The 57671-nt window shown below is 42.3% G+C and carries 47 protein-coding genes (1 of these 47 running past the window's edge); 30 read left to right on the forward strand and 17 right to left on the reverse strand.

The window, feature by feature from the left end:
• The first annotated feature begins 620 nt into the window (after positions 1 to 620).
• On the forward strand, positions 621 to 1082 hold the full coding sequence (locus DB520_RS21440) for a hypothetical protein (RefSeq protein ID WP_114751844.1): 462 nt from the start codon (positions 621 to 623) through the stop codon (positions 1080 to 1082).
• Positions 1083 to 1779: 697 nt separating this feature from the next.
• Here the strand turns inward: DB520_RS21440 and DB520_RS27315 are convergent.
• From DB520_RS27315 to DB520_RS21455, 3 genes are all read right to left on the reverse strand, one after another.
• Complete coding sequence (locus DB520_RS27315) at positions 1780 to 1899, reverse strand: type II toxin-antitoxin system YoeB family toxin (RefSeq protein WP_114751845.1); 120 nt, start codon at positions 1897 to 1899, stop codon at positions 1780 to 1782.
• Between the two features lie 70 nt (positions 1900 to 1969).
• Complete coding sequence (locus DB520_RS21450; protein WP_114751846.1) at positions 1970 to 2188, reverse strand: DUF2683 family protein; 219 nt, start codon at positions 2186 to 2188, stop codon at positions 1970 to 1972.
• 10 nt (positions 2189 to 2198) lie between these two features.
• On the reverse strand, positions 2199 to 2537 hold the full coding sequence (locus tag DB520_RS21455; protein WP_114752050.1) for a helix-turn-helix transcriptional regulator: 339 nt from the start codon (positions 2535 to 2537) through the stop codon (positions 2199 to 2201).
• 152 nt (positions 2538 to 2689) lie between these two features.
• On the opposite strand from DB520_RS21455, the gene DB520_RS21460 reads away from it, so the two are divergent.
• Together DB520_RS21460 and DB520_RS21465 are read left to right on the forward strand one after the other, a co-directional pair.
• Positions 2690 to 2959 (forward strand): CHC2 zinc finger domain-containing protein, encoded by a 270-nt coding sequence (locus tag DB520_RS21460; protein WP_114751847.1) that lies wholly within the window; start codon positions 2690 to 2692, stop codon positions 2957 to 2959.
• Positions 2960 to 3000: 41 nt separating this feature from the next.
• The gene (locus tag DB520_RS21465) at positions 3001 to 4581 is read left to right on the forward strand and encodes an endo-1,4-beta-xylanase (protein WP_262511328.1); all 1581 of its coding nucleotides are present in this window, start codon (positions 3001 to 3003) and stop codon (positions 4579 to 4581) included.
• Between the two features lie 12 nt (positions 4582 to 4593).
• On the opposite strand, the gene DB520_RS21470 is transcribed toward DB520_RS21465, so the two are convergent.
• Positions 4594 to 5892: a Gfo/Idh/MocA family protein gene (locus DB520_RS21470; RefSeq protein WP_114751849.1), complete on the reverse strand. Its 1299-nt coding sequence runs from the start codon at positions 5890 to 5892 to the stop codon at positions 4594 to 4596.
• Positions 5893 to 6109: 217 nt separating this feature from the next.
• On the opposite strand from DB520_RS21470, the gene DB520_RS21475 reads away from it, so the two are divergent.
• Positions 6110 to 6604, forward strand: a complete 495-nt coding sequence (locus DB520_RS21475; RefSeq protein ID WP_114751850.1) for a hypothetical protein — start codon at positions 6110 to 6112, stop codon at positions 6602 to 6604.
• A gap of 47 nt (positions 6605 to 6651) precedes the next feature.
• Here DB520_RS21475 and omp85 read toward each other — a convergent pair whose 3' ends face one another.
• A complete protein-coding gene (gene omp85, locus DB520_RS21480; RefSeq protein WP_157972188.1) occupies positions 6652 to 8136 on the reverse strand; it encodes an Omp85 family outer membrane protein in 1485 nt (494 codons plus the stop codon).
• 368 nt (positions 8137 to 8504) lie between these two features.
• On the opposite strand from omp85, the gene DB520_RS21485 reads away from it, so the two are divergent.
• The 3 genes from DB520_RS21485 (at position 8505) to DB520_RS26815 (ending at position 9882) form a co-directional block, all read left to right on the forward strand.
• On the forward strand, positions 8505 to 9050 hold the full coding sequence (locus DB520_RS21485; RefSeq protein ID WP_114751852.1) for an antitoxin Xre/MbcA/ParS toxin-binding domain-containing protein: 546 nt from the start codon (positions 8505 to 8507) through the stop codon (positions 9048 to 9050).
• 20 nt (positions 9051 to 9070) lie between these two features.
• Positions 9071 to 9520, forward strand: coding sequence for an RES family NAD+ phosphorylase (locus DB520_RS21490; RefSeq protein ID WP_232835091.1), 450 nt, complete (start codon positions 9071 to 9073; stop codon positions 9518 to 9520).
• Positions 9521 to 9738: 218 nt separating this feature from the next.
• Positions 9739 to 9882, forward strand: coding sequence for a hypothetical protein (locus DB520_RS26815; RefSeq protein WP_157972189.1), 144 nt, complete (start codon positions 9739 to 9741; stop codon positions 9880 to 9882).
• A gap of 480 nt (positions 9883 to 10362) precedes the next feature.
• Here the strand turns inward: DB520_RS26815 and DB520_RS21495 are convergent, their stop codons facing one another.
• Together DB520_RS21495 and DB520_RS21500 are read right to left on the reverse strand one after the other, a co-directional pair.
• Positions 10363 to 11049: a MarC family protein gene (locus tag DB520_RS21495; RefSeq protein WP_114751854.1), complete on the reverse strand. Its 687-nt coding sequence runs from the start codon at positions 11047 to 11049 to the stop codon at positions 10363 to 10365.
• Positions 11050 to 11174: 125 nt separating this feature from the next.
• Positions 11175 to 11726, reverse strand: coding sequence for a DUF2911 domain-containing protein (locus DB520_RS21500; protein ID WP_114751855.1), 552 nt, complete (start codon positions 11724 to 11726; stop codon positions 11175 to 11177).
• Positions 11727 to 12400: 674 nt separating this feature from the next.
• Here DB520_RS21500 and DB520_RS21505 point away from each other — a divergent pair.
• The 15 genes from DB520_RS21505 (at position 12401) to DB520_RS21575 (ending at position 33480) form a co-directional block, all read left to right on the forward strand.
• Entirely contained in the window at positions 12401 to 13120 is a 720-nt protein-coding gene (locus tag DB520_RS21505) for a hypothetical protein (protein WP_114751856.1), read from the forward strand.
• Between the two features lie 388 nt (positions 13121 to 13508).
• Complete coding sequence (locus tag DB520_RS21510; protein WP_114751857.1) at positions 13509 to 14810, forward strand: parallel beta-helix domain-containing protein; 1302 nt, start codon at positions 13509 to 13511, stop codon at positions 14808 to 14810.
• 3 nt (positions 14811 to 14813) lie between these two features.
• Positions 14814 to 15956 carry an SO2930 family diheme c-type cytochrome gene (locus DB520_RS21515; protein WP_114751858.1) on the forward strand — a complete coding sequence of 381 codons (1143 nt, stop codon included), beginning with the start codon at positions 14814 to 14816 and terminating at the stop codon, positions 15954 to 15956.
• 323 nt (positions 15957 to 16279) lie between these two features.
• Positions 16280 to 17251, forward strand: coding sequence for a phosphotransferase (locus DB520_RS21520; protein WP_114751859.1), 972 nt, complete (start codon positions 16280 to 16282; stop codon positions 17249 to 17251).
• Positions 17252 to 18136 carry a 3'(2'),5'-bisphosphate nucleotidase CysQ family protein gene (locus DB520_RS21525; protein ID WP_114751860.1) on the forward strand — a complete coding sequence of 295 codons (885 nt, stop codon included), beginning with the start codon at positions 17252 to 17254 and terminating at the stop codon, positions 18134 to 18136. It abuts the gene before it with no gap.
• Positions 18137 to 18307: 171 nt separating this feature from the next.
• A complete protein-coding gene (locus DB520_RS21530) occupies positions 18308 to 19126 on the forward strand; it encodes a KilA-N domain-containing protein (RefSeq protein WP_114751861.1) in 819 nt (272 codons plus the stop codon).
• A gap of 358 nt (positions 19127 to 19484) precedes the next feature.
• Entirely contained in the window at positions 19485 to 20723 is a 1239-nt protein-coding gene (locus DB520_RS21540; protein ID WP_114751863.1) for an alpha/beta hydrolase family protein, read from the forward strand.
• A gap of 134 nt (positions 20724 to 20857) precedes the next feature.
• The gene (locus DB520_RS21545; RefSeq protein WP_114751864.1) at positions 20858 to 21058 is read left to right on the forward strand and encodes a helix-turn-helix domain-containing protein; all 201 of its coding nucleotides are present in this window, start codon (positions 20858 to 20860) and stop codon (positions 21056 to 21058) included.
• Complete coding sequence (locus tag DB520_RS21550; protein ID WP_114751865.1) at positions 21055 to 24411, forward strand: helicase-related protein; 3357 nt, start codon at positions 21055 to 21057, stop codon at positions 24409 to 24411. The genes DB520_RS21545 and DB520_RS21550 overlap by 4 nt, the downstream gene beginning before the upstream one ends.
• Before the next feature lies 1 nt (position 24412).
• The gene (locus DB520_RS21555; RefSeq protein ID WP_114751866.1) at positions 24413 to 28108 is read left to right on the forward strand and encodes an Eco57I restriction-modification methylase domain-containing protein; all 3696 of its coding nucleotides are present in this window, start codon (positions 24413 to 24415) and stop codon (positions 28106 to 28108) included.
• Positions 28105 to 29649, forward strand: coding sequence for an AAA family ATPase (locus tag DB520_RS21560; protein ID WP_114751867.1), 1545 nt, complete (start codon positions 28105 to 28107; stop codon positions 29647 to 29649). Before DB520_RS21555 ends, DB520_RS21560 begins: the two co-directional genes overlap by 4 nt.
• A gap of 8 nt (positions 29650 to 29657) precedes the next feature.
• The gene (locus tag DB520_RS21565; protein WP_114751868.1) at positions 29658 to 31625 is read left to right on the forward strand and encodes an ATP-binding protein; all 1968 of its coding nucleotides are present in this window, start codon (positions 29658 to 29660) and stop codon (positions 31623 to 31625) included.
• A gap of 50 nt (positions 31626 to 31675) precedes the next feature.
• Positions 31676 to 31834, forward strand: a complete 159-nt coding sequence (locus DB520_RS26820; protein WP_198675411.1) for a hypothetical protein — start codon at positions 31676 to 31678, stop codon at positions 31832 to 31834.
• A 236-nt stretch (positions 31835 to 32070) separates the two neighbouring features.
• Entirely contained in the window at positions 32071 to 32409 is a 339-nt protein-coding gene (locus DB520_RS21570; RefSeq protein ID WP_114751869.1) for a hypothetical protein, read from the forward strand.
• 6 nt (positions 32410 to 32415) lie between these two features.
• Positions 32416 to 33480: a hypothetical protein gene (locus tag DB520_RS21575; protein WP_114751870.1), complete on the forward strand. Its 1065-nt coding sequence runs from the start codon at positions 32416 to 32418 to the stop codon at positions 33478 to 33480.
• 1 nt (position 33481) lies between these two features.
• Here DB520_RS21575 and DB520_RS21580 read toward each other — a convergent pair whose 3' ends face one another.
• The 6 genes from DB520_RS21580 to DB520_RS21610 all read right to left on the reverse strand — a co-directional run bounded on the left by DB520_RS21580 (position 33482) and on the right by DB520_RS21610 (position 37905).
• Entirely contained in the window at positions 33482 to 34351 is an 870-nt protein-coding gene (locus DB520_RS21580; RefSeq protein ID WP_114751871.1) for an alpha-glutamyl/putrescinyl thymine pyrophosphorylase clade 3 protein, read from the reverse strand.
• A 3-nt stretch (positions 34352 to 34354) separates the two neighbouring features.
• Complete coding sequence (locus DB520_RS21585) at positions 34355 to 35293, reverse strand: thymidylate synthase (RefSeq protein ID WP_114751872.1); 939 nt, start codon at positions 35291 to 35293, stop codon at positions 34355 to 34357.
• A gap of 697 nt (positions 35294 to 35990) precedes the next feature.
• Positions 35991 to 36236 (reverse strand): type II toxin-antitoxin system Phd/YefM family antitoxin, encoded by a 246-nt coding sequence (locus DB520_RS21595; RefSeq protein ID WP_114751874.1) that lies wholly within the window; start codon positions 36234 to 36236, stop codon positions 35991 to 35993.
• Between the two features lie 37 nt (positions 36237 to 36273).
• Positions 36274 to 36573: a HigA family addiction module antitoxin gene (locus DB520_RS21600; RefSeq protein WP_114751875.1), complete on the reverse strand. Its 300-nt coding sequence runs from the start codon at positions 36571 to 36573 to the stop codon at positions 36274 to 36276.
• A 13-nt stretch (positions 36574 to 36586) separates the two neighbouring features.
• Positions 36587 to 36871 (reverse strand): type II toxin-antitoxin system RelE/ParE family toxin, encoded by a 285-nt coding sequence (locus DB520_RS21605; RefSeq protein WP_114751876.1) that lies wholly within the window; start codon positions 36869 to 36871, stop codon positions 36587 to 36589.
• A 221-nt stretch (positions 36872 to 37092) separates the two neighbouring features.
• Entirely contained in the window at positions 37093 to 37905 is an 813-nt protein-coding gene (locus DB520_RS21610; protein WP_157972192.1) for a hypothetical protein, read from the reverse strand.
• Between the two features lie 213 nt (positions 37906 to 38118).
• Here DB520_RS21610 and DB520_RS21615 point away from each other — a divergent pair, with 213 nt between their 5' ends.
• Positions 38119 to 39450: a purple acid phosphatase family protein gene (locus tag DB520_RS21615; RefSeq protein WP_114751878.1), complete on the forward strand. Its 1332-nt coding sequence runs from the start codon at positions 38119 to 38121 to the stop codon at positions 39448 to 39450.
• A 401-nt stretch (positions 39451 to 39851) separates the two neighbouring features.
• On the opposite strand, the gene DB520_RS21620 is transcribed toward DB520_RS21615, so the two are convergent.
• Positions 39852 to 43097, reverse strand: coding sequence for a PVC-type heme-binding CxxCH protein (locus tag DB520_RS21620; RefSeq protein ID WP_114751879.1), 3246 nt, complete (start codon positions 43095 to 43097; stop codon positions 39852 to 39854).
• Between the two features lie 288 nt (positions 43098 to 43385).
• Here DB520_RS21620 and DB520_RS21625 point away from each other — a divergent pair, with 288 nt between their 5' ends.
• Positions 43386 to 44846: an SLC13 family permease gene (locus DB520_RS21625; protein ID WP_114751880.1), complete on the forward strand. Its 1461-nt coding sequence runs from the start codon at positions 43386 to 43388 to the stop codon at positions 44844 to 44846.
• A 150-nt stretch (positions 44847 to 44996) separates the two neighbouring features.
• Entirely contained in the window at positions 44997 to 46700 is a 1704-nt protein-coding gene (ggt, locus tag DB520_RS21630) for a gamma-glutamyltransferase (RefSeq protein WP_198675412.1), read from the forward strand.
• Here the strand turns inward: ggt and DB520_RS21635 are convergent.
• On the reverse strand, positions 46697 to 47614 hold the full coding sequence (locus DB520_RS21635) for an AEC family transporter (protein WP_114751881.1): 918 nt from the start codon (positions 47612 to 47614) through the stop codon (positions 46697 to 46699). The two genes, ggt and DB520_RS21635, sit on opposite strands and share 4 nt — an antisense overlap.
• A complete protein-coding gene (locus DB520_RS21640) occupies positions 47598 to 49112 on the reverse strand; it encodes an FAD/NAD(P)-binding protein (protein ID WP_114751882.1) in 1515 nt (504 codons plus the stop codon). The genes DB520_RS21635 and DB520_RS21640 overlap by 17 nt, the downstream gene beginning before the upstream one ends.
• Before the next feature lie 487 nt (positions 49113 to 49599).
• Here DB520_RS21640 and DB520_RS21650 point away from each other — a divergent pair, with 487 nt between their 5' ends.
• Positions 49600 to 51348: an ABC transporter ATP-binding protein gene (locus tag DB520_RS21650; protein WP_114751884.1), complete on the forward strand. Its 1749-nt coding sequence runs from the start codon at positions 49600 to 49602 to the stop codon at positions 51346 to 51348.
• 204 nt (positions 51349 to 51552) lie between these two features.
• The gene (locus DB520_RS21655) at positions 51553 to 52239 is read left to right on the forward strand and encodes a protein-L-isoaspartate(D-aspartate) O-methyltransferase (RefSeq protein ID WP_114751885.1); all 687 of its coding nucleotides are present in this window, start codon (positions 51553 to 51555) and stop codon (positions 52237 to 52239) included.
• 119 nt (positions 52240 to 52358) lie between these two features.
• Here DB520_RS21655 and DB520_RS21660 read toward each other — a convergent pair whose 3' ends face one another.
• Positions 52359 to 53015: a hypothetical protein gene (locus DB520_RS21660; protein ID WP_157972194.1), complete on the reverse strand. Its 657-nt coding sequence runs from the start codon at positions 53013 to 53015 to the stop codon at positions 52359 to 52361.
• A gap of 210 nt (positions 53016 to 53225) precedes the next feature.
• Here DB520_RS21660 and DB520_RS21665 point away from each other — a divergent pair, with 210 nt between their 5' ends.
• From DB520_RS21665 to DB520_RS21675, 3 genes are all read left to right on the forward strand, one after another.
• Positions 53226 to 53834 carry an RNA polymerase sigma factor gene (locus tag DB520_RS21665; RefSeq protein ID WP_114751887.1) on the forward strand — a complete coding sequence of 203 codons (609 nt, stop codon included), beginning with the start codon at positions 53226 to 53228 and terminating at the stop codon, positions 53832 to 53834.
• Positions 53835 to 53963: 129 nt separating this feature from the next.
• Entirely contained in the window at positions 53964 to 55013 is a 1050-nt protein-coding gene (locus DB520_RS21670) for a FecR family protein (RefSeq protein ID WP_157972195.1), read from the forward strand.
• A 137-nt stretch (positions 55014 to 55150) separates the two neighbouring features.
• Positions 55151 to 57671, forward strand: partial view of a SusC/RagA family TonB-linked outer membrane protein gene (locus DB520_RS21675; RefSeq protein WP_114752052.1) — the 5' portion only. The gene runs 998 nt beyond the window's last position; the window shows 2521 of its 3519 coding nt (coding positions 1-2521); it begins with the start codon at positions 55151 to 55153; the stop codon falls past the right edge of the window.

Genomic DNA, 57671 nt, shown 5'->3' on the forward strand with positions numbered 1-57671 from the left:
TTTGGTGGCATGTAAAACTTTTGCCCAGGCGCAGGAGATCGAGTCCCGGAATTAAGGAAACAAACTATCCAGAAAACACAAAGACCACGAAAGTGGTCAAACCCCATTAGCCCCGGTGTTTACAACCCGGGGACTAAGAAACCAACCAAGTCCCCGGAACCCCAGAAGGGGTTCAACTCAACTGCACCTCATTCTTGGAATAAACAGGGTGGTACAAAAGGTTTTGAATCTAGGGATAAGGCCAGGTGGTAAGATTATTATCGCCATCCTGACCCAACACCCCGATCTTATCCCGTCTTAAATCGGCCGTGCCTAGTGGCACTTTCTTCCCACATGTTCACTTTGACCCAAGGGTTGAAACCCTGGGTTAATATATTTGCCGTGCCTAACGGCACTTTCCCCCAATAATTATTCGTCAACACACACTACAAAACCCCATTACCCCCAAAAAAAGAAGTCACAAAGTCAGCCGCTGTTCGCGATTTGCAATCCCGAAATCAGATAAAGGGGATTTGTAATCCCCGAGAAGGTAATCCATCGCTAATAAACTGGGGACAAAGGATAATCATCATCGTTTTTTAAGATCCATCCTCAAAGTATAGGCTGCATGTCCCCGTCTTTTGGGCCCTTCCGCCGGTTTCATAGGTCTTCCCTCAGTCACCTATACCGATATGGCGGCGGGAAACTATGCCTACTGGTGGGGACAGACGGGGACTTTCCTGAACCCCGTTGCCAGGGCGGTGGCCTTTCAGGGATTCTACAACGGAATTATCGACAACGTCTCCAATTTCTTTGCCGGGGATTCACCTGAGGTAAACTGGTACCGAGAGAGCGACGGGAGTTATTTTCCCTTGACACATTCGCAGTTTGTGGGTGGGGATATTCCCTTAATGCCTGGTGGAGGGGTGTTTAAGGCTACCAGAGTGGACAAAGGGATAAAAGTCGGAAAGTCCATTTCCCATAAAAACGCGATTGCCAAGCTTAGAATCCGACGGAAAGGGGTATTTCATGTGTTTAAATTTTCTTTTCAGCGGTCACATAGCCTGCCCCGAACTCGATTCGGGGGAATCTCGCTTTTATAATCATCCCTACCATTGACATATTACTTTAAATCAAATAATTTATTGATTAAATACAGATTTTAAAGATACAACGCTGCGAGCGTTGCGAATTCGTTGCGCCCCCCTGAAAAAACTCAGGGCAGGGCTGCGAGAAACTAAATGTTATTTCCTTTCTGTAAATGCCAATTTTTAATACTCCGTGTGAGGTTCTTCTCATGCTCGATTTCATAAGTTTCGAGGTAATATCCACATCTGGGGCCAGGGCCGTGGAAATCACATTAAAATGGGCCAAGCACAAGGGGCTGACCGACCTGTCGATAGAAGAAATTAACGGGGGGGAGTTTTGTGGCCTCAAAGGATGAGAGGATATTGAAAGTGAGTGGGAAATCCTATTATCCCACATAAAGATACGGACCAAGTGTTTTTTCGTGGGGAACGACAAATGTACTTTCATCGCAGATTTAGCAGCAGTTTTTACAGTTCTTTTTTGCAGATATTTTCCTTTTTCGACTTGCTGTAAATGGCAAGCAGATAGACAAAACCTTCCACTATTTTGGTATAGGTAATGACCCTTGTCCCACCGGATTTGCCCTTGTCTTTTTGAAGATATGGCTAGGCGTATCTTGTAATTGCAGTGCATTCATCATCAGTAGTGGCCCTTGGCAGAATAAATCCGTACGGTTTGATTTTCCAGGATTTTGTAAACAAGCCTGTACTCCTAGCTGATCCTTCTTGACCAGTAGCCTGCGAGGTTATGCTTTAGCTGTTCCGGTTTACCGGTGCCTGAAGTGGGGTGCTCGGTCAGTTCTTCCAGGAGTTGGAAGAGCTTTTTGAGCAAGGCCTTGTTGCCGGTTTTTTGTGGAAATCAATGTCTTTGTTGGCCTGTCCGGAGAATTCCAGTTGGTAGGTCATTCTATGCCAAGGAAGCTTTTCAGGTCTTTCTTTTCAATCCTGGTAAAGCTGCCTTCTTCAAATTCCTGCTGGCTCTTTTTAATCTTGGCCACGAAATCAGGGTTGTACGGACTTCCTTTTGCCACCTCAAACTTGATTTTGAGGGCTTTGGCAAAAGCTATCAGGGCATTTTCCTGTTCTTTTGTTTCTGTATGGATAATTATAGTGTTGTTCATGTCGTCAAATTTACGAAGCGTAAGCTTTTTTCGTTTTGGCATCCCTTAGAAATGCATCCATCAAGGCCATCAAGTGGCCTCTGTCTTCCGGTGCAAGTGCTTCAATATCCTGAAGTCTTCTCACGGTGAGTTTATCAAAAGTAGGCCGGGCAGTTTCGTCAACAAGGTAATCCACCGTTACGCTAAATGCATCGGCGATTTTTTTTGCCGTTTCTACCGAGGGTAGGGCTTCGTTGCGTTCATACTTGCCAATAGCCTCTCTTGAAGCTCCGATTTTTTTGGCCAGTTCTGTTTGCGACCAGCCGTTTTGCTTGCGTAGCTGCGCTATCCTGTCACTTATTTTAGTCATGATTACACCTTTAAATGGATGATCATGCATTGATAACCCAAAAATACGGTAAAAAGATGCATAAAAAAAAGAGGAAAGTTGTTTTGGGTATAGGGATGACTTTATAGATTTGTGTCTGATTATACACATTAAAAAAATTAAAGATTTTTGTTATGGACATCCGGGAGATCAAATCCCGGCTTGCGCTATCCCAGGTACTTGACTACTACGGATTAAAACCCGACAAGAACCATCGGCTGCACTGCCCCTGGCACGATGAAAAAACGCCCAGTCTGCAGTTCTACCCCAAGACCAACAGCTGGACATCCTTCAACAGTAACTGTAGTGCCGGTGGGGAAGGTAGAAGTAGACGAATCCTATGTAGGAGGCAAGAACGACCGGAAGAAACGAGGGGAAAAAGAAAATCATGGTGGTGGGCATAGAAAGGGGTGCAAAAGATGTTTCCCGCTGGTAAGGAAGGGGGATAGAAACCGCCTCCAGGGTAAATCTGGGGAGATTTATGAAGGATCACATTAACAGCGATACGGAGGTCAAGACTGACTTTTGGAGCGGTTATAACGGCATGGAAGTCCACTTTCCGAAGCTGTCTCGAGAAAAATCGGGAAAGAAAGGTGAGAACTTCAAACATATGCACCGGGTGATCATGATGTTCAAAGTAGGTTTAAGGGGTACTCACCATTCGGTCATGAACCTACAGCCCTACATCAATGAGTATACCTACAGGTTCAACCGCCAAAAAATGAAGGAAGGAATCTTTGAGAATCTGATGAATAGGATCGTGGTAAAGCCACCTTATCCATATAAAGAATTTATTAAGTGCCTAATTCGATTAATTTATCCTCGTTATCAACCTATAAAACCTATTGTAATGAAAATTGCTAAAATCCGAAAACTTGTGAAAAAACCCTTAAGCACAGTATTTATGGCGACTGCCTTAATAGTGGGCATGGGATGTATGATAGAAAACCTGCCACCAAATAATCCGAAAGCAGAATCCCCTTTTCTCAAGGACCTTTTTGAAGGCAAATTCCATATTGGTACAGCTATGAATGGCCGTCAAATTACGGGAAGAGACGAAAATGGGCTGGAATTGATAAAGACCCACTTCAACTCCATCGTAGCAGAAAACGTCATGAAAAGCGGCCCCATGCAGCCCAACGAAGGGGATTTTCAATTTGATATGTCTGATCAATTTGTGGAATTCGGAGAAAAACATGGAATGCATATCATTGGCCATACCCTTATCTGGCATTCGCAAGCTCCTAAATGGTTTTTTACAGATGAGAATGGCAATGATGTATCTAAGGAGGTGCTGAAGGAAAGAATGGAGACCCATATCAAAACTGTGGTAGGAAGGTATAAAGGAAGGGTTCATGGCTGGGATGTGGTCAATGAGGCAGTTTTGGACGATGGATCCTACAGGGAGAGCAAATTTTATCAAATCCTGGGTGAAGAGTTCATCCACTTGGCTTTCCAAATGGCCCACAAAGCCGATCCTGATGCAGAGTTGTACTATAATGACTATTCCATGGCAAATCCCGGCAAAAGGGAAGGGGTGGTCAAGATGGTAAAAGGTATGCAGGACAAAGGGATCAAGATAGATGCCATTGGCATGCAGGGGCATGTGGGCATGGGTCACCCTTCTTTGGAAGAATTTGAAAAAAGTATAGAGGCCTTTGCCGATTTGGGGGTTTCCGTGATGATCACAGAACTGGATCTTTCTGTACTTCCTTCCCCAAGAGGGGATGCTGGGGCAGAATTAACAGATACAGAAGCCTATCAAGAAAAATTAAACCCCTACACAGAAGGTTTGCCGGAAGAGGTAGAGGCTGCCTTTACAGACAGGTACCTTGATTTCTTTAAGTTGTTTTTAAAACATGAAGATAAAATCTCCAGGGTGACCACCTGGGGCGTGGCCGATCATCATTCCTGGAAAAACAACTGGCCGGTAAGGGGCAGGACGGATTATCCATTGCTTTTTGACAGGGAGTACCAGGCGAAGCCTATTGTCCAAGAGTTAGCTAAGTTAGTAGGGTATCATTAAGGGTGAGCATTATCAAACATATGGATGATGATAACCCTCCCTGTACTCTCTTCTAAGAAGGGCTCTTGCATTAGAACTGTTCTTGAGATCCAAAGAAGAAGTTTCGATTTCCAGGCTTTCCTCCGACCTAAAAGATATATCCCCAAGATTGACGGTAGCGGTGGTCAAAAAGCCATCCTCAAAGGTGTTGGTTACTCCTTCACGCCTGTTCGTCTTTACGTGTTTGGCAAATTCCGCGAATAGATTGTTGAATACGAGATCTACCAAATCAGGTTGGGGATTTCTGTCAATAGTTCCATGGGTATGTTTGTTACCGTCTTTGGTATAGACCTCCCAACCACCGTCTGACTGGAAAATTGTGGCTTCATTCCCATAATAGTAGACCCCTATACCGTGATGATAAGAGGTTGGAACATATCCCCAGCTTTTGTGACTCCATTGTACGGGTAAATCCCCAAATGTATAAAAAACCTCCAAGTGGTCGGGGTTATCTGAGCTATGGTTATAAAGTGTGCCGCCCACTGCTGAAATAGTGTCGGGCAGGCCAAGGTCCAGCACTTTCCGGACATTATGGATATAATGGATGCCCCAATCCACCATTACCCCTCTATTGAAGCCATGCTGACCCCTCCAACGAAACTGTGAGTTGCTTTCGCTACACAAATATTTCAACTTTGGTGCAGGCCCACAAAATTTCTCATAATCCAGATGGGCAGGCACTTCCATTTCCACCAATTTTCCTTCGTGGTTATTAATGGTTGCTTTTACTTGGAGTATCTCGCCGGCATTACCGCTTTGAACAAAACTTTTAACTTCTCCAATTAGAGGGGCCATCATTCTGGGAAAATCGACGATGACCACGTTGCTGGCTGCCTCATAGGCTTTTTTCATGGCAAGGCTTTCCTGGATGTCATAGCTGATGGGCTTTTCGAGGAGTACGTGCAACCCTTTTTCGCAGGCAGCGATAAATTGAAGCGCATGCCAGTGGGTGGGAGTGGAGATGACCACGGCGTCAAGTCCCGGCATTTCAAACATTTCCCGGTAATCGTCAAAAAGTTTGGGGGAGAGGGCCGTTTCTGAACGGACAATGGCAGCGGCATTACCCAATGCTTCCTTATTCACATCACAAAGGGCCGCAATTTCAAATTCCCCGGACTTCAAGGCATATTTTAAGAGAATTTCCGTTCCCCACCATCCCGTGCCCAATATGGCAAGTTTGATCTTTTCCTCCTTTGCTCTTAGGTAAAATGGAGTGGCCAATAAAGAGGTGGTGGCCAATGTTCCGGTTTTAATAAATTTTCTTCTTTCCATGGTGAAAACTGGGTAAGTTTACAACTTAAGTAAGGTTGGGATCAGAAACTTTCCTTCAGAACAAATACACACTTAAATATACTAAATGACACCTCAAAAAAAGTTTAAATTTGTGCCAAAAATGTATAAAATCGTAAAAATAGAATGTATTTCTTGAGGTAGTAAAACAGCCTAAAGCAAAAATCAATATGAACGAAGAATTGCCCAGCATTAACCTATGCAGTTACCCAGTTTAGCAGCCATCAAAAAAGAACTCAATCACCTTGATTCCAAGGAGTTGACCGACATCATTATTGAATTGAGTAAATTCACCCGAGACAACAAAGCCTATCTGTATTTTAAGTTGTTTGAAAGGGACAATCCGCAGCTTTTTGTGGAAATGGTGCAGGAGGAGTTGGAAACCGAGTTTCAAAAGGCAAATACCAAGCATTATTATGTGGCCAAAAAATCCGCCCAGGCGATCCGAAGAAAACTCAACAAAAACCTGAAGTTGACCAAGGATAAAATCATGCAAATCGAGCTTATCGGTTACTTTTGTGAGCAACTTAAGGCCTATGGTTACCTTGATTTTCACCATCCCGTCATCGATAACCTGTACAATGTGCAGGTGGGTAAGATAGAAAAACTGGTCAGTGGGCTACATGAGGATCTGCAATATGATTACCAAGAAAAAATCCAACAATTAAAACTCAAGTCCTTTAACGGGTTTTAAGCACAAAACCACCGGCATTACTTCCGTCAAAATACTACTGAACCTGGTTAAAAAGTATGCCCAAAGACAAAAAAGAACTGGCTGTCTTCCTGGCTTCTGGCATAATCCAGTCTGAGTATGGTGGCTTGGTTCCAGGCTATTCTTGCCCCTAAGCCGGGGTTATACCTGAAATTTCGCATTTCGATATTGGCAAAACTATCATAAACCCTTCCTGCATCAAAGAAGGGGACGGCATAAAACGCAAGGTGCTGGTTCCATATTCGCATTTGATGAAACCGAGATCTGATCTCCAGGTTGGCCAAGGTGGTTACCATTCCTGCAAACCTGGATTCCCGGTAGCCCCTAAGTGCCCGGGCACCTCCCAGCACCGGAATGCCACCTCCCTCGGAAGACCCCCAAAGGTCCAGGACTTCGGTAAAGGGGATGTTATTCCCCCTGACATACCCTACAGCCAACCTTCCGGTGAGTACCGTTTTGCTGAGATGTCTGGGAAAGAGCTTTTCGTAAAAGACCCCCTGAACCAGGTGTTTGGTAAAATCGAATTCCGAGCCCATCCAGCCATAAGAAACCTCTTGCGCTAATTCCGCAAAGAATCCACTGGATGGGTCCGGTTCCAGGTCTCTGGTATCCCACATCAGGCCTGTTTGGAGCAACATGATCCTGCCCCCATCGTAACCACCAATATTGTGTCTAGCCCAAAACGAGCCTTCAGCATCAATGGATTGTTGCCTAAAATCTTCTGTAATCCGTGTTTGCCCTTGTATGGCTGTTTTTTCCTCTCCTGTGATCGGATCTATGGCACCGGGTACGTTCTGGAAATCGTAATGGGTGATGCCGATATTGAGGTATTCCAGTCCCACCATAAGTCGCATCCTGCCCTCAAAAAAGGAACGCTCCGCCACCAAACCGACAAGAAACTGATTGTAATCCACCTCATTATAATGGAGGTCTGTATACGTTCTGGTGGGATCTTCTCCAATAGTGGAAAGCCTTCCAGGACGTGTGATGGCCAAATTATGGGCATAATCATTGAACCTGGCCCTATTTACCTGATTACCGGTTAATTTGTCCTGATAGTGTAGGGGATCCAAGGTTTGTTCCCCAATACCAAAATACTGAAAATTGGGGTCATCTGCATAGATAATGTCGCCCCTTAGCCGCCATTTGGTGTTAAAAACGTAGGGAATATCAATATTTAACTCCCCGGCAACACGGCCATTTTGGGCAATTCGGAATCCAACGCCGTAACGGATTCGGTACGGGGTATAATAAAAAAATGGGTCATCCCTGTCGTTATTGTTAAAAAGAAAAGCGTTGCCTCCTACAGACAGTCCCCGGATGGGATCTATGGTCATTTCAGGAAGCCCAGTGCTGTACCAGTTTTCCTTTTTGTTGATGATATCCTCAAAACTAAGCCTTTTTTCCTTGGATAGGGGAAAAGGTAGTTCCAATGTGTCGCTGCCTTTCACTACAGCGGTATCTTGGGTGGAAGTACCTATAAAGAAAGTCTGTTGACCTATTGCAGTGGCCATGGAAAAAAGGATTAAAAAGGAATTTGAAAGGAATAACTTTAGTCGATAATCCATCTATTTAATATTCTAATTTTTTAGTTTAAAAAGGAAACTCCTTGCTCCCAGTCCTTGCTTGCAAAATTAATAAGTAGGGGAGTTGGTCGATATTAGAAAAGCATTAGAATTTCATTGGTTTATAATTGTCTTTCAGCGGTCATTACCTGTCCCGAACTTGTTTCGGGAACTTGTCCCGCACTATAAGTCGGGATAGCCTGCCCTAGGTTCGCTTCGAGGAACCCAACAATCATTCTGCGTTTCCTCCTCTCGAAATAAAATAATTAATCAAATACTTTTTATATATTTTCAAATGACATATATTAGTATATCAAATGAAAAAAGATAAACCGTACAAAACCCCTAGGTCTGAAGACCTTTCCTATATCAGTGATTATGAAAGGTCCTATGGTATTTCTGAGACCTTTGTGGTCAAGAAGGGAGGTCAGCAAGTAAGTTATGAGGTAAAAAACGGGTATGGTTATTTTTTGGATGGTTTCAAAAGTGCAAAAAGTTTGCAGGAGGTGGGTCGAAAATTGGAAGGTAACTTGACCTATGCGGAGATTACCCCGATCATTGATTTTTTGGATCTTAAAATGGTGGATTTGGCCAAGGCGGTCACTGTTTCACCAAGCACGGTGTCCAGGTGGTCTGCAGACAGTAAGATAGGGACACCGGGTTCCTACCAGTTTTTCAAAATAGACGAGGCCATCCATAAGGGGATGGAAGTTTTTGGACTAGAATCCCATCTTAAATCCTGGTTAAATACACCTAACCTGGCATTAGGACATGCCAAGCCTCGTGACCTGATGCTGTCCATGACAGGGATAGAGCTTGTGCATGAGGCCATAGACGCTCTTCATTTTGGCAATTTCCTTTGAGTATGCTTACCTATTACCGCATGATGTCGGAAAAATACCACAGGGAGCCTTTTAGCAGTTCATTGTCAGGGGGAAGGTGGAATCCACAAGGTTATCCCATGATTTACACTGGTAGTTCGGCGGCATTGGCGGCCTTGGAATACCTGTGCATCAAGGGTACTTCTGCTGCACTCGAAACGTGGTACGTGGTTAACTATGAAATCCATGACAGTGAACTGATCGGTACGCTTGAAAAGCAAAGCCTCCCACAGAACTGGAATTTGCTGCCCCATGGCAAAGTAACACAAGATTTTGGCAAACTATGGCTGAGGGAAAATAGTTTCCCATTCTTAAAGGTTCCATCAGCCCGGTTACATATATCCTTTTACCCGGAAGAACACAACTTATTGGTCAACCCCAGGTTCCCGGGGATCCATGATTTGTTCAAGGCGGTGGATGCCAGAAAGTTTGTTTATAAACTTGGGATTTAGGTTCAACCACCCCTAGCCCCTCCTAAAACAGGCAAGAAGTAGAACTTGCTTTGTGTGTCCTGCAATGGTAATTACAGGGTTTATGGACTGGGTGGACCCTAGCGGGAGGAGGGACCTTTTCACTTTTGATCCTGTACGTTTTGTTAGTTGGCAACTTATGGGTAAATTAAAGTTTGTTGGATTCAGTAGTGAATTCTAGACAAAAAAACGAAATAACTATGAAAAAAGTAGTAGCCATAGTATTACTCATTTTAGGAATTGTTATGATATTTTTAAGCTTTTCAAATAGCATTCTTCCTCCAGGCTTAACGGGCCTAGGCTTTTTGGCCATAAGCCTCTTGTTATTCAAAAGAGAAATTTAAAACGGAGTATAAGACACCAAATCAAACAACAATACAATTGGAAAGCGGTTTACATGAACTGCGAAAAATACGGCTTGTATTAATTAAACTTGGAATCAGGAAATCAACTTTCCACCACCCCCCAACCACCTCCTAAAACAGGATGGGAAGCATAGTGAATGCTAAAAACTTAAAGGTTCACCTTCCATGAGTATTAGGAACGACCTGAGGTGGTAGGGAATAAAATACTGCAAGTGATCATCAAACTACTATCAAAAAATCAAGTTAATCAATTACACCACTTTCGGAGAAAACAACACCAATTCTGCGTTTTCCCCCTCCTGTTTTAGGAGGGGGATAAAAGGGGGTGGTGGAAACAGGATGGGCAGGAAGAATAATATACAATAAGAAGACACTACTTTAAAATAATCCAGCAATGAAATTACAAAAGTTGATCCGTAGGCATCACTGGCTTTGTAGTGAGGAGGAGCTTATTCAGATTTACTCGCTTTTGTCTGCGTCCTCCGTATCCACCGCAGAGCCTCCTTCCATCCACTGCGGAAAAACCTCTCCCAATCCTTCTACCATAAACTGCACTGCGATGGCGGCAACTAACAAGCCGAACACCCTTGTAAATCCCACAAATACGATATCGTCCACTTTTTTTTCTGCTACATGGGAAAAACTGAAGACAAGAAAGAGAAAGAAGTAACTTAGCAGCAAGATGCCTGACAGACCCGCATAGGTAACGGCGTCATTGGCCCTGAAGCTGAACAACAAAACAGTGGTCAAGGCACCAGGCCCGGCCAGCATGGGAATGGCCAGGGGAACCATCACCTTTTCAAACCTCAGCTTTGCCAATCCCAAGTCCGTATCCGCCTCTTCTTTTATCTCCTCCAGCTTGGTAGCCGATCCCTGAATCATGGACAGTGCCGTAAACATCAACAGGAACCCACCCGCAATTTTAAAAACCTCTATATCGATACTGAAGAAGCGCAATATATACTCACCCAGAATAAGGAACACAAGTAGGATAAAAAAGGAAGTCCCTGTTACCATCAGGGCCACTCTTCTCCTGATTTTTGGGGTTGCATCCCCGGTCAACTCATACCATATCGGTATAAGTCCAACGGGGTTTACCATGGCCAGCATTGCTGCCAAAAAGTTAAGGTTCAGACTCCAATCCATAAATTTGAGTAAAATTTTTATCCAGTAGTATACCTAAGCAGGATGCGTGCCATAGGCGACTGGGTGGCAAAGAAATTTAAAAATGGAACCACCCCCCGGACCCCCTCCTAAAACAGGAGGGGAAGTTATTGCTCGGCTACCGACACGGTAAATAGGATATCATCCCAATTAAAGGTAATTGTAGCACCGTTGTCTGAGGAGCGAATAGCAATGGTGAATGTCTCTTGCACGGAATCGGTTTGTTGAACCGGTGCCTGGACTGTCAAAATATCCAATTCATGATCAGGTTCCGACGCACCAAAGAAGCCACCTGTATCACTGTTTAAGGTAACCTCAAATGCGTTTTTCCCGGGAACGGCATACATTCGGTAAGTTCCTGCCTTTACTGGCTCGCCACCGAAGCTGACGTCTTTGTTAAATGTAATTTCGGTAGGCGCATTGGCTCCCAGTCTCCAATATTGACCATAGGGCTGGAGCGCACCGGCACTTTCCTCCCCAAAGATAAGCCGATCTTTTTTGGATGGCTGGCTGTAATCAATGGTGATTTCCAAACCATCCTGACTAAAGGAGGCCGTAGCTGGGGGGCTTACGGGCGTAGCGATAAATAAAGCATAGACCACCCAGATGATTAAAATCAATACGATGATGGCGGTTCCAATGAGAATGTTACGTTTCATTTGTTTATATTTTCTTTTCAGCGGTCATAAAGCCTGTCCCGAATTCACTTCGGGAGAATCTCGCAATCTATAATCATCCCCCCGTGTGTCGCTCGCGTCATGCCCTGACTGCCGTCCAGGCAGGCTCGATTTCATAATTCTATATTTTATATTGGTTTAAGGTACAAAATATCTGGAATACCCGGTATCTTGAACTATTTTATTTTTAACAACTAGAATCCTCTTATTTCAACTCTATCATCCAACCCAAATTTTCTGCTTGTCGGATAAATGATTTGATATTTTCCGGATTCCATAGGTTGCAGGTAGAAAGGGGCTGATCCTGAAGCTGGATCACTTCATCTTTGATGTAGTGTCTCTTATGATCCCAACGGTAAAATACATCTTCAGCATTACTTGAGAAGTCAAAAACAACGAAACTCCCTTGAATAGAGCCCGGAAAATTTCACCTTAACTAAGAATATTTTATATCGAAATTTCTTTTTACCTATGCCCTGACGGCTTCATTTACTAATCTGCTTTTGTTATATTCTTTTTCTTTGAGAAGGAATTTAATTTTATTTATCTGGAAGTATATAAGACCGCTCTCTGCAAGAAAAGCGACCCACTCAAGACCTATATCAAATAGCCGGTCGTATTTTTCCTAAATCTTTTTTACCTTCAAACCATCAAATATGCCCCAGGAACAGGTTCCCATAGAAAAACGTTTGAAATATGGCATGGCTGAGCGATTGAAGCTCAATCAGCTTCCGCAATGGGTGCATTGGATTGGGCTCGGGGGTACCGGGATTGTTTTCCTGCTAGCTGTATTTCTTTTCACCGCATTCAAGGATGTGCCGGTATGGGTTGACTGGGTGCCGGCTAATGAATTTACCGCCCCGCAATACGCAGAACGCATCTATCCGGATAGCGTTTTCCGAACCCGGATGAATACCTGGTCCAACCTTGTTTACATTTGTTTTGGCTTTTATGCGGTGGGGCTGGCGATTTACGACTGGAAACGAAAACTTCCCCTGCACCGGGGATACCTGACATTTGCTCCCGTACAGACTTTTCTCTTTGGCCTGGCCGGCATTTACCTTTGCCTGGGAAGCGGCTTCTTTCATGCCTCGCTAAGCAGGTACGGGCAGCAATGTGAAGTAGGAGGGATGTATGCCACGATGATTTGCCTGGCCGCCATTGCGATAGGAAGTTGGCTGCCCACGATCCGGGTACCCCGAACCCGCCGTCTATTTCCCAGCTGGCCGGTGCTTGCAGTACTGGTGATTTATGGATCCGTTTATTTCACTTATTACAAATGGGACTATTCCTTTTCGGAAATCTCCCGTTACCTCACCGGTATTTTATTACTTTTTGCAGGAGTTAGCCTGATTCAACCCGGGAAATACCTGTAATTCCGTTGGTTTGTGGCAGGTGTGGTCGCCATCACCCTGGGTTCGAAGATCCGCGACCTCGATATTGCCGGTCAATTTTCTGGTCCGGATTCCATTCTTCAGGGCCATGCCCTTTGGCACCTGGTTTCTTGTCTATTTTACGTTTTTCTGTTTGCCTATTTTCGCTCGGAAGAACGGGAGATCAGTTGAGGATACAGGCAGATCGCTTAATTACTGGAAGAAGTAAGGGATAGTCGATGCAATCCCGATTGGTGAAAATCTACGACCAATTTAAAGGGTTGAATGGACATTCCATCGACACCCTTTAGGATTTATCTTTTTTTGACAATTGTAAAGTGATATTTCAATGGGTTTGAGCTATTTTTGAAATAACTATCTTTCTACGGTCATGCAAAAAATCAATGCTTCACTTATTTTTGTCGGATTATTGCTTTCGGCAAGCATACTGCTGAGCTGTCAAGGTAGCAGCTCTGAGAGGTCTTTTGATTCGAGTAAGCTCCCAAGGGCAGGTCAGGAAGAAATAGACAGGTTGATTGAGGCGTTCATCTTTGCGGAGGACGGCGATACGATAGCCGTACCCGCCGGGTTTTATAACTTAAAGACCCAACTCATCCTAGACAACAAAAAAGACGTCACGATAAAAGGGGCTGGCATGGAAGCGACCGTACTGTCTTTTAGGGAATTGAAATCAGGGGGGGAAGGGGTAAAGCTCGTCGGTCAAAACATAACCATAGAGAACCTAAGTGTTGAAGACGCGCCAGGGGACGGAATTAAAAGCCAACATTGTGATGGCATCACATTTAGAAAAGTGAATGTCACCTGGACCAATGGCGACAAGTCCAAAAATGGAACCTATGCCATCTACCCCGTACAATGTAAAAATGTAATGATTGATGCCTGTATCGCCTCCCATTCGAAGGATGCGGGAATCTATGTAGGTCAATCGGAAAACATCATTGTAAAAAATTCCCTTGCCTTCGGCAATGTGGCTGGGATTGAAATCGAAAATTCCGACAATGCCGAGGTGTTTGGCAACACGGCAAGGGACAATACCGGCGGTATCCTGGTTTTTAACCTGCCCGGATTACCGAAGGCAGAAGGCCGGGGGACCAAAATTTATGACAATGACATCATTTCCAATAATCACGTGAACTTTGCTACTGCGCTGAACGAACAACCCAATGGCAACACTGTGACGCAAATCCCCCCAGGTTCAGGTCTGATTTTGATGGCAGCGAAGGAGGTAGAAATCTTCAATAACCGGATCCACCAAAATAAAACGGTAGGCATCGCCATTTCGAACTATCAAATCACCGGGTTTCCTGCTGATGCTCCCAACTGGTCGCCCTTCACCTCCGATATTTATATTCACGATAACGATTATAAAAGATCGGTACAGCTCCCGGATTTAACCAAAGAATTCGGCCAGTTGATCGCTGTTTACAATGCCCATGGAAAAGGAAAGACACAGGACATCATCTATGACGGTTTTTGGGACAAGCGCCTCAGCCCGGACATCAAAACCAACCCGATGAATGTGTGTATTCGTGAAACCGATATGTCCCAACTTCATTTCACCCTCTTTGACCTATGGGATGGAGAAGAAAACATCAAATCCTCCAAGGATTATGCACCCTTCGACTGTCAAATCGACATCCACACCAACGTACGTGCCATCTCAAATAGGTAGCCCATGAATACTTCTCTGATGTACAGCCCGTTGGCGACCTTTCTGATAGTGGTTGCTTGCAATTCGTCCACTAAAAATGAAACAGCCGGTCAACCAGTGCCCCTTGGGGATTGGGAAGCTCCTGATGTGGAAATCAGCACCTTGAATTTCGATCAGATGCCTTTCAAAAAACTTTCCGAATACGGGTTTTTCAAAGGCAAAATCAGGGAATTTGACCCGGGGAACGGTGTTCTCTTGTATGAGCCTGTGTCGTCGCTCTTTACCGATTATGCATTCAAAACCCGGTACATTTGGATGCCTGAGGAAGCAAGTGCTACGATTCAAGATGATCCAGAGGGGACCTTCGACTTCCCGGAAAAGACGGTCCTTGTCAAGAATTTCTATTATCCGGCGGATTTCAGAAAGCCCTCGGAACATATCCGGGTTATCGAGACCCGGATTATGGTCAAGAAAGACGGGACCTGGCAGGCTTTTCCCTATCTTTGGAATGAGGAGCAAACGGACGCCCACTACAAAGCAGTGGGGGCGGAAGTGCCTGTAAACTGGGTAGATGATCAGGGGCAGGAGCAGTTGTTGAATTATATCGTTCCCAACCAGGCCCAATGTAAAAGCTGCCACAATAGCGAGGAAGTTATGGTACCGCTGGGCGTGAAAGCAAAGCACCTGAACCATGATTTGCCCGGGAAAGAAAACCAATTGATCGCCTGGGAAGTAGCCGGGTATTTGGAGGGATTGAAACCACTGCATGAATACCCCGCCATGGTCAGTTATAACGACACCTCGTCGGATTTGGAACTAAGGGCAAAGGCCTATTTGGATATCAACTGCGCACACTGCCACCGTGCCGAAGGTCCGGCAAGTACCTCGGGCTTATTTTTGAATTACGAGGAAACGGATCCGGCAAAACTGGGGGTGTTCAAAACCCCGGTGGCGGCAGGTTTTGGCGCAGGGTCTTTCACCTATGCCATATGGCCAGGGAAAAGTGATGAATCCATCCTGACCTATCGGATGGGTACCAATCAAGTGGGTGCGGCGATGCCGGAAATCGGAAGGGGCATGGTGCACAGCGAAGGAATGGAACTGATTAAAGCCTGGATTGATGCCATGCCCGAGGAATCTTTTCAACACCTAAGTGCCGACAAGTGATAAAATGATATGGGCAAAAAAAATTCCCCTTTTCCCATATGGTTTAAGCAAGGAATTGTCGGACGGGAATTACAACAAATCGCAATCGTATTAAAAGATCGACATGACAAATCCCATGCATATACTTGTCTAAACCAAAAGAGATACCGAATAGTGCCTGTATCGATCCATGTCAGAAGGGATTTACCGGATTTGTCAAATTCAATGCAGCATTCCTCATTAAGAGGAAAAATTTCGGTAATTTTATGATCTTTTAGCCTGGTTAAATTGTTGTCTCCGCCTTAAATTTATCACAAACACAACTATTAAACCCTAAACCAACCATGCCTCCCATAGTCTCCCTAATTCTTCAATGCACAGATGCCACCGCCATTAGGGAGATCACACATGTTCAGACTTTATGGAGTGGTTATGGCTCGATTAAACGCTATGTATTAGAAGGAGGGAAGTATCCGTCGGTTATCGTCAAGCACATACAGTTACCCGAATCCGATAAACACCCCAGGGGCTGGAATACCGATTTATCCCATCAGCGTAAAATCAGATCCTATGCCGTGGAAAGCTACTGGTACCAGCATTATGCGCGGATAACGGGACCTGATTGTAAAGTTCCGCAATTATTACATGCAGAAACGAAAGGAAGCATGCGGCTGATTATTATGGAAGACCTGCAGGCATTCGGTTATACCCGAGTCCTGACGCCCGACACGGTTTCCTTGGCAGCTGCCAAAAATTGCCTGACATGGCTGGCCCGTTTCCATGCCAAATTTATGCAGGTACCGCCCAAAGGCCTCTGGGATATTGGCACGTATTGGCACCTGGAAACCCGCCCCGATGAGTGGGCGAAAATGAATCATGTATCCCTGCAGCAGGCCGCTTCGGCGATCGATCAACGGCTCAATAAAGCTACCTTTCAAACCCTGGTACATGGCGACGCCAAGTTGGCAAATTTTTGTTTCGGCCCGGAAGACCAGGTAGCAGCCGTGGATTTTCAATATGTTGGAAAAGGCTGTGGCATAAAGGATGTCGCCTATTTTATCAGCAGTTGTTTTTCCGAAGAAGCCTGCGAAAACTATGAGGAGGAATTGCTTACGCATTATTTTGATGCACTTGAACTAGCACTTGATAAGCAGTTTGATTTTCAATCTGTTAAGGAAGAGTGGACGGAGCTTTACAACTTCGCCTGGGCCGATCTCTACCGCTTTCTGGATGGCTGGAGTGCCGGTCACTGGAAGATGCATGGCTATAGCGAGCGCCTTACACAGTCCGTATTGGAAGAACTAAATTACGTTTAAATGTTCAACAGAAATACCCTTTCCACACTTTGCCAAAGTGCCATTAATGCAAGTATAGAAGCAGGGCAACTGATTCAATCCCAGGTAGATCAACCCTATGACCTGCAGAACAAGCATGGGGGATATTCCAAGGCTTCCCAGGTGGTGACCGAGGTCGATTTTAAGGCACAGGAACTCATTCTAAAACACCTACAGGCAGGGATTGTCCAATATGATCTGGGCTTATTGACCGAAGAAGCAGCCGATGACCAGTCCCGCTTAAACAAGGACTATTTCTGGTGTATTGATCCCTTGGACGGCACCTTGCCCTTTACCGAGCAGCGACCCGGGTATGCCGTTTCCATTGCGCTTATTTCCAAATCCGGAGATCCTGTGATCGGCGTGGTCTATCTTCCTGATGAGAAAGTATGTTACAGCGCTATCCAAGGAGAAGGCATTGCGCTGAATGGTCAATCTTTTCGCTTGGATAGGAGCAGTGATGATAACATCTTCCATATCTATATGGACAGAAGTTTGCAGTCCGCCAATTATTTTAATGCATTTACCGACCGGATGAAGGAATGGGCAAAAGCCCAAAATTACCGGGAGGTGGTTTACCACGTTGGTTTTGGTGCGGTACGGAATGCCCTGTCTGTGTTGTCCCATGCGAATGCCTGCTACCTAAAATTTCCCCGGTCCCAAAAGGGAGGTGGCAGCATCTGGGATTTTGCCGCCACACGCCTGATTTTTGAGGAGTTGGGCTTACCGGTTTCCAATAGCAATGGTGAAAAACTACGCCTCAATACGCCGGAAACCACCTTTATGCACCAGCAAGGGGTGGTGTATGCGACAACGGAAGGAATTGCGGAAATGGTTATTCAGTTGGAGGAATCAGCTATCGGTTAATTTGGGTTCTAATTATTCCTACTTTGTTAAATTTGAAATGTTTGTAAACCTGCAAAGAAAAGAAGCAATAAAACTTGAAATTTGGATACCAAAAAACCTTTTAGGTTTTAGCCTTTAATGTATCTTGACAAAATAGAATTAAACAAGTTTTTTTAATTGAAATAAAATAATATGGCTAAGAATAAAATTATTGAAGTCAGAGGCTTACCTATTACCATTTCCGATGTGGACAATGAAAAATATATTTCTTTGACTGATATGTTACAGGCAAAAGATGGTGATTTTTTCATTTCTGACTGGCTTAGAAATAGAAATACAATTGAATTTCTGGGAATTTGGGAACAGGTCAACAATCCGGATTTTAATTATGGCGAATTCGCCACAATTAGAAGTCAAGCAGGCTTGAACAGTTATAAAATCAGTGTAAAAGAATGGGTGGGAAAAACAAATGCCCGGGGTATCATGGCAAAAGCAGGACGGTATGGCGGTACCTATGCACATAGCGATATCGCTCTGGAATTTGGTCTCTGGATCAGTGCAGAATTCAAAGTTTACCTCATCAAAGAATTCCAGCGTCTCAAAGAAGAAGAAAGCAGCCGGAAACAAATAGAATGGAGTGTGAGCCGTACCTTGGCCAAGGTCAATTACCGAATCCATACAGACGCCATCAAAGAAAAAGTGATCCCTGAGAAACTACCCAAATCAAAAATACAATTCGTCTACGCATCTGAGGCAGATTTATTGAATGTAGCACTTTTTGGTGTAACCGCTAAGGAATGGCGAGACCAAAATCCAGAAAAGGAAGGCAACATAAGAGATCATTCCACCATAGAGCAGTTAGTTGTACTCTCAAATTTGGAAAGTATCAATGCCATGCTTATACAGCAAGGTAATGCCCAACCGGACAGGTTGAAACAACTTAATGAACTGGCAATCCAGCAAATGAAATCATTGGTCAATTCACCATCTACCAAAAAGTTAAAAGAATAACGGATGCACTAGAAGAACTCTTATTAATCAAGATTGCGCGTCTATCACGGCAAGTGATAAAATTTATCGACAAATTGATTAGATTTGAACTACGAAGTCTATGTTACTGCGATGATTTACTGATAATTTGTCCATCTGACCAAGCAAATGATTTAGAGGAAACTATTCAAGACAACTTGCTAGTAGATTGTTTTCCGCCCCACTTGTTATTATTTTATCTACACGATTCCAAGGTTAAAGAATTGCAAATGTTACGTGATCGTAAAGCTTTCCTGGCTGCCATTATTTTAAATTATAAGGGTAAAGGGTTTGAAGGCGTAATCGGAAAATAGAAATACACAAATAGATCAGAAAAAATATGAAAAACACTATTTCAACCGGTTTAACCCTATTTTTCTTGTACAGCCTTGTTATTGCCCAAACGGGACTTTCTCTTCCGCCGGATCTGGAGGGTAGAATTCCCTGGGATTTAGAGGCCTTATCAACAGCCCCCGACTATAAATGGGTAAATCAGACCGATGCTGTCTGGTCGATGATCTATACCGGTGAAGCCTATGATGGAAAGGTGACGGAAGTATTTGCCTACTACGCCAGCCCGGCTACATTGGGTGGAAAAAATTCGGGAACAGGGGAGTTTCCCGGAATCGTGCTGGTTCACGGTGGGGGAGGGACAGCCTTTAGAATCTGGGCACGGGAATGGGCCGAAAGAGGGTATGCCGCCATCACCATGGACCTTAGCGGAAATCAGCCCTTAACCGAAGCCCAACAGGACAACCCCTGGGGCTCAAAAAGCACCCGACTGGCCGCTGGAGGCCCCCTACAGGACGATGTGCACAAGTTTTTCCGGTTAGACGAAGACTTTACCGCCCAATGGCAATTTCATTCGGTATCCAATATTGTCCGGGCGCACTCCCTTATCCGCTCCTTTCCGGAGGTAAACCCCGAGCGGACCGCACTAACTGGGATCAGTTGGGGCGGATACTTGACCAATTTGGTCGCAGGAGTGGACCACCGGTTTGCTGCGGCCGTGCCGGTATATGGAGCTGGCTTTCTCCATGAAGGAAGTGCCTGGGACCTCCAGTTTGATTCCCTTGGAATGGAAGGGACGCAACGATGGGTAGCACTTTGGGACCCTTCCAGTTATGTAGCCCATGCAAGGACACCCATGCTGTTTATCAACGGCACCAATGATTTTGCTTATTTCGTGGAAAACTGGCAGAAAACGGCCAACATGGTACCGGATGCTCGGTATGCCATGATACCGGGACTGAAACACAGTCATTTGCACGGAGCGGAACCCGGGGAAATTCACCGGTTTATCGGTACCCTACTAGAAGATAAAAACGATTTTAATAGTTCAATTAAGCTAAAAGAAAAGGGGAGGAAGGTCGGATATTCGATCAGCCAGGCATCGGGAGAAATTTACCTCGTTTACACGGGGGATACGAAACGTAGTCCCGAAAGGGAGTGGAAACGGATACCATTGGATACAGCAAAAGGCAAGGTATCGGTCCCTGGAGATGCCAATCTTTGGTACATCTATTGGGTGGATTCCTTGGGCAATCGGCGCAGTAGTGAGGTGAAGGGTTGGGAGTAGATTTTTTGAAGTAAAAACGTACTTTTTAGCTGTAAGCTGGCCCATTAATTTCCTTCACATAATATTTATATCTCATCCAATGAGATAATTCTCTGTCAATTCCTTATCTTGAACTACCATTATTCTAAGAGCAAATGAACAGGATTAAGGAAGTCCTTGAATCTAAGGGTATTAAACAGACCTGGCTGGCTGAGAAGCTGGGTAAAAGTTATAATATGGTCAATTCATATGTTCAAAATAGAAGACAGCCAAGCCTAGAAGACTTATTCTCAATAGCCGAAATACTTGAAGTGAGCGTCAAGGATTTGCTAATAGAAAAAAAGGAAGGCAAATGAGCACTAAGTTTTTTACAAATAGCGAAGAAAATAGCCTCCTTAAAAAATTTGAAGGTGTCTTCACCCATATAGAAAGCATTCGTCAATTCGATGCTCTTGTTGGATATTTTAGAGCCTCAGGCTACTTTAAAGTCAGGCCATTCTTAAATAAAATCCCTAAAATTAGAATTCTGGTAGGGATTAATGTTGAAAAGCTCACAAAGGAGTACCATGAAAGAGGACAGTACTTTATTGATAACCTGGATGAAACAAAGGAAGCATTTTTAGAAAGGATGATTGAGGATGTTCAAAATGCGGATTATGATCAAAAAACTGAAGTGGGTATTGTTCAATTTATTGATGATCTGGTGAACGAAAAGATAGAATTGAGGGCTCACCCTAAACGGAAACTTCATGCAAAAATATATATTTTCAAACCGGCTAATTTTAATGAGCATGCACCTTGTGAAGTAATTACAGGTTCGTCCAACTTGACAGACTCTGGGCTTGGTGCAAATCCAGAATCTAATTATGAATTCAATGTCAGTTTGCGTGATTTTGACGATGTAAAATTCGCTTCTGATGAATTCGAAAAATTGTGGGATGAATCTATTCCTATACTTAAAGCAGAAGCTGAAGGACTAAAGAAAAAGACACATTTACGGGATGATTTCACTCCTTTTGAGCTCTATATCAAAATGCTCATTGAATATTTTGGCAAGCGAGTAGAGTATGACCCGTACAACATAGACTTGCTTTTACCTGATAAATTCATGCGACTGAAATATCAGTCCGATGCGGCCAATCAAGGTTATGCAATCATGATGAAGCACAATGGCTTTATACTGGCAGATGTTGTTGGACTTGGTAAAACTATCGTTGCATGTATGGTGATCAAGAAATTTATTTATGAAAACGGTACTCATTCAAAAGTACTGATAGTAGTGCCGCCAGCCTTGGAAGCCAACTGGCAAAGAACTTCCGATGATTTTCAAATACGAAATCATTTCGAGTTTATTACCCTTGGCAGTCTTAACAAGATTATTAATGAGGAAAACTATCGCTATTCAAACGCTGAAAAATTTGACCTGATCATTGTAGATGAGTCTCATAAATTCCGAAATGATTATACGGAAATGTATCTGGCTCTTCAGGAAATATGCAAGAAGCCCAGGTCTAGACCTTCTGAGAATGGAGATAATAAGAAAAAAGTCATTTTGATCTCTGCTACACCTTTAAACAATCGTCCACAAGACATAGAAAATCAATTGTATCTGTTTCAAGACCGAAGAAATAGTACACTTGAAAATATCAGGAATTTACAGGATTACTTCAAGCCGATAAATGATCAATACAAAAAGCTATCCTCTCAGAAGGAACTAAATATTCCGAAGCTTAGAGCCCTATTCAAGAAACTTCGGGATGATGTGATTGAGCCTTTGGTTATACGAAGAACTCGGACAGATATTGAAAACAATAAGGAATACCTAGAAGATCTAAAAAGTCAGAATATCCGGTTTCCGAAGGTTGGTGATCCAACGCCCCTTTATTATCATTTGGATGATGATTTGAGCAAATTGTTTTTTGAAACAGTAAGCCTCATAACTGGCTTGGATGAATTCGGAAATGAAATTGAGGGTTTAGGCTATTATCGTTATAGGGCTATTGAATTCTTACTCAAGGAAGAAGACAAGAAAATATATGGTAATGTAGGATCGATTTCGAATCGCCTCGCAGCAATCATGAAAACGCTTTTGGTCAAGCGCCTGGAGAGTAGCTTCTATGCCTTCAAACAATCACTCAAAAGACTGAACAAGGCGGTGGATAACATGATTCAGATGTATGATGATAACCGCATTTTTATTGCTCCTGATCTGGACATTAATAAATTATTGGAAGAGGATTGGAGCTATGATCAAATTGAATCCAAAATCAACGACAAGGGGGGAAACAATAGAGAATATCACTCAGAAGCATTCGATAAGCGGTTCTATGATCTCCTTATAGAAGATAAGGCAAGAATTCAGGCTCTTTTTGAAAGGTGGGAAAAGGTAAAAATTGATCCAAAATTGATACAGTTTTCAGAACAATTGAATAATGAGTTTCTGAATTCAAAAAAGAACCACAGTGGCAAAATTGTCATTTTCAGTGAGTCAAAGGAGACAGCTCTAGAACTCTCGGAACAACTTACTAAAGTTGGAAACGACAATATCCTGACTGTTAGTGCCGAAAATAGAAAGAGGGTTGAAACTATTATTCGTGAAAACTTTGATGCCAATCTGGAAGAAGAAAAATGGAAAAATGACTTTGATATCATTATCACCACGGAGGTCTTGGCTGAGGGTATTAACCTGCATCGAAGTAATGTAATTATCAATTATGATGTGCCATGGAACTCCACCAGACTCATGCAAAGGATCGGTCGGGTAAATCGAATCGGTTCAAAGGCTGCAAAGATTTATGTTTATAACTTTTATCCATCTGCTCACGGTGATCATCAAATCAATCTGGTAAATACTGCTCTTAGGAAATTACAAGCCTTTCATACAGCCTTTGGAGAAGATAATAAGATATTCTCATTGATGGAACAAAAGGGAGAAGGGGCTCTTTTTGGCAATAAAATCCAAAAAGAAGAAAGTGAAATTTTGAAATACCTTAATGAGCTAAGAGAATTTAAGAAAAAGGAACCTAAGCTGTTTCAGGAAATGGCTAGAATCCCGAATAAAGCGCGATGTGGGCGCAAAGCAGATGCAGATCATGAGTTGGTACTGCAAACTGCTGATGCGGGCGACCTCAATTACCCGCTAGTAAAGTCTTCCCTGGCATACTTAAAAAGTGAGAACCACCCAGGTATCTTCTGTTTCATTACTCCTGATTTCAACTGTATTGAAATAAATTTCCTTCAAGCTGTCAAGATTTATAAGGCTTCCATAGAAGAAAAGCCAGTAAAACTTCATGATCTGCATTATGACCAAACATCAAAGGGGCTTGAGTTTTTTAAGTCTGAAAAGAATCAGGAAAACATTCAAACGATCTCTAAAAAGAGTCTGAGCCCAGCGGAGAATAAAGCTATTTCCAATATTCGCGGAATCGTCAAATTGGTAAACACAGAACAAAAAAAACAGGCACTCAACCGTACATTAGAGCTAATTCGGAAGGGTGCGTTTGCCTCAAAAGGACTACCAAAATCAGTGAATGATTATTTCAAGAAAAATGCTGCTTTGATGGCAACACCTGACTCGTTTATTGACGGACTTTTCAAGGAAGTATTAGACAGATACGATTTATCAACAAGAACAGAGGGTGAAAACGAGAAACCAAAACCAAGAGGTATTGTCAACCCTAAAATAGTACTTACCCAAAGTTTCATTTGATATGGCCGCCAAGGAAGAACTGATATCTGCATTAAAAAAGAATTACGATACTAAACTCTTTGCTGTAGAATTACTGAGTAAGGTTTTTGGAAACTTATTGGAGGTGTCCACTTCCATTCAACGACCACCGGAAGAACCTAATAATACTGAAAGTAAAGTCATAGAAAGAGTAGGGGTGTACGCGAAAATCACTCTGGAAGATGATGTTGAAGTTTTGTGTTATGAAATCCTTCTGAAAAAATACGTTCGGATCGACCAAAGTAAAGTGGCCATACAGCACTATGTAAGAAAGCTTTTGACAAGCGGCCAGGCAGCTCTGATCAATTTCATTTCTCCTACCTACAAAGACATGTGGCGTTTCACTTTGGTCGCCAAGGATAGTGAACTCGTTAATGGGAGTATTAAAGAAAAGGCAACTCATCCAAAACGATATACCTTTTTAGTTGAAGCAGGGGAGGATAAGACCAATAGAACCTTGGTGGATAGGTTAACGGATCTCTCGGTAGAGTCTGATAAAAACTTAGATACGTTAAGAGAGGCTTTTGCTGTTGAGAAAATGAGCAAAGCCTTTTTTGACGAGTACAAGGAACACTATTTAAACTTTGTTCAATACCTCACTGGCACCCGTATGATGCGGATAGGCAGCAAGTGGGAACCCGTTAATGCTGGCACACCTAGTGCATTTTTGAAATCTGTGTTCAATGGAGATGAGAAGAACGCCCGAGACTTCTGTAAAAAGCTCCTGGGCAGGATTGTATTTCTGTATTTTGTCCAAAAGAAGAAATGGCTTGGAGCAAGCAATACTGACTATGAAGATGGTTCACAAAACTTCATTTTTGAACTATTTGATGAAACTGGTGGTGACGAGCGATTCTTTCCGCACGGATTGACAGAACTATTCTTTAATGCCTTGAATAAAGAAAGGCCGGATGATGATTATACCACACAAACAGGTAGAAAGGTAAAAATACCTTACCTAAATGGCGGGTTGTTTACGAGAGATGAGGTGGATGAACTCATTCATAAAAAGGGGGACTTAATGACTTTCCCCTCAGAGCTTTTTTCGAATCCTGACAAAAGGGATATTCCTGTACCCAAAGGCGCAACAGTGGAAATTAAGGAGAGTCCATATCGTGGATTTCTAGACTTTCTGAATGCCTTCAATTTTACTGTTTATGAGGATAGCCAGGACGATCACACGGTAGCTGTTGACCCGGAGATGCTTGGCCACATTTTCGAAAACCTTCTGGAAGACAATAAAGATAAGGGTGCATACTATACGCCCAAAGAGATTGTTAGCTACATGTGCCAGGAAAGCTTGATTGAATACCTGAAAACCCAACTACCAGAAATAGACGAAAATGCACTACAGAGGCTGGTAAGGGAAAAAGAAGTTTCTACCATTTCAAAAAGCCATTTAGGAGAAGTGGACACCAAACTAAAAGATGTAAAAATCTGTGACCCAGCCATCGGTTCCGGTGCTTTTCCTATGGGTTTGCTACAGGAGATATTTAGCATTAGGGAGATCGTGAGCTATGAAATTGATCTCCCATGGAATCCGGCCAAAGCCAAAGAAGACATCATTCAAAACTCGATCTATGGAGTTGATATTGAAAAAGGTGCTGTAGATATTGCCCGATTGCGCTTCTGGCTTTCACTGGTGGTCGATAGAGATAGACCCCAAGCTTTACCTAATCTGGACTATAAAATAGTGGTTGGTAATTCATTGGTTCCAAAATTTGATGGGGAGATTATCGAGATAGATTGGGAAAGAAAAGATAGTGTAGGGGCTGGTAAAAAATTTGTCACACAGCTTCAGGAAACCCTGATTGCTATTACCCAAAAACAAAAAAAATTTTTTGACCCCAATTTGAAGGCGAAACGCGAACTAGTCTTGGAAATACGAAACCTGAAACTTGATGCATTAATCAATCAGCTTTCTTTTAACAAGGAAAAGTTTCAAAACACCACACCAATTAAAGGAGGTTTTGACCCTACACCGACTGATAAAAAATTCAATCTGGATAGAGAGCTTAGAATTAAGGGACTTGAAAGTACTATAAAGAGACTTAAAAAGCTTCAGGACAAACACCAAGAGGCATTTGAGCATTTTGATTGGCGTCTTGATTTTCCGGAAATATTAAATGATACTATTGCTAAGAGGTACGGTTTTGATATTGTAATTGGAAATCCTCCTTATTTAAGGGTTCAAGGCATAAGGGACAAATATCCCAATGAAGTTGATTACTATTTAAAGAAATACGATTCCGCCACAGGAAGATTTGATTTGTATGCTCTATTTACCGAACGATCCTATCAGCTACTTTCAAAAACTGGCGTACTAAACTTTATACAACCTGATAAGTGGACAAATGCCGATTTTGGAAATGGGTTGAGAAAAAAGTTAAGTAAAAAAGTCAATCGTCTTATCTCTTTTGGGCAGAGTCAAGTATTCAACGTATCTACCTATTCGTCACTGATATGGATTCAGTTTAAAGACCTCAAATTCACAAAGTATCACAGTATTGAGAATGAATTACACACCGAAGTTGAAATCCAAAAATATCTATCTAGTCTAACTGAGGATGACTTTTCAGAAATAGATAATACGGCGTTTTCAGAAGAACCATGGATTTTCATGACAAGTAAATCTGGGGGTGTGATGGGCTTAATTTCAGCACATAGTAATAAAGTTTCGGATTTTTTCTCAAATGTTTCTCAAGGAATAGTCTCTGTTGGGGATGATATTTTCATCATGGAAGGTCAAATACAAGGGGGGCTTTTCAAAGGATACTCTCATAAAACAAATTCTACTGTTGAAATTGAGTCCGATCTAATGAAGCCCTTGCTTAGAGGAGATGATGTGAGAAAATACTACCCTTTAGTAAACAGGGCTTATGTGGTATATCCTCACTTTGAGTATGACGGAAAAACAATGCCATACTCAGAAGAAGAGTTTAAGAAAAGATTCCCAAAAGCGTATAAGTATTTTCTGCCCTATAAGGTAGAGTTGACCGAAAAGAAAATAAAGTATAAAACCAATTCAAAATACTGGTATAGTCTACATAGATCCAGAGAAATGAATTTATTTAAGAGTGAAAAAATAGTTACCCCGGAGATTTCACTTGGATCAAATATGACTTTAGATACTAGTGGTTTTTTTCATAATACTCAAGTGTATTCACTGGTTAAAAAAACAGAAATAGATATTGACATTAGAGTATTTCTGGCGATCCTCAATTCCAGCGTCACCTGGTATTATTTGAAATCCACGGGAGCAATATTAAGAGGTGGGTATTTTCGGTTTAAAACTAAATACCTCGAACCCTTTCCGATACCGAATATGATGAAGGGTGTCTTTGAACCACTAATACAATTGGTTGATTACTTGCTATTTATTAGTGCTAAAGAAGTAAAGGAGCCAAACGTTAAGCTCATGACGTCCTACTATATACAGATTTTAGATGGTATCATCTACGAGCTTTATTTTCCTGAATTACTCAAAAAATACGATCGGGAAGTGATCAAACATTTGGGAGACCTCCCTGAGTTGAAAGCTTCAATGACAGATGATCAAAAAATGGCTGTTTGCCAAGAGGTATTCAAGCGGTTGGATGACAAGGAACATCCGGTCAGAAACAATATTTTTTACATGGACAGCATACCGGAGATAGCCATTATTGAGGGTAAGAAATGAGAATTACCGATATCCATATTAGCAATTACAAGGCATTTTATGGTGATCATCATATTGAGCTTGACAAGGATGGGAAAAACCTCATGCTGTATGGTGAAAATGGTAGTGGCAAAAGCTCTGTATATACCGCCTTGCTTAATTTCTTTCTAGCCTCTGTCCAGAAAGTTACAGTAGATGAAAACATCTTCGTCCCAAAATCTAAAAAGGAAACTGCCAGCATTAAGCTGACCATTTGCGAGTCCTCCGATTCCAGCAAGAAAACATCTTATGAGCTAACCAAAGTTAATGGTGAAATAATAGCAGGTGATAAAATCGATATTGCGGATGCCAATAAGATAAAGGGCTTTTTTGATTATCGAAAGCTTCTTAAAACCCATATGGGGCATGATGATCATGTGAATTTATTTGAGATTCTGGTCAATGATATTCTCAGTCATGCAGTGAATAGGTTCACAAAAAAGGAGATAGGGGCAGAATGGAGAGCCATCAGGCACGAAACAGATGAACTAAGGCAAGGAGATCATGTGGTGGCAAGGATCAAAAGTTATATAGGCCATTTTAATGATGGGTTAAAGGAACTTTTGGGTTCTATTGAAGCTGACACCAATACCTTCATGAATTATTTCAATTCAAATGTAAAGGTGTCCTTTGCTTTCAAAGGGGTGGAATACAAAGGCCGTAGAAAGTTGGATAATGCACGCATTAATCTTGTGGTGAAATTATTCGACACATCACTAAAGAAGCATCATGACTTTCTGAATGAAGCTAGATTATCAGCTCTCGCAATTAGCGTATATCTGGCTTCAATTCGTGTGAACCCGTCCAAGGGAAAACTCAAAATTCTTGTATTGGATGACTTGCTCATTGGTTTGGACATGAGTAATCGCATGCCTTTATTGACTATAATCAAGCAACATTTTGAGTCTGATTTTCAGGTAATCATGACTACCTATGACAAGGTCTGGTATGAATTAGTCCAGAACTATTTTGGAACTAAAAAGTGGAAATATATTGAGGTGTATGCTCATAAACTCAGGGATAATGATTTTGAAATTCCGATCATAAAGCCCAGAAGTGGATTGCTTAAAACAGCGAAACACTATCTGGACGAAAAGGACTACAAGGCCTCTGCGGTATACGTTAGAACCGCTTTCGAAAGGCTGGTAAAGCTTATTTGTGAAAAGAATAACCTGGAAGTAGTTTATCGAAAGAACCAGAAAGAGCTAAAGAGTGATGATTTCTGGAAATCAATTAAAGAACAGACGAATATTGATGAAGAGGTGGTCAAGGAAATTGAGATATATCGGGGAGTAGTCATGAACCCATTTAGTCATGACGATCTAGAAAAACCGGAATTCAAAAAGGAACTTGAAGAGACAATCACTGCTATCGAAAAGTTAATTCAAGCTGAAAAAGATTTCAAGAAAAGCAAAAGTTATCTCGGGTTGGAAAGTACAATAGAAAAACTTAAAGCGGACATTGCCACGAAAGAAGCAACAATACAACAAATGAGAACGCAAATTAATCCAGGGACCGCCTAACTTTAGATATGGGAAAATCAGTCAATATTCAGGTTGCAAGAGATCATCTAGAACGGCTCACCAAAGCAAGTGGTACAAATGCTTTAATGGAGCTAATATGGAATAGTCTGGATGCTGATTCCAAAAACATCAATATAACGGCTAAGGAAGGTTCACTGGGGATTACTCAGATAATTGTTGAGGACAATGGGAACGGGATCAATTATCAAGAAGCAGAAGCTGTTTTTGGAACACTAGGCGGTTCGGCTAAAAAAGTCAGAAGATTAAGCCCTGGGAATAGAAAGCTACATGGAGAGGAAGGTAAAGGAAGATTTAAAAGCCTCTCATTGGCCAACCTTGTCAAATTTGAAAGTACTTATAAAGACAATGGATCACTTAAATACTTTGACATTACTATTGATGCCAACAACATTCAAGGTGCGGAAATAAGTGACGTGAGGACTTTAAAGAAAGGAGAGGGGGCAACAGGAGTAAAAGTCACCTTGAATAACATAAATCAGGATTGCGCATCGGTAATTACTACTGATAAAATTTATCAACAGATTGAAGAAAAACTGGCAGTCTATTATCTGGCATACCCTGACTTCAGTATTTCAATCAATAAGCGTAACCTGGATTTTCAACATTTCATCAAAAGAAAATTTGAGGATGAATTCAAGGTTAAAATAGATAATTCAGAAAAGGAAATCTCATTTAAAATTAGAATACTGGAATGGTCAATTCAGAATGATAGAAATATATTTTTATGTAATCAGGCTGGCATTTCTTACTCAGAAATTCCACTACGTATAAAAGCCCCATCATTCAATATTTCCATCTATTTGCTCTCCGATTACATTGACGAAATTCATAAAACCGGTAACATAGATTTTGGAGAAAACGAACCTGTATTGAGGTTGGCAATCGAGGCAGCTAGAGAATCGGCAAGAAAATACGTCAGAGACCGAATGCATGAGGATGCTAAAGGTTTCATAGAAGAAGCCAAGAAAGAAGGAATATACCCCTATCATGGGAAGGCAGCATCAGAAATTGAAAATGTCCAGCGAAAGGTATTTGACATACTAGCACTAAACATAAACGAATACGTTCCAAAATTTTCGGAGCAGGAAAAGGAGAACAAAAAGTTCACTTTCAGTCTCGTTAAAGAAGCGTTGGAATCTGATAGTAAGTCACTGCAAAAAATTATATCGGAAGCCATTAAAATGCCCAAAACAAAGCAGGATGAATTAGCGGAAATATTGGAGAAAACATCTCTGGCTGATATCACTACTGTTATTAAGGAGGTGTCAGACAGATTAAGAGTTCTATATGAGCTTAAATTGATTTTGCTGGAGCCCAAGACCCGAGATAAGGTTCTGGAAAGAAAACATCTACATCAGATCGTGAAACACAATACCTGGGTATTTGGAGATGATTATTCCCTGGGAGTTGAAGATGTGAACTTAAAGAATGTTTTGAAATCACATCTCCAACTATTGGGTAGAGACGATTTTCAGGCGGTGCTGGACGAAAAGGATAATGCAGGGTTAAAAGACATTCCGGATATCTGCCTGTATAAGCAGTTTCCCAGAGGAAAATCCGGGTATTTTGAAAATTTTGTATTGGAACTCAAAAGACCCTCCAAAAAATCCGGAATTACAGAATTGGATCAGGTTAAGCGATATGCCCAGGCCATTTCTACTGACGGTAGATTTGATATGAAAAAGAATGAATGGACAGTCATTTTGCTGGTTACTGACATGGATGGCACTCTTGAATTTGAATACGAGCAAGATGGGAAGCCACTTGGTGAGATCATCAAAAAGAAAAACTTAACCGTCCTAGTTAAAAAATGGATTGATGTTCTTTCAGATGCCGAAGCAAGATACCAGTATCTCAAAGAGAAATTAAATTATTCTATCAGCCATGATGAGGAGGGGATAAAGTTACTTAAAGCTAGATATGCCGAATATTTGCCCGAAGAAATACAGAGGTAAGTATTGACAAATCAACAAAATACGCTCAACATTTTGTGAAACTGGAATTGATGAAAGCTCGGTTGGAAGTTTTCGCTAATGAAAGTGAAATTAGGGGAGTTGACTTCATAATAAAAACACCATATGGAAAATATCATGAGTTGTATCTTCAGGCAGTCAACCTCGAAAGAGAGCGAAATGTAAAAATTCCAAAAGAAGAAAATCTCTGAGAATCCAGATTTTAAAAATAGACTGAAGGGACTAATCTTTTTTCTTATAAGATGGGGAGAAAAGATTTTTCCATTTATCGGGTAGGGGAGACACACTCTTTTGGTATCTTGGGGTTGAGTTTGGACTTGCGTGGATGGCATATGTGTGTGGCTTAAAGTAAATGGCGAATAATCAAAGAGACCGCTAAAACTATAATAATTGTGGTTTTCCTGTTCAAATATCCTAACTTTATAACATGTTTGTGTCATATGAAAACGATGAAATCCGAGAGTGTTGCCTATTGTTGAGGCCATCTTCTTTGAATTCAGGTTTTTCGAATGATGAAATAAAAGAAATTCGCGCTATTATTGCTGATTTAAGAGCCGCTCCAAAATTAGTTGATTGTCCTTTGAAATATGTTTTTCATAGAGAAGAAGGAACATTAGAAATAGAACGTGGCTCTTTAAAAATAATTGGAAAAATAATTAGTAAGGACACTAATCCTGCTGAGAATCACATTGATCGAATGAAAATTGTTAGGATTCTTAATGTTGGCATACAAAGTGAATCAGTTAGTAGACCTAAATACAATTAGAATTAAATGGATTTCGACTATCAGATTGCATCTCCTCCCAGTACTACAGTTCTTAGAAGGATATCAGAATTGGATTTAGATATAAAAAAATTCAGAGAAGTACTAAATCTCACTGTTGAAGAATTTGGCAAATTAATTCATGATCAATTACAACTTAGTGAACAATTAGCCTATCAGTTCTCTCAGTTTTTAGGTGGGTCTGAAATGTTCTGGATAAATAGGTATAAAAACTATTGCGAGGAAATATCAAAATCCAATCAACAAGTCTATTCAACATATAAAGTGACACTTGACGAACTTTGCTACTCAAGGAAAACTAATATTGAAAATTTGCTTAATGACTTTCAATGCTCGTCATTGGAGCACCTCATTGTAGATTACTTTGAAAGCCCGGTTATTTTGTATAGCAAAACGCAGAGGTTTGAGCCTTCTCCTGTTAAAATCGCAAATTGGATAAGGGATTGTGAGAGAGAAGCGGAAAAATATATTTATGAAGGTAAGGTTAAAAGATTTTCAGCTGAATTATTAATTGATTCACTATCAAGTCTTGTTTCTCTTACTAAGGTTAATAAGGTAGAAAAAATATTAGATAAAATCCAAAGAATTGGTTTTGAGATCGGTACTGTAATACTATTTAAATCCAGTGAATCAGGATTTGGAGTATCAGGATTCACAAAAAGACTTCTGAAAAATTATCGCATTATTGTCGTAACCGACAGATATAAAAATAATGCGGCGTTTTGGTTTACTTTTCTCCATGAAATATCTCACTGCATCTTGCATAGTTTGAAAAATCCACTAATCCATTATTCAGATGATGAATTCCAATTAGCATCGCTAATGGTGGATAATATCTACGAAGAGGACGAAGCAAATAAATATGTAGAAGCTATTTTATTTCCAGAAGACATAAAATCACAAATTAGAAAATGCGGTTCATATAATGAGATTCTATCTTTAGCGGTAAAGTATGATATCTCTGCCTCACTTATCGTTGCACAGATTCATCGAGAAAAATTAGCACCTTATAGTTGGTATAGAAAGGTCTATAGAAGGGTTGAGTTTCAATAAATCAACCTGTGTATCTAATATATCTTGAAGTATTTTTCTGCCAATTACAGATGGCATCTTCTAGCACTTGACCTGCCATAAAGATTTTGCTATTATTTATAAACCAATCCATTAAATCTAGGCTTAATTGTATTTGAGAAGCTTTAGACGTGTTATTATTGGTAAATTTAAGCAATAATTTAAGTCCATCAAGGGGCCCAGTACTATGGTTTGCATACATAGACATAGGCTCTTTAACGTTAAGTCTACATTTGACGAGTGCACTGGTAAAATCAAACCCCCCTAATCTTCCAAAATTTGGTATTTTTTGGGATGTTAAATACATATCGTGAAATTCAATCTCATTATCAGGTGAATAACTATTGATGTGATTCACAAAGTACTCCATACTTCTAAAAAGTCCTTTATAACCAGTTAACTTTTTAGCAGTATATTTTCGGTGATTAGAAAAAGAACAACCCTCGAAAAACTCAAAACTCAATAAGTAGTTGAAGTAGTTGTCTAATTCTGCAAGAATTTCTTCGATCTTAATTAAGGTTTGATCTTGACGAAAACTTGCTCGATTAAATAATTCCCAATGTGATTTATTGCTTTTGCCGAAATAGGTAGCTAGGTAAACAATCCATGTCCTATTGCTAATGCTTAAATCTGATCTCTGAGCTAAAACAAACGGATTTGAGGTATGTATAAAAGTCTCTTTAACCTGGACGGCTCGTTGAGCTCTTAATCTATATGTCTCATAGATTTGAACTCTTCTAATACTGTCAAAAGTTTGTCTTGATAGTATGTTCAATTCATTACCACCAATTTGCTCTCCAAGTACCTCTGATATTGCTTTACTCCACAATACTTCTAATTCATCAATTGTCATTTTTTAACTTATACTGTTTCGAGCAATCTCTCGCATTTTCGTATTACTAAATTTATCTAACCAAGATTCAAAATCAGAACTCCCATTTAGATAGCTCTTAGAGAATAATACATAATCCTTCCAATAATCATCTAGGTTATTCATATATGATTTTGATGTTTTTGTGCCAAATTCTTTAGAGACCAAGTTAAGTGTTTCACTATTAAATTCCTTTATTTTAGGCATCTCAATTGGTTCCTGCTTACCCTCATAAAGATACTGATAAGCCGAGGTATGATGTTCTTCATAAATATGCATTGATGTAGCACAATGTGTGTAATTTCCAATTGGAATATTAGTTCTAATAGAAATTAATTCCTGTAACATAGTGAAACAAAATAAATCATGGGGTAGGCCCAAATATGCATCATTACTTCTCATGTAACAGGTTACATTTAATTTGGACTCTCTAACATAAAAATGTAAACCTATTGTGCAAGGTGGGCTGTGGTGCTTTTTCTGACGAACTTTATAATCTACTTTTTCACTTATACACATATATGCGTGTTTCGTTATCTTTCTTTCTAATATTTGTTCGATAACTCGTTCAAATTGCGATTGTTGACCGTTTTCTGATTCAAATATTTTTGGTCCATAAGCTCCTAATATTCTGTTGTTCTCTTGTTCTTCACGGCCGTAGGCAGAAATGTAAGGTTTAATATAATCTCTATCACCACTTTTGGACAAAAACCAGGCAAACTCTGCAAACTTGCTTTGAACAAGACTTCTGTGCAGAGACATAGATGTACGTACTCTAGGATTTGTGAGTGTAGCTGAATAATTTAAAAGTTCCTTAAACCTACCCCGTTTTCCATCAATTTCGACCCCATCTTTAAGGATGTTGGTATAAGTAACATATAGCAAATCGTCTAGCGAAATAAATTCAGTTGGTCTATTCAACATTTCAATTTTGGATGGTTAGTTCCAGATTATTTCAAAAATAACTAAAATATATAAATATTAAAATCATCTGATGCTCAAAGTATAATCAGAGATATTAAAATATCTTTTTATCTGGGATTTTTCTTCTTTAATAAGCCTGCAAAAACCTTTCTCTTTTTGTCGCGTTTGCTTAGGCTCTTACCATCTTCACGCAAATTGAGTTGTTCGTAATCTATATCAAAAATCCTATTTCCTTCATATCCTCCATAAATAGCCGCATAAACGTATTCGCCAAAATGTGCCCAATTATTGTTGCATTCCAAATCTCATGATGCAGAGGCCTTGGCCTGCCAAAATACCCGGTCGTGAACTAGCTACTGTGCGGCTTTTAGGGGATTATTTTGGCTAAGGTTTTTGAATACTTTTGGGCCAATGCCAAAAGTATTTGCCAGCCCGGCACGAGTCCAACGCGAATTAAAGACAAAAAACCTGAGAGCCATAAAGGCTCGTGCAAGTTACCAAGGAGGCATTAGCAAAAAAGTGTATCACAGGCAAAATCCTGACGCTTGAGAATTTAGTTTTTGTGAAGGTATTGACTATTTGCACAGATACTGAGTAAGCAACGACCGTGGAACTGATTGTAAAATCATTATTTTGTTATATAATTTACATTATGTTAAATTAAAAATATGACAATACCTCTTACTAATGAAACCTGCTAAACCAATCGGTGTTCTTTCCCCTCTTTATGCTGTTGGATTGATTTTTCCAGACGTTGCCTATTTGGCTTGGTGGACACAAGGTGAAGTGTTTCATTTATGGAGTTATACTCAACTTCTGATATTATTACAACTGCACGCTGACCACTTTTTCTGGGAACGATAATCGTTCCTGAATCCTTGGATACGTAGTTAAGATGCATTTTCATGGACTTACGCAATTCGGTCATTGTTATGGTTTTCATCGGACTAAATTTTATTGTTGGAATTTAATCAATTAATCTATTGAGATTCAAATTGCTTTATTTTTGGTGGATTCTCTTTAAACTGCTTTTCTGCTTTCCTCAGATCATGTGACAGCTGCATCCTTAACCAGAAATCTGCATTTCCTCCAAAGACTTTGGCAAGCCTAAGTGACATATTTGGTGTGATAGAAGCCTTTTCATTCAAAATGTTTGATAAAGTTGGACGGGTAACCCCAAGCAGCTCAGCCGCCTTGCCAATAGTCAATCGATTGGCACGAATCACTTCTTCCTTTAAAACCTCCCCAGGGTGTGTATTGTGTTCTATTCCACGTTTCATATGCTATTTATATTTAGTGTGTATCAATATAGGTTAGATCATAAGCCTTACCATCCTCAAATCTGAACAGTATCCGATAGTTTCCGGTGATATCCATACTCCAATATCCCTGAAGATCTCCTTTTAATTGCTGCGGTCTCATTCCCCTGAAAGGCAACAGATCCTGCGGTACATCTTTTAAATTATCTATGATATCCAGTACCCTCCGGATCTTCTTGACCTGTACGGAAGGCAAAGCTTTGCTGTTGCCTGTTTCCCAGAACAGCTTTAAGCCTTTATGTTTAAATGATTCTATCATTCATTTTGTCTAGTGTAAATATACACCTTACATTTTAAAAATTCATCATTTAATTATAATTCCTTTAGCTGGTTTGCAGGAGAAGTTCCCAGTAAATTCATACTATTTTTGCTAATATTCTATTCACCCACCACCCCATTGTCGATTAATACCGGTTCCTGGCCCTTGGTTAAATCGAAGAAAGGGACGTTCCAAAGATGTGAATTTATTGGTTTCTCTGATCATCGGTAAACAAACACCTCTCCCGAACTGCTCCCTACCGGATACCCGCTTTCCGAATCGTAATCATAATCAAAACTTCGCTCCGGATGATCCGCTGCATCTGGACTGATCGCTGTAACCGAAATGCGAACAATGTTGTTGGGATTGCTAAAAATGCCTGGATTCCCGGTGGCTGCCAATACTCGGTACGGATTGGGATTGCTATCAAAGGCATATTGCGTCCGTGTCATGTGAATGGTCTCTCCCTCCTGCAGTACATAGTAGTTTTCTTCGGTCAGGTTTCCTTTCCCATCATAGCCATAAGTCCAATACTGTCGGAGCACTTCTTCCCCGTCATACAAATTCATTCGTTCCACAAAACCATCCGTTCCGTAAACAAAGGCACGTGTGGAACGCAATTCATCTTGAGGTGAAAAAAAATACGCTATCCGCTCAATTTTGCCTGCTTCGTCATAAACATAGGTGGAATGGCCGCTTATCCCATGCTTTTCTGGATCGGCCCAATCCCTCTCCCCGTCAATTGGCATATAGGAGCGAAAGCTATCCGGAGAAACAGTAACCTCCTCCCTCGCCAATTGACCCTGGGCATCATAATGGTAACCGCGGTAGAACATGGAACTGCTAAAAGTACGAATACGTCCCTGGTTGTCGTAGTCCAGAAGTTCACTTGGTTTGCCTTCCATCTCTACCCGCTGCAATAAGGGGCCATCCACTGATGGAAGAAAAGGATCTTTTTCCTCCAGACAACCAAAAAAGGAAGCTAACAATATAAAAGCCCCGATTCTATAAAATGGTATGCCTATTGTTTCCACATTCAGCAAATTTTGTTTTTCATTACTAAAAGTAGATAACCTAAATGATTAATGCAAAAATAGAGATCGAAATAATCTACTCGAATTAATGGTTATAATCGAATACTTTGCAACCATACGATCGCTTAAAAACAATAGAGAGATCATTTTACTATCGAGGGCAATAGACCATCTTCCCCCTAATTCGGTATATTTACCAAAAACCCTTAATCCATGGTTTCCCTTTTTACCACCACTCATTGGTTACGCTTCTTTGTCTTTCAGCTATTGTGCACCTGCCTTTGTGCAGGTACCATCGCCCAAACGGAACCCGTTAGCTTGGTCCTCACCTGGCAGCAGGATCCCACCCGCACCATGACCGTCGACTGGCATACACATCCCGAAGACCAGGCGCTATCCCTGCTCTATTACAGAAACGGCCCCGATGAGGACTGGCGAGAACTTAAGGCCGCTAAACATGAATTCCCCCACTCCGACCGCAGCATCCACCGCGTGGAAATCACCGGCCTTGAACCAGGAACCAACTATGAATTTCGTGTAGGGGAATTCAGCCGGGTGTACAATTTCAATACCCTACCGACCAACAACCGGGAACCCTTGCGTTTTGCCGCCGGTGGGGATACTTCCCATGGGGACATGTTCCGCCAAATGAACGAGGCCGCCATGAAATATGATCCGGAATTCATAGTCTGGGGCGGGGACCTGGCCTATGCCAACGGAATGGCTGAAAACCTGGACCGATGGATCAGCTGGTTTGAAAGGGTGAAAACGGACCTTATCACTCCCGAGGGACGGGTGGTACCCATCATCGTGGGCATTGGCAACCACGATGTGATCAACCACCATTATCCCGGATCGGAAACTGCCATTGGGGAGACGGAAAGCATGCCTGCCTTTATCGCCAAAGTGAAAAAAGGGGAAATGGAAGAACCCACGGATGAAATGAGGTTGGAAAAAGGCCCCTTCTTCTACAGGCTGTTCGCCTTTCCGGGACAACCTGGCTATGGTGCGTTGGATATTGGGGATTACCTCTCACTGATCATTCTGGATAGTTCCCACAGCAACTTGATCAGTGGCACACAGACAGAATGGCTCAAAGAAGTATTGGCATCAAGGCAAGGAAGACCACATATCATCCCTGTTTACCACAAACCCGCCTACCCATCCCATAGGGTTCAACCCGGTGGCACCCGTAACCAGTTCTGGTCGGAACAGGTCTTGCAGCATTGGGTGCCCCTATTCGAAAAACATGGTGTCCGTGTGGCCCTGGAAAATGATGACCACACCTACAAGCGTACCTATCCCCTGCGTGGAGACCAAGTGGATCCCAATGGCATTGTCTATATCGGAGATGGTTCCTGGGGCGTGGGCAAAAGGGAACCCAAAACCCCCGAAGAAGTATGGTACCTGTACAAATCTGCCCAGGAAAATTCTGCCATAATTGTGACCTTGCACGGCCCCCACCAGCATTTTCTGATGATCAATGAGACGGGGAAAATTATTGACGAGTATCCTGAAACTCTTAAGGTCAATAATATTGAATAGGTATAAACCTGCCAAGTCTGATTGAGAATTATTCAAAAATCAGATTAAAACAACAATAAACCCTGCGCGGGCTGGAGTTGGGTCGAGGATTCCTGTGGACAACAGGCAGAAGCAGCAAAAATAATATCACCCCTTCTGGGGTTAGGGTTCATTTATTATCTTGGTTTTCTATAGTACTATCACCCCTACCGGGGTTGGATTTCGTACCTTGGTTGGTAGGGTATGGTTATGGTATTATTTTTCCATCAGAAATTGAAACCCTGTTGGGATTTTGTTCAATACATGAATATAGACACCTTCTTTCCCCGTGTAGATCGAGATCAGTTTTTTGACCACATTCCTTTATTGGCTGTATAGTAAAAAAGCGGTTCGTTTCTGAACCGCTTTAAACTAAATTTTTATTATCTGCTTGCCGTAGGACTTTCCATGGGATGTTCTTGAAGTAACTCCTCTGGAGAGTAAAACCCTTTTTTCTCGGAGGTTTCCTCCCTGACTTGGGCCACTTTTTCCGGGCTCACCGGAGCCGCTTTATTGCCAAAGGAATTCCTTACATAGGTAGCCACGGCAGCTACTTCCTTGTCGTTTAGCATTCCGGCATAAGGTGTCATGGGGACTTGGCCGGGATACTCTTTTCCCAATACCTCTATAGGTCCCATAAGGCCATGCAGTATAATCTTAATCAACCTTTCTTGGCTGCCTACGACCCACCTAGTGCCTGCTAATGGCGGAAAGCCTGATGCCGATAGGCCTTTACCGTCCTCTTGGTGGCAGGTGACACAAAAACCTTCCTGACTATAAATCGTTTTGCCCATTTGGAACAGGGTGAGGTCCTCCCCTTTTAGATCCGTGTCGGGTTTTGCCTCTGCTTTTGCCTCTTCTAGTGACTTACTCTGAAATTCTATGCTTCCACTAGCACTGATTTTTACTGAGCCCACAGACAAGTCATTGAGGTGGGCCAAGGAAGTTTCGAAAGGCTTTATCATCCAATCATCCATGGGATGTTCGTTAGCCACTTCCAGGATTTCGATCCCGGCCTCTTTGTCTAGCCAAGATGCAGCCACAATCGCTTCCAGCCTAACCCTGCCATGTTCGTCTGAGGCTGCCTTTTTAAGCAAATCGACTTGGTTTTCAACCTGATGCTCCACATAGCGCAATACTCTGGCAGCCGCTGCCCTGGCCTTGAAATCTTCGGCATTAAGCATTTGCTCGAGCAAATCCTTATCTACTTTATTCAATCCCCAAGTCACCCAAAGTGCTTCCAATACCCTGTGCTCGAATAGGGGGTCGCTGCGATCCAAGTTGGCTACCCAGTTTTTCAATTTAGTAGTAACTTCCTGTACATCCCTGCCCCTAAGCTCTCTTCTTGTCCGATACCGCGCCCTGAATTCCGGCAGCTTAAGGTTCTCCAATAGTTCTTCCACGCTGGCTCCGTCAATTTTTGCAGGGGTAACCAAGGGTCTGGAGGGATAGGTGACCCTATAGACCCTTCCATGCACGTGATCCCTAAGCGGATCCCTGGCATTGTGTTGCATATGCCCAACAAGGACGTTGTGCCAGTCTATGAAATAGAGGGATCCATCGGGTGCAAACTCCATATCCACCGGACGGAAGTTGCGGTCCTCCCCTATCACCAGGTCTTGCCTGTGCCTGCTTTTGTATCCCGTACCGTCATCTTCCATCACATGTTGTTTCATACCCAAAAAGCCTATGGTATTATTGATCAGCAAATCCCCCTGATGTTCGTCAGGAAAATGCCTGCTGGACACAAATTCCAGACCTGAGGTGGGCCTTACCCTATGATCATCTTCAATCAGGTTGGCACCCTTGTGGGTGGCTTCCCCATAGCGGGGCTTTACAGAACCCGGCATCATCCACCTTACATCAGGCCCTGATGTCTCAGCAAAGAAATTTTGTCCCCAATCGTCGAAAGCTATGCCCCAGGGATTGGGAATAGGAAGCTGGGCCGTTCGTTCCAGGTGTTTTCTGGCAGGATTATAGCGATAAAAACCACCATTAGTGGCCCTTACAGGTCCATAGGGGGTTTCTACATTGGTATGTAGAAATACACCTTCGCCCATATAAATGGCCCCAGAAGGGTCTGCGACAAAGGCACTGATATTGTGATGGGTGTCATGATCGTCAAATCCACTCAAAAGTATTTCCTTGGTATCTGCCCTGTCATCACCGTCTAAATCTCTCAAAATAACCAAGTTGGTTCCCTGTGATACATAAACTCCTTCTGGGGCAATTTCCAATCCTATTGGCAGATGAAGGCCATCCGCAAAAACAGTCTGTTTATCTGCTTTGCCGTCTCCATTGGTGTCTTCTAGTATAATTATCTTGTCATTGGGTTTGGGATCCCCTGGTTTATAATGGGGATAGCTGGGCATACAGGCCACCCAAAGTCTTCCCTTGTTGTCAAAGGTCATTTGTACGGGATTAGCCAAATCCGGAAAATCATCCTCAGAGGCAAAAAGCTCCAACTTATATCCCTCGGGCACCTTTAATTGATCCAATGCTTCCTGGCCATATAGATATTCTGTACTTCCGTTTTTCTGTGGGTTATAATTCGTTTCCACGGGGGGCAATTCCCGGGTTTGGGCATCTGCGGCCACCAGGTCAAAGTCCTCCCCTTTTGCCGCCTTCCATATGGCTTGGTCTCTGTTGTCCGTCATTTGGCGGATTTTCTCCAGTTCATAAGGGTAGTTGTCCGGGCCAAACGGATTATATCGCCTTCCGAATACATGCACCCCATTTGGAATCTTGTAGTCGTTGTGCCACATCCAGTTCTTTTCCAACACTGCTGCATGGATTTGGTCCCTCTGTTTTGCTGCCCTTGCCTTGGTCTTTCCAAACAACTTATCGACCAAAAAAGCGGAAAACTGCTTATATCCCTCATCGGAAAATTGAAACCCATCTATGGTTAAATAATCCTTGTTACTCTTGTACCAGGATTGCGAGGGACCAAAGGCATCAATAAAGAAAACCTGGTTACGCTCACAGACCTCCTTCATGGCATCCGTATATAATTTAAGGTTTTCGTTTTCCTTTTTTCCATTGGGAAGGTCAAGGTCTGCGCTAAGATCCTCAAAAGCAATGGGAGATACCAAAGCAAGCTGTGGGGGGTATTCCCCGTTGTAATTTTGACCTTTTGTGTGTTCTATAAAGGCTTCCAGTTCTTCTTTGTACCGTTCCACTCCTTCCAAGCCGTCAAAACTTTCGCTGTATCCAAAAAATCCCACAATGATATCTGCTTTGTGACGGGAAAGCCATTCATCCGGGTATTCAAGATGACCTTCACTTCCGGAATTGGTAGTATATTCTGCCTTCTGAAACTGCTCAGCACCCGGAAAAGCCCAGGGGGTATTTCTTCCGGAATGGGGCCTAAAACCCGGCGTGTCTCCGGGAACACACATATTCCTAATATACAAAGTGGAGTCGGGAAAGCGCACATGCAATTCTGTCTCGAAGTGGCCGAACTCCATCATTCTGGATCCTAGATTATTGCCGATTAACATAATCCTGTTATTCTTCCTGAGGTCAAGTGTATCCTCTTCAGGACCACAGGAATATAAGAGGGCACCTAAAGTAAAAAAACAAGCTATTTTCGATAACCTGGTGACCACTGGGATTGGGTTTATAAACATGCTGATATTTTGGTTTTGCTAATTTTCTGTGCGGAAGTTAATGTTCTTCAGATGGAACATTTTCCACCCATCAATTAAGTGGCTAATATAATAAATACTGTCCTGTACTATCCTGTTTTTTTTACAAATGGCAGTTTATTGTAAAGTTTAAAAAGTATACTTGGATCAGGCCTATTTTCCTTACCTTTTGTCTAAAGTGACAGTTTCAACAATATTCCAGTCCCAATAATGTAAAAGTTGGTTTTCTTTTTGGCAAATTTTCCTTAATCTTAGTTTTTCAATTCAACTATGCAAATTTCTCGGGTGGGCCTAATTTCTGGGCCTGTTACTTTCTTGCTCCTGTATTTCTTTTTTAAGCCTGAGGGGCTTTCCGCCGAAGGGGCGGCCCTACTTGCAGTTACCTCATGGATTGCTATTTGGTGGATTACAGAGGCCATTCCCATAGCAGGTACCGCCCTTCTGCCCCTGATCCTCTTTCCCCTTTTGGGAATCTTGGAAATCAAATCCACTTCCACTTCCTATGCTGATCCCATGGTCTTGCTGTATATGGGAGGCTTTATGATTGCATTGGCCATAGAAAAAATTGGGCTGCACAAAAGGATTGCGCTGCATATTATCGCACTGGTAGGCACGGATCTTTCTCGTATCGTGTTGGGGTTTATGCTAGCCACAGCCTTTTTGTCCATGTGGATATCCAATACCGCTTCTTCCCTGATGATGCTCCCTATAGCCATAGCAGTGGTCCAGCAGTTGGCACAGAGCAATGGCGATCAAACAAATGAAAACACACTTGGCCGCTTATTGATGCTCTCTATTGCATATAGTGCCTCCATCGGTGGGATGGGAACCATAATTGGGACACCTACGAATATCATTCTGGTCGGGGTGATAAAAAACACCTATGGTGTGGAGATTAGTTTTGCAAAATGGATGTCCATAGGCCTACCTATTTCTATTTTGCTCATAGGCATTTGTTGGTTTTACCTGGTCAAGCTGGCTTTTCCTGTTCACAGTATAGGGGGAATGACCGGTGGTGAAAATGAAATTAAGGAACAATTGAAGGCTTTAGGCAAAATGTCTGCCGGGGAGGCCAGGGTATTGGCGGTATTTGTTTTTGTCAGTTTTTCCTGGATTACCAGATCCCTGCTTATTCAGCCCTATGTTCCTGCCATCAATGACACTATTATCGCATTAATTGGAGTCCTGGTCCTTTTTATCATTCCTCAATACAGGGGAAGTAAGAAAAAACTATTGGACTGGGAAGCGGCAGAAGAAATTCCCTGGGGCATCTTGATTTTATTTGGTGGTGGTTTGGCCTTGGCTGCGGGGTTCCAACATACGGGGTTGGCAAGTTGGGTTGGAGAGCAATTCACTCTTCTTCAAAATGTCCCATTCTGGATTTTCCTGCTCCTGATTATTGCGGCTGTGAATTTCCTCACCGAGATCACCTCTAATGTGGCCACGGCCTCCATGCTATTGCCAATTCTTTCTGCCGTGGCCTTGGCAATGGGGGTACATCCTTTTGGGTTGATGGTGGGGGCCACGCTTGCGGCCAGTTGTGCATTTATGCTACCTGTGGCCACTCCCCCCAATGCGGTGGTATTTGGTTCAGGTTACTTAACCATCCCAGCAATGATGAGGACAGGAATTGCCATGAACCTACTATCCATTCTATTGGTAACCTTAATTGTATTTTTCCTGTTGCCATTAGTTTGGGGGATTAACCTGCTAGAACACTCTGCTTTTTGATATTTATGGTGCGATTTGTAGGCCGTTTCGAATTTTTTTTCACACTACTTCCCTGTTTTGAGGAAAAATTAAGGCCTACTTGTTACTTTTATGCAGTTAATTCAGTGCTAGTATTGTCATTAACCACTAACATATTATAAACTAAACATCATGAATATTATTGAAAAACACTTTATGCGCTATTTTCTCCTCCTTTTTTGGGTAGGGCTGGTATTCTCTTGTAAGACCAGCGAAGAACCTAAGATAGGGTTAATCACCGAAAATGCTATGGTGGTCTCGGCCCACCCATTGGCCTCCGAGGTGGGCAAACAGATTATGGAAGAAGGTGGCAATGCGGTAGACGCAGCAATTGCAGTTCATATGGCCTTGGCAGTGGTTTATCCTGAGGCGGGAAACATCGGTGGCGGAGGCTTTTTTGTCATTCGAAACCAAGATGGGAGCACCCACAGCCTGGATTTTAGGGAAAGGGGTCCCCTACTCGCTCATCGGGACATGTACCTGGATGAAGATGGTGAAGTGATAGATCGGAAAAGCATTAAAGGCCATCTTGCTGCTGGGGTGCCTGGAGCGGTAGATGGGATGGCTCGTGCCCACGAACGCTTTGGTAGTTTGCCCTGGAAACAACTTATTCAGCCAGCAATAGACTTGGCGGAACGAGGATTTGTCCTTTCTGAAGCGGAGGCCGCAAAATTCAACAGAGCCAAAGAAAACTTCAACCAATATTCCACGGTGAATCCCTCCCAGTTTACGGGTAAGGAATGGGAAGAAAACGACACCTTGGTCCAATCCCAGTTGGCCGAAACCCTCAAACTAATCAGGGACCAGGGCAGGGACGGCTTTTATAAAGGGCAAACCGCAAAATATATTGTGGAGGAGATGGAGCGTGGTGAGGGCATCATTTCCTATGAAGACCTAGAAAAGTATGAAAGTACTTGGAGAGCACCACTGGAAGGAACTTATAAAAACTTCAAGTTGATAACCATGGGTCCCCCTTCCAGCGGCGGCATTATCATTTTACAAATGTTGGGAATTTTGGAAGACAGGGAAATTAGCCGGAATGGAGAAGCTTATGCAGAATACCTGCACCTTAAAACAGAAATGGAAAGAAGAATCTATGCGGACAGAGCTACCTATATGGCAGACGCGGATTACTATCCCGTACCTGTTCAGGAGTTGTTGGATAGAAATTACTTGAGCCAAAGGTTCCAGACTTTTAACCCTGAAAAGGCTACACCATCAGATGAAATAGCAGCGGGTAAAATACTGTCTATGAGTGAAGAAACCACTCATTTTTCCATCGTAGACCCAGAGGGAAATGCAGTGGCCTGCACCACTACTTTAAATGGAGGTATGGGTTCTTCGGTTGTAGTGGATGGAGCGGGTTTTATCCTCAACAATGAAATGGATGACTTCTCCATTAAACCCGGCCACCCCAACATGTTTGGTGTCTTGGGAGGGGAGGCAAACCAAATCGAACCCGGAAAGCGAATGCTAAGCTCCATGACCCCCACCATCCTAGAAAAAGACGGCCAACTCTTCATGGTTGTGGGGACCCCTGGAGGAAGTACCATTCCCACTTCCGTATTTCAGGCTATTGTCAATGTAGTGGAGTTTGGCATGGGTATGCAACAGGCAGTGAATGAGCCCAGGTTCCATAGCCAATGGCAGCCAGAATTAATTTTCTACGAAAAGGAAGGGATGGATCAAGGCATAAAATCCGCTATGGAAAATAAGGGCCATTCCTTTAGCGAAAGAGGCGGTATAGGCAGAGTGGATGGTATTTTGGTATTGCCAGATGGTCGACTGGAAGGAGGCGCCGATCCCAGGGGAATGGATGAAGCTTTTGGCTTCTAAAAAAAATTGGCCAAAATAGGTACAAGAATCAAGGAAAGTAAAATGCTGGTAAGAATTAGCATGGCACTTTCCTTTTCTTTTGTGCCCAGGAAGCTGGCAAATACCGTCACATTTGCTGCAACGGGAAACAATGGCAACAACATAAGCATATGCCTAGCCTCTTCTTCTTTAATTATATCCAGAAAGAAAAATTCTATGGTCAAGAAAGCACCCATGATGAAAATTCCTGCAATGAGCCTAGTGAGGTTTAGCCTACCCAAAAATGTGTAATCCAAGGAATTGAATTTTACAGAGGAAGCATTAATGCCGATTATAAGCATACCAGCAACAGAAACAACTGTTCCCGATACATCTGCGGCGTCCACTACAACATCCGGAAAGGAAGGAATGCCAATCACTTTCAGGAGTATGGCAATCGTGAAGGCATATAAAAAGGGGGCTTTCAACACCTCCTTGAAGGCCTCCTTTTGCCCTAAGCCGGATCTTGCCACTTGATAATATCCAATCAAATCTCCATAAAAGGCGGTTCCCACATAAATACATATCAGTAAGGTGACGCTACCGTCTCCAAATAGCGCCTGAACAGTAGGAATTCCAAAAAAGGCAACATTGTAAAAGGAAAAGCAGCTTTTTAACAGGTTGAGATCACTTTTTTGGTCATACTTTCGATATATCCATATGGCAGGTAATATCATCAACGTAGCCAGGGCGAAGGAAAGAGAAGACATAACCAACAGGTTTTGCTGATCGGCTTCTTGCACATGATAGATGACCAGAAGCGGCATAAAAAACCACACCAAAGGTTTGGTGACCCACTGGGTTGGTATCCATCCTTTTTTACCCAGCCAAATGCCTAAGGGGATACAGAGCAGGTAGGGAAATAAAGATTCGTAAAGATCAAGAAAAATCCCCATATAGCAGTCGATCCGTTATATCCTTAATCATTCTAGACACACATTTAACATTAAACCAAACTGCATTTACGTCCATAAGTTGTCCATTAAGGATGTGTCCAAGACCATAAATCCCACTGCCTCCCTTCGGCGAAAGCAGTTGCAAAATCTGTTCATTAACACAAACTCCCCCTGCTCTATATGGACTTAAGTATCCTTTGTTAAGCATATTGCGCAAAAGTGTGCTTTCCATTTCATCCAATTTACCGGGGGAACCTGTTGCATTAATGAGGAGCTGAACGGATTCGGTAGGTTTATCCTTGATTTTCATTTGGAATTCACCAAGCTTTCCAGAAAAAGCCACATCTTCAAAAAAGGGGACCACCCTTAATTTATTCCCTTTAAAGAGTTTTTGTAGTTTTTTAGCGTTGGGCAGAGGCATGCCGTGCCGGTTTATCCCCCAATCAGGCCCCAACCACTTCATGAATTTCAGCTTTTCTTCTATTGACAATAGAGACCAAATAGGTGTACTGTCATATCGTAGGGAATAGGCTACATTCATTAGAGGATCCCCACCTTCCTCCGCAAGGGCTATGTCCTTTTGCAAAAGTGAGGCGACGTCCTTTCCCTCTCTATCCAATTCTTTCCAATCTAGAGGTTCTCCCGTATGTTCTTCCACGTCTTTGCGGAACAACCTGAAAATTTCCTTGACCAAGGGTCCCCTTCTATTCTCCCTACGAATGCGATAGATTGCATCCATGGTAAGGTGGTTTCTTGCCACTTCTTTATTTTTTACTGGTTGAACCCTAGGTACTAGGCCATCTGGTGAGTAAAGGGAAATTTTACCCTCGTACTTGTTGTCCACCAGGGTCATTACCGCATCTATCGCACTGAGGCTACTTCCCAAAATACCAATATGTTCGGCTTGGTTCATTTTTTCCAAGATGGGACCTGAAGGCCAAGGAAAAGGAATGTAGTTGGAATGCGTGAGCAAGTGCTTAAAATTATTGGGCTTTGGAGTTCCCAAAGCAAGTATCACTATATCAGAAGATATAACATCTCCGTTCTCACTAAGTAGCTGATAGTTGTCTCCTTCTCTTTGTAAGCCATCTGCTTTTTGGTGGAGAAGTTCTACAGTGAGGCCAGCAGCTTTTGCTTCCAGGATGAGGGACTTGGAATGTTCAAACAAATACCTGCCGTACAGTTGTCGGGAGGAGTAGGAATCCTCTAAACCTCCCTTTCCCTTTACCCTGTCAAGGGATTTGCCTCCTTTGTTATCCAACCAGTCCACATAATGGCTGGGTTCGTTGACGTACAATCCCATAAGGTCCGCCTGAGTATTTAACAAGTGGCCAGGTTGATCCGTCCCAAATGCCAGACCATGTCCCCACTTACCATCTTTTTCCATCCAGGTGATTTTTACTTTGTCCTTAAGACCCTTTGTCACCAAGCTCAAAAAAAGTTCCGCAAAGGCAGCTACTCCACAAGCCCCTGCACCAATAATGGTTATATTTTTCATATGTTTATATTGTCTTTTCAGCGGTCATATAGCCTGCCCCTGCCTGCCCCGAACTCGATTCGGGGAACTTGTTTCGGGGGAATCTCGCATCTCCCCGATAGCTATCCGGGGCATCCCAGTGTGTAACGTGCTCGTCATGCCCTGACTGCCGTCAGGACAGGCTCGATTTCATCTGTTTATAATTGATTTTTACAAGCCCCATAGTCTGCCCCAGCCTGTCCCAGCCTGCCCCGAACTCGATTCGGGGAACTCGATTCGGGGAACTTATTTCGGGAGAATCTCACCATGCTAATCATTCCTACCTGCGTTGCTTGCATCATGCTCGATTGTATTATATCAAAAGTTTCAATCCATTGGCCAAAAATGATGCCCATCTTCACCTAGCCTGCTTCTGCCCGGTACCTTTTCTTGGAAAATGCTCGAAATACGGAGGATAAACCCTTCATTTGGCTAAAAAAAATTACCTTAGCCCTGAGTTTACAACTTTATGAAAGAAAAAAAAGCAACAAAGGGCATTTCCCTATCCAAGGTTTTTAAAACCATAATCTGGCCACGGAAAAAGCAAATTTTTATTGGGTTGGGGTTGATCGTAATTAGCAGGTTTTCAGGCTTGGTGTTGCCCTGGGCAAGCAAATACTTGATTGATGATGTCATACCCTCCGATGATTTTGAGTTGTTGAAATGGCTGATCATCGCCGTTGCCGTTGCTGTCACCATACAAGCGGTCACCTCCTTTGCACTTACCCAGATTTTGAGTGTGGAAGCTCAGCACCTTATTGCAAAGTTGCGGGCAAGGGTGCAGGGGCACATCTTAAAACTCCCTATTCGGTTTTTTGACTCTGCCAAGACCGGTGAGTTGGTTTCCAGGGTGATGACCGATGTGGAAGGAGTCCGGAATTTGGTAGGCACCGGACTTGCGCAAATGGTCGGTGGGGTGCTCACTTCCTTAGTTTGCCTTGTTTTATTGATAACTATAAGTCCTATGCTAACCTTATATGTGCTGCTGCCTGTGGGTATTTTTGGGTTGATTTCCTTAAAGGCTTTTGGTAAAATACGGCCAATTTTCCGAGAAAGGGGAAAGATCAACGCAGAAGTGACGGGAAGGCTTACGGAAACCTTAGGGGGCATTCGGGTAATCAAGGGCTTTAATGCAGAATCTCAGGAAATTAAAACATTTGAAGAAGGGGTCAACCGTCTTTTTTTGAACGTAAAAAGTAGCCTTACCGCCACAAGTTTTGTCACCAGCTCCGCAACTTTTTTGTTGGGATTAGCATCTGCCGGAATAATGGGCATTGGGGGATACATGATCATGGATGACACCCTTACTTTTGGCGATTTTGTGGCCTTTACCCTATTATTGGGTTTTATGATTGCGCCTATTGTTCAAATGAGTAATATTGGCAGCCAACTTACAGAGGCTTTCGCAGGGCTGGACCGGACCGAGGAATTAATGAACCTCCCACTAGAAGAGGATCCCGGAAAAAGGAATATCCTGTTGCCATCCATCAAAGGGGAAGTAGTGTTTGAAAATGTCAGCTTCGGTTATGAAGAAGGAAAAACCGTGGTCCAGAACATCAGCTTTAAGGCAGCTCCAGGTACAGTTACCGCTCTTGTTGGTAGTTCGGGGTCTGGCAAAACCACCATTTCCGGACTGGTGGCTTCTTTTTTGGTACCCAATGAAGGACAAGTTCTGGTAGATGGACATGATTTGAGTTTGGTAAACCTGGAAAGCTACCGGAGCCAACTTGGGGTGGTTTTGCAGGATGACTTTCTGTTTGAAGGTAGTATTCGACAAAACATCTTGTTCCCAAGGCCTGATGCGGGAGAAGAAAGGTTAATGGCTGCCGTCAAGGCTGCCTATGTGGATGAATTTTCGGATAGGTTTGAGTCTGGCCTTGATACCTTAATTGGGGAACGTGGGGTGAAACTTTCCGGTGGTCAACGGCAAAGGCTGGCCATCGCAAGAGCCATTCTTGCAGATCCCCGGATTTTGATTTTAGATGAGGCCACTAGTAATCTGGATGCAGAAAGCGAGAACTTTATTCAGGCCAGCTTGAAGCATTTAATGAAAGGGAGAACCACTTTTGTAATCGCACATAGGTTAAGTACCATAAGACAGGCCGATGAGATATTAGTAATAGAGAAAGGAAAAATTGTGGAGAAAGGCAAGCACGAAACCCTTATTCAAGAAAAAGGAAGGTATTTTGACTTATATACCTATCAAGCTAGGATATAATTTGCTTTGAAAAACACATTTATCTTATTGTTATTGAGTAAGTTATTTTGTACTTTAAAATTTCTATCGCCACAGGACGTGAAATTATTCATGTTTAAGAGTTGGGGGAAATACCTCATTTTCCCGGAATGAAAGTAATATCCTTCCTACTATGTGGCAGGGTTTATGAGGCAATGTTTATTAGTAATCAGAAGCTCAAATACAATGTATATCCTTTGGTTTTTATGTGTGTCATTCTGGTTTCAAACCGATCGTTTTGAAGAAGCCAGGCATAAAATGGTAACAGATCAGTTGGCAAAAAGGGGGATTAAGGAAAAGTCGGTGTTGGAGGCCATGAGGAAAGTACCAAGACATCTACTTGTACCAGAAAGTCAAAAAGATAACGCCTATCTGGACAGACCCCTCCCTATCGGTCAAGGGCAGACCATTTCCCAACCCTACATAGTGGCCCTGATGACCGAACAAATCCATCCTGAGAAGGACATGAAAGTCTTGGAGATAGGTACCGGATCCGGATACCAAGCAGCAGTATTGGCTGAATTGGTGAAAGAGGTTTATACCGTTGAAATAGTTTCCGAATTGGGTAAAAAGGCCAAATCAGATTTAAAAGAGCTTGGATATGAAAATGTTTCTGTGAAAATCGGTGACGGTTACCAGGGATGGGCCGAACATGCTCCCTACGATGCCATAATAGTGACCGCAGCACCGGAAGAAGTACCCAAGCCTCTACTTGATCAATTGAAGGAGGGTGGCAGGATGATCATACCTGTCGGGCCGGTGGGACAAACTCAAGAGCTACTTCTAGTCGAAAAAATCGATGGAGAAATCAAAAAGACCAAGAAAAGCCTGGTACGCTTTGTACCCTTTACCCGATCCCCACAAGCCGACTAATTTATCTTTTCCGCTTTAATCAATAGTGGAAAGTTAACCTCCTTTACCTCCTCAGGATAAGATGATCTGTAATTGGCATCGGAGACTTTGGGTCATGTGAAAATAAGTTCTCTTCCTAATTACTCTATGGCTACCCCGTGGACTTCAATCCAGTCCAACCTGCTACTTGCCGGGGTACCTCCCCCTCTCATCAAATCGGTAAAGCCTACCTTTACTACATGGGATAAGTCGGGGTCTTCAACAGGCTGACCTTCAAATATTCCCTCTAAATTAAGTTTTCTCCAACTCAACTCATTTAGCATAAAGGAACTGGTTTCCCAATCTTTTGTAGCCTCGCTACCCTGCTCACTTACTAACCATGTACCATCTTTCAATTCTAAAATGATCCTTAGGGTTCTGAACCCCGACTGTTTAGACCTCCATACGATTTTGGAGGAAGGATCTCTCAAATCAAAGTCCAAATCTTTATGGCCAAGAGCCAATGCCCATGTGTCATCACAAGTTCCCGACCAGATATAAAATGGGTCATTGGCAATCTCGGGATGATGGCTTTTTTTGAGTTCCTGTTTGGCTGCCCCATATAAATGGAGGTTGAGCTTTTCGTTCTCTAGATGGTCTTCGGTAACCGGTGTTTCTGCAGGGATTTCTTTCCAGTCTTCTCGGAAAAGCGCCATCTCATTTTCTTGAGCAAAAATGGAAGAGGAAAACCCAAAGAGTATCAGTAGTAACCCCATCCTCAAACACCAACGAATTCTGATAGTTGTAAATATTTTCATTTTTTTTAGCTTATATAAAATTCCAACTATAAAGTACAATTACGGAAAAAACCATATTTTATTACGAAAATACATTAATTCACAAACATTTCATCTAAATTGAAGACATGCCTGGGTCGTTTTATCGCATGAATCTATGGAATTTACAGTTGGAAACAAATAAGTTTTTTTTTACATTAGAAGTGATCCTTTTAATTATGACCCAAAATAATGCAAGACTTTCGTTCCTTAAGTGATTTAGAATTATGGCAATTGGTACAAAAAGAGAACCAAAAGGCCTTTTCTTTTTTATACAATACATATACCACCGATCTATTAAGGTATGGAGTGAAGTTGGGTGCCGAAGAGGCTCTTATTGAAGATGTAATTCACGATATTTTTGTCAAGTTGTGGAGTTGTAAAAAAGGCATCTGTATTAATAAGTCGATCAAATATTATTTGTTTTCCAGTTTTCGAAGAGAATTGATACGATCATTAAAAAGGGGGAAAAGGGAAGAAGAGCGTCTCCATGACCACATGGCGGAAACTTGGGAACAATCCTTTCAGGAAGTGTTGATCGAAAACCAAATCACTTTGGAATCACACGCCAAATTGAAATGTGCTCTTGAGGCACTGAGTAATCGACAAAAAGAGGCCATCTACCTGAAATTTATTGAAGAACTTAGCTATGAGGAAATATCAGATATCATGGGAATACAAGTACCCTCCCTTTATAATTTGGTCTTTAAATCACTCAATTATTTGAAAAACCATTTGCTACAAAATAATTTTTATCTCAAAATGATATTATTTATCGTAATAATTAAAATTACGATTTAAAATTTTTCTAAAACTCCCAAAACATCAATATTTACTGTACAGTACTTTTTTTTGAAAAAATTTATTTTTTTTTGATTAGATAATTGTCAAAACCGCCTCTTCTAATTGTATGGGTTAAAGCAAAAAATTTTGGACAATTCGTTTCAACATATAGAGGAATTTCTCACAAATCCGAAATTCAGAAATTGGGTAATAAGACGTGACTCGGAGAGTGAGCATTATTGGAAGGAATGGCTGGCGCTTCATCCGGAGCGTAAGCCTATGTTTTTGGCAGCAGAAAAAGTCCTGCTCAATATGATCCCTGACATTGGTGACTGGGAAGAGAGGCGGAAGAACCTATTAGAAGAGCGGATTTCAAAAAGTATACATGTCCGCAGTAGCAGAAATAGGGAGGAAAGTGAAAAGCAAAGACCATCTTTTAGGATTTCCCACATCCTTACAGCTTTTCTCCTATTGGTCTCGGTGGCGGTAGCACTTACCAAATTGGAAATTTTGCCGCTAGAAAATGCTGAAAGTACCCAGCAAGAGAATAGTGACCACTTTATTACAAAATCCACACCTTCCGGACAAAAAAGTAAAGTTCACTTGAGCGATGGCAGTATTGTCACTTTGAATGCCGCCACTGAAATAAAGTACAAGGAAGGCTTTGGTACTACCCACAGGGACATTTACCTATCTGGAGAAGCCTTTTTTGAAATTGCCAAGCGGGATTCCTTATCTTTTAATGTGTTTGTGGACGATATCGTCACTACCGCGGTGGGGACATCTTTTAACATTAATTCCTATGACAGGAACTCTGTAGTGGTTCAATTGGCCACCGGCAAGGTAAATGTCTCCTCGGCTTCCACAAAAAATAGCCTACCCTTAGTACCGGGAGAACAGGTTCTATTTTCCAATCAACAACTTCTTAAGACTAATTTTGATCTGAAAAAATCCTTTTTGTGGAAAGATGGCATACTTCTCTTTGAAAAAACCCCATTAACCCAAGTCATTAGAGAGCTGGAAAGATGGTATGGTACAGATATACATCTTTCTGGTCTCAGCGGTAAAGACCCCCTAATTAGTGGGCGCTTTGAAAACGACTATTTAACCAATGTGCTAGAAACGATCAGTTTTTCCATACCCTTGACTTACCGAATAGAAGAAAAAAATATATATGTACATCTTCAACACAGATAATCTAAAAAAGCTGCCTATGCAAATAAATTAAATAGGCCAATGCTGGAACATTGGCCCTTTACGGGATAGCTGGTTTCTCAGGCAAGCCATCCCTGTCTATTAATCCCATTATCAGGAACAATAAACCTTATAAATTTATGAAAAATGTATTACAAAAAGCACTTATGATAGGTAAATACTATCTGTATGGGTTTTTTCTGCAAATTTTCCTTTTAAACATGATTTATGCAGATCCTACCAACGCCCAAAACAGCCTAGACCTCAAAGAAGTTAGGGTGAATATATCCTTGGAGGAAGTAGTACTTTCCAAGGTGTTTACCTCTATACATGAGCAAACCGGCTACTCATTTTTCTACAGGGACCGCCTTATTGAAAAAATTGGCCCTGTATCCCTTCATGCGCCGGATAGCCCCCTGGAGGAAGTTTTGCTCCAGCTTTCTGGAGATTACAAGCTTTCGTTTAAACAGGTCAATAACCGAATAAGCGTAAGGGAAATGCCTTCAAAGGAAACACTTGAAGTGGTTGAAACGAATCAGCTAATGGAAAGAAACATCTCTGGAATTGTAAGGGATGAAGAGGGTGAGTCCCTTCCTGGGGTAAACATATTGTTAAAAGGAACCAATGTGGGTGCTGTCACAGACCTTGATGGCAGGTATTCGATACAGGTCCCGGATGAAGGGGCGGTATTGGTCTTTTCTTACATAGGGTTTGATACCCGGGAGATTTCTGTGGGCAACTCCAATATCATTGATGTGACCTTACAGGCAGATACACGGGCTCTAGAGGAAGTGGTGGTAATTGGGTATGGTGAAAAAAGCAGGAAGCTGATGACTGAATCCATAGGCACTGTGGGTTCTGATGAAATTGCCCAGGTACCCATTGCCTCAGTAGACCAAGCCATCCAAGGTAGGGTCTCAGGAGTTCAGGTTACCAATGTGGATGGAACCCCAGGTGCTCCTGTGGCCATTAGGATCCGGGGAGTGGGTACGGTAGGTAACACCCAGCCACTGTTTGTTATTGACGGGGTCCCTGTAGGAAACAATGCAGATGCCACTACCAATCCCTTGGCAACCATAAATCCTGCCGACATTGAAAATATTTCTGTATTGAAGGATGCATCTGCAGCTGCAGTATATGGGGTAAGAGCTGCCAATGGAGTGGTATTGATAACCACTAAACAAGGCAAAAAAGGAAAGCCAACCGTTCAATTGGAATCCTACTATGGTGTACAACAAATCCCAAGGTTTAACGAATACAACTCTACCCAGGAATACCTTAGTTTGACGCAAGATGCCTATGACGCTTTTAATACCCAAAATAACCTTACTTCCGCTGATCCCGAATTCCAGTTTTTGCATCCAGACCTGCAACCGGGAAGTTCAATTCTGAACCGGAGTAATGAAATGGCCTGGAGGGAAGCAGCGCTGAACCCGAATGCCCCTATCCAAAACCACAATTTAAGCATCTCTGGTGGCGGTGAAGGTTATAACTATTTTGTTTCCGGAGGATACTTCAACCAAGATGCCACTGTACAGAGGTGGGAGTTGGACAGGTATACCTTTAGGGTGAACAGTGATTTTAACATCAACAAAAGGTTGAGGATTGGTCAGACCTTTACCATTTCCTATCAGGAAGTAAACAGGGGAATGAATGGTGGTGGCGATGGCTTTCTATTACAAAATGCGGTCACCATGCCACCATTTTTTAATATCTTCGAGGATCCAATGAACCCCATACCTGGAAACAGATATGGCTATGATGGCAACCATGACTTGGCCGGATTGACCATCGGCAACCAAGTAGGGATAAACCAAATCGTGAATCGGGTAGATAGAAGAACCAGGGTGTTGGGAAGTGTCTTTGCGGAGCTGGAAATCATGGATGGCCTATATTTTAAATCAGCCGCTTCCCTTGATTTGATTAATGGAAGAAATGACAACTGGCGCCCGGAATACCTGGTGGCAGAGATGGGGCTAGATCGTCCTGGCAACCTGTTTACGGATTCAAGAAATGAGAACTTCACCCAGGTATTCACCAATACCCTTAACTACAACAAAACCTTTGGTAAGCATAACATCGACCTTTTAGGTGGATTGGAATACCAAAAGCTGCGTAGTACTTCATTGAGCTTACAAGGTTCCGACTTTATAAGTACGGACCCGAATTTCTATCGGGTGGTAATTAATGGACGAGGTGATCCCAACTTGGGTGCCGGAGCGGGTCAGTCAGCCTTTGTAGGATATATAGGTAGGGCAAGTTATAATTTTGACGACAAATATTTGCTGACCGCTACCGTAAGAAGAGACGGTACTTCTACTTTTTCCCCAGTAGACAATCGTCGTTGGGGCACGTTTCCATCCTTTTCTGGTGCCTGGAGAGTGAGTGAGGAGCCCTTTTTCAACAAGGGTACCATAAGCGATCTGAAAATCAGGGGGAGTTGGGGACAATTGGGAAATTCCAATACCGCTGCATTTCCACATATTTTCCGGGTATCAACCACACCTGATTATGCCCTTGGCGGTAGCAATACCGTTCAGGCACCGGCACCCATAAACTTTGTGAATGAAGAGGTGGTATGGGAAACCGTACAGACGGTGGATGTAGGGTTTGACATTTCTCTGTTCAACGATAAAGTGGACATTTTGGCCACCTATTACG

The organism is Pleomorphovibrio marinus, assembly GCF_003347495.1.
Taxonomy (GTDB): domain Bacteria; phylum Bacteroidota; class Bacteroidia; order Cytophagales; family Cyclobacteriaceae; genus Pleomorphovibrio; species Pleomorphovibrio marinus.

What these genes read in the sequence shown, in the direction of transcription:
- DB520_RS21450 (WP_114751846.1), bottom strand. Translation starts at nt 2,188, where the DNA reads ATGAACAACACTATAATTATCCATACAGAAACAAAAGAACAGGAAAAT.
- DB520_RS21455 (WP_114752050.1), bottom strand. Translation starts at nt 2,537, where the DNA reads ATGACTAAAATAAGTGACAGGATAGCGCAGCTACGCAAGCAAAACGGC.
- DB520_RS21460 (WP_114751847.1), top strand. Translation starts at nt 2,690, where the DNA reads ATGGACATCCGGGAGATCAAATCCCGGCTTGCGCTATCCCAGGTACTT.
- DB520_RS21470 (WP_114751849.1), bottom strand. Translation starts at nt 5,892, where the DNA reads ATGGAAAGAAGAAAATTTATTAAAACCGGAACATTGGCCACCACCTCT.
- DB520_RS21475 (WP_114751850.1), top strand. Translation starts at nt 6,110, where the DNA reads ATGCAGTTACCCAGTTTAGCAGCCATCAAAAAAGAACTCAATCACCTT.
- omp85 (WP_157972188.1), bottom strand. Translation starts at nt 8,136, where the DNA reads ATGGCCACTGCAATAGGTCAACAGACTTTCTTTATAGGTACTTCCACC.
- DB520_RS21485 (WP_114751852.1), top strand. Translation starts at nt 8,505, where the DNA reads ATGAAAAAAGATAAACCGTACAAAACCCCTAGGTCTGAAGACCTTTCC.
- DB520_RS21490 (WP_232835091.1), top strand. Translation starts at nt 9,071, where the DNA reads ATGATGTCGGAAAAATACCACAGGGAGCCTTTTAGCAGTTCATTGTCA.
- DB520_RS26815 (WP_157972189.1), top strand. Translation starts at nt 9,739, where the DNA reads ATGAAAAAAGTAGTAGCCATAGTATTACTCATTTTAGGAATTGTTATG.
- DB520_RS21495 (WP_114751854.1), bottom strand. Translation starts at nt 11,049, where the DNA reads ATGGATTGGAGTCTGAACCTTAACTTTTTGGCAGCAATGCTGGCCATG.
- DB520_RS21500 (WP_114751855.1), bottom strand. Translation starts at nt 11,726, where the DNA reads ATGAAACGTAACATTCTCATTGGAACCGCCATCATCGTATTGATTTTA.
- DB520_RS21505 (WP_114751856.1), top strand. Translation starts at nt 12,401, where the DNA reads ATGCCCCAGGAACAGGTTCCCATAGAAAAACGTTTGAAATATGGCATG.
- DB520_RS21510 (WP_114751857.1), top strand. Translation starts at nt 13,509, where the DNA reads ATGCAAAAAATCAATGCTTCACTTATTTTTGTCGGATTATTGCTTTCG.
- DB520_RS21515 (WP_114751858.1), top strand. Translation starts at nt 14,814, where the DNA reads ATGAATACTTCTCTGATGTACAGCCCGTTGGCGACCTTTCTGATAGTG.
- DB520_RS21520 (WP_114751859.1), top strand. Translation starts at nt 16,280, where the DNA reads ATGCCTCCCATAGTCTCCCTAATTCTTCAATGCACAGATGCCACCGCC.
- DB520_RS21525 (WP_114751860.1), top strand. Translation starts at nt 17,252, where the DNA reads ATGTTCAACAGAAATACCCTTTCCACACTTTGCCAAAGTGCCATTAAT.
- DB520_RS21530 (WP_114751861.1), top strand. Translation starts at nt 18,308, where the DNA reads ATGGCTAAGAATAAAATTATTGAAGTCAGAGGCTTACCTATTACCATT.
- DB520_RS21540 (WP_114751863.1), top strand. Translation starts at nt 19,485, where the DNA reads ATGAAAAACACTATTTCAACCGGTTTAACCCTATTTTTCTTGTACAGC.
- DB520_RS21545 (WP_114751864.1), top strand. Translation starts at nt 20,858, where the DNA reads ATGAACAGGATTAAGGAAGTCCTTGAATCTAAGGGTATTAAACAGACC.
- DB520_RS21550 (WP_114751865.1), top strand. Translation starts at nt 21,055, where the DNA reads ATGAGCACTAAGTTTTTTACAAATAGCGAAGAAAATAGCCTCCTTAAA.
- DB520_RS21555 (WP_114751866.1), top strand. Translation starts at nt 24,413, where the DNA reads ATGGCCGCCAAGGAAGAACTGATATCTGCATTAAAAAAGAATTACGAT.
- DB520_RS21560 (WP_114751867.1), top strand. Translation starts at nt 28,105, where the DNA reads ATGAGAATTACCGATATCCATATTAGCAATTACAAGGCATTTTATGGT.
- DB520_RS21565 (WP_114751868.1), top strand. Translation starts at nt 29,658, where the DNA reads ATGGGAAAATCAGTCAATATTCAGGTTGCAAGAGATCATCTAGAACGG.
- DB520_RS26820 (WP_198675411.1), top strand. Translation starts at nt 31,676, where the DNA reads ATGAAAGCTCGGTTGGAAGTTTTCGCTAATGAAAGTGAAATTAGGGGA.
- DB520_RS21570 (WP_114751869.1), top strand. Translation starts at nt 32,071, where the DNA reads ATGTTTGTGTCATATGAAAACGATGAAATCCGAGAGTGTTGCCTATTG.
- DB520_RS21575 (WP_114751870.1), top strand. Translation starts at nt 32,416, where the DNA reads ATGGATTTCGACTATCAGATTGCATCTCCTCCCAGTACTACAGTTCTT.
- DB520_RS21580 (WP_114751871.1), bottom strand. Translation starts at nt 34,351, where the DNA reads ATGACAATTGATGAATTAGAAGTATTGTGGAGTAAAGCAATATCAGAG.
- DB520_RS21585 (WP_114751872.1), bottom strand. Translation starts at nt 35,293, where the DNA reads ATGTTGAATAGACCAACTGAATTTATTTCGCTAGACGATTTGCTATAT.
- DB520_RS21595 (WP_114751874.1), bottom strand. Translation starts at nt 36,236, where the DNA reads ATGAAAACCATAACAATGACCGAATTGCGTAAGTCCATGAAAATGCAT.
- DB520_RS21600 (WP_114751875.1), bottom strand. Translation starts at nt 36,573, where the DNA reads ATGAAACGTGGAATAGAACACAATACACACCCTGGGGAGGTTTTAAAG.
- DB520_RS21605 (WP_114751876.1), bottom strand. Translation starts at nt 36,871, where the DNA reads ATGATAGAATCATTTAAACATAAAGGCTTAAAGCTGTTCTGGGAAACA.
- DB520_RS21615 (WP_114751878.1), top strand. Translation starts at nt 38,119, where the DNA reads ATGGTTTCCCTTTTTACCACCACTCATTGGTTACGCTTCTTTGTCTTT.
- DB520_RS21620 (WP_114751879.1), bottom strand. Translation starts at nt 43,097, where the DNA reads ATGTTTATAAACCCAATCCCAGTGGTCACCAGGTTATCGAAAATAGCT.
- DB520_RS21625 (WP_114751880.1), top strand. Translation starts at nt 43,386, where the DNA reads ATGCAAATTTCTCGGGTGGGCCTAATTTCTGGGCCTGTTACTTTCTTG.
- ggt (WP_198675412.1), top strand. Translation starts at nt 44,997, where the DNA reads ATGAATATTATTGAAAAACACTTTATGCGCTATTTTCTCCTCCTTTTT.
- DB520_RS21635 (WP_114751881.1), bottom strand. Translation starts at nt 47,614, where the DNA reads ATGGGGATTTTTCTTGATCTTTACGAATCTTTATTTCCCTACCTGCTC.
- DB520_RS21640 (WP_114751882.1), bottom strand. Translation starts at nt 49,112, where the DNA reads ATGAAAAATATAACCATTATTGGTGCAGGGGCTTGTGGAGTAGCTGCC.
- DB520_RS21650 (WP_114751884.1), top strand. Translation starts at nt 49,600, where the DNA reads ATGAAAGAAAAAAAAGCAACAAAGGGCATTTCCCTATCCAAGGTTTTT.
- DB520_RS21655 (WP_114751885.1), top strand. Translation starts at nt 51,553, where the DNA reads ATGTATATCCTTTGGTTTTTATGTGTGTCATTCTGGTTTCAAACCGAT.
- DB520_RS21660 (WP_157972194.1), bottom strand. Translation starts at nt 53,015, where the DNA reads ATGAAAATATTTACAACTATCAGAATTCGTTGGTGTTTGAGGATGGGG.
- DB520_RS21665 (WP_114751887.1), top strand. Translation starts at nt 53,226, where the DNA reads ATGCAAGACTTTCGTTCCTTAAGTGATTTAGAATTATGGCAATTGGTA.